The sequence below is a fragment of the Sphaerimonospora cavernae genome (assembly GCF_042435035.1).
Lineage (GTDB): Bacteria > Actinomycetota > Actinomycetes > Streptosporangiales > Streptosporangiaceae > Sphaerimonospora > Sphaerimonospora cavernae.
Genome location: NZ_JBHMQT010000055.1, coordinates 1 through 55113, shown reverse-complemented (window position 1 = coordinate 55113; position 55113 = coordinate 1). Strand labels below are relative to the sequence as shown.

Below are 55113 nucleotides of genomic sequence, written 5' to 3'. Positions count from 1 at the left end.
ATGGGATGAGCTTCAGCGTGAGGGCGGGTACCACGGTAGGGATCGTTGGCCGTTCCGGCACCGGCAAGTCGACGATCGCCCGTCTGCTGACAAGATCATGGGATGTCGATTCGGGTCGGATCGAGATCGGGGGTCAAGATGTACGTGCTGTGACCCTGTCCTCCCTTCGTCAAGCCGTCGGTGTCGTGACGCAGGATATCTTCCTGTTCAACGACACCGTCAGGGCGAATCTGCTGCTTGCGTCTCCTCGTGCGGACGAGGACGAGATCGTACGCGCATGCCGTACCGCTCAGTTGTGGGATGTGATCAAGAAGCTTCCCGACGGACTCGACACCGTGCTCGGGGATCGGGGAGTCCATCTGTCCGGTGGAGAGCGTCAAAGACTGGCGATAGCCCGCCTGATCCTCAAGGCGCCCGAGATCGTCGTCCTGGACGAGGCGACCGCCCACCTTGACACTGTCACTGAGAAAGCGATTCAGAAGGCACTCCGGCCGTTCCTGGAGGGGCGAACCTGCCTGGTGATCGCTCACCGACTGTCCACGATTCGTGACGCGGACCAGATCCTGGTCGTTGACGATGGACGTCTCGCCGAACAGGGAACTCACGACGGACTGATGCGGCGCGGTGGTCTGTACAGTCGACTTGTACGCGAGGCCGACGACGCGGATCTGGGCAGGGGCGCGATCGATGGGTGTCACCGCTGCCTTCACACCCATGGCGAACCCGTTAGCCGAGGTGCATGAAGCACGCCGCCTATATTCGTCGGACTACAACGCCACTGGTTGCCGCCGAGTCCAAAGGAACCCCGCCCCCGGCCGCTGGGATGGCCGGAGGCGGGGCGGGGGTTGGTTTTCCGGAGTAGTCGTGGTTTCCGGAGTGGTCTGTCAGTTCACCTTGTGCAGGTAGTGGGTGGAGGCCCAGCCCTCCCGGCCGTTCGCTGCCTTCACCGCGGCCCAGCCGTGCCTGCTGCCGCAGGATCCGACGAACCGCCCGTCGGCCACCCGCAGCCTGCCCACCGGCCGGTAGCGGACGCTTGGGCCCCTGCGGACGTTGAGGAAGCCCTTGTTGTGCACCTTCCTGAGCTGGTAGGCGCACGCGAGGTCGGGGATCTTGATCACGGGAGTGGAGTGCACCCTGTGCAGGTAGCGAGCGTGCGCCCAGCCGAGCCTGCCGTTGCTGGTCTTGACCGCCACCCAGCCTCTCGACGCTGAGCAGGCACCGGCGAAGCGGCCATTGGCCACGGTCAGTTTGCCCACCGGCCGATGTTTCACCCCCGGGCCTCTGCGTACGTTGAGGAAGCTGGAGTGGCGGACGTGCCGCACCTTGTAGGCGCAGGCGAGCGCCGGCCGATGCGCCTGCACGGTCGTTCCGGTCTTCATGGACTGGGGATCGGGGCGGGCCGCGTCGGCCTGGGCGGACGGGCTCGAGATCATGAGCCACCCCGCCGTGGCGCAGGCCGTGAGCACGGGGATGATCCGTTTGGCGATCGTCACGATGTCTCCCTTCGGTTCGCATCGCTCTCGCCGGGAGGGGTCGGCCATGTGATGTTCACCGAAGGTTGTTCACCGATTACCCAGCGTTTACACCCGTCCCACGCGCCTCTCCTTTTCTTTTACCTTCGACCGGCCAGAGGAGCCCAGAAGGGCCGGGGTCAGCCGAGGCCGAGCAGGTCGGCGGCCTGCTCGGCGGCCTCGTCGACCGTGACCTCGGCCACCCACGAGGTGTCGTGGGGGCAGCGTGCCACGGCGAGATCGACCCCGCTGGCGCCGCAGACCGGGCATGCGGCGGTCCAGGAGACCAGGGGCCGGTGCCGCGTGCGCGTCAGCGGTCCGGCGTTGACGAGGTTGCCGCACCAGTAGATCCCGATGGTCGGGGTGCCGACGGCGGCGGCCAGATGCCGGGGGCCGGTGTCGTTGGAGATCACCAGCGCGCAGCGCTCGTACAGCGCCGCCAGCCCGCCGACGCTCAGCATGTCCACGACCTGTACGGACGACGTCCCGGTCGCGGCCGCGACCTCCTCGACCACGTCCCGTTCCTTGCCGGTGCCCGTGATGACGACGGGCCGGCCGAGCCGGTCCGCGACGGCGGCGAAGCGTTCGGCCGGCCACCTGCGCCGCGGGTCGCTCGCGCCGGGATGCAGGGCCACCAGGCCGGGCGGCGGTTCGCCGAGCACATGTGCCAACTCGGCCCGGTCGGCGTCCGTCACGGCGAGGCGGGGCTCGATCGCGTCGGTCGTCGCCCCCACCAGGGATGCCACCTCCAGGTACCGCAGCACCTCGTGCTGGTAGTACACGTACGGAACCCAGCGGTCGAGGCGTTCGGCGTCGGGGGAGCGGAGCCCCGCGGTCACCCGCGCGCCCAGCCGCCGCACGAACGGGTTGGAGTAGCGGCCGCCGCCGTGGATCTGCACGGCGAGATCGAACCGGTGACCGCGCAACTCGTCGAAGAGGCCGTCGGGGGCGCGATGCCCATCGGCCGCCTCGGACACCCCGGAGATCGGCGGCAGCGCGATCACCTCGTCCACCGGCCCGGGCCGGCCGGTGAGGAGGTCGGCGTGCCAGGATCTGGCGAGCAGGGTGATCCGCGCGACCGGATAGGCGCGGCGCAGCGCGTCCAGCGCGGGCAGCGCCAGCAGCAGGTCGCCGAGCGCGTTGGCGCGCAGCACGGCGATGCGCCGGACGCCGTCGACCAGCGTGCTCACGACGCCTCGAACACGTAGTCGTAACACTCGGCGCGGCGGTCGGTGACCGTGGTGGGCAGTTCCAGGTGGTAGGCGCGGCTGGGCAGCAGCCCGGCTCCGCCGTACCGCTCCATGACCCGCAGCTGTGCGACGACGTCCTCACCCGCGTGCCGGGGCGGGACGCGCCGCCAGAAGTCGAACCCGCCGCAGTCCGTCAACCGGGTGCGGTCGTAGAGCACGCATCCGCCGATCCAGGCCACCTTGTACGGCTGCCAGCCCCGGTCGGCGTCCCCGATTCTTTCCGCGAGATGCAGGGGGTTGGCGGCGTTGTGCAGCGTGTGCCGCCGCCACGCCGGGGTGTCGCGCCGCACCCGCTCGGGCCGTACCTCGCCGTTCCACGCTTCGTACGGCGACAGCTCGTGGGGACGTACGTCGTCCCGGTGGGACAGGCCGTGCAGGGCGAAGCCGACGAAACCGCAGCGCAGCCGTTCCATCGCGGCCAGCAGCACCTCCACCGCGTCCGGCTCCAGCCACACGTCGTCGTCCAGGTAGAGCACCAGCCGTCGATCGGCCCGGTCGAGCAGGAACGCCCGCTGTTCCGCCATTCCCCGTGGCGGGACGTGGCGGTGGAGTTCGACGGGCCGGCCGCGATGGGAGAGGATCCGCGTCGCCGCCACCACCAGGGGGTCCTCGCCGACCGGGCTCCCCGACTGGTCGGAGATCACGACGCGGAACCCGGCGACGGTCTGGGCCGCCAGGCCGGAGAGCGTGACCGCGAGCGCACCGGAACGGTCTCGGGTGGGGATCAGCACATCCAGGTCTGACGGGGCGAACATGCGCGCCAGATACCCCTGAGGTCATCGAGCAAACGGCTGACGGGGCGACCGCGGGCCCGGCAAAGCGAACGAGCCCCGATTTCTCGGGGCTCGTCGCCGTTCAAATCACCTGGTCTGGGGATTGCCCCTACCGGGTGAGGCCGTGGCTGGGGGCGTGAGTGCCGGACGTGGACGCGACCGAGGCGGCGGCCGTACGGGCGGTGGCACGCCTGCCCTCGCCGGGCAGCTTGGTGGCGTACGCGTACGTCACGGCGGCGGCGGCGATGGCGCCCGTGTTCAGGGCCAGCGCCTTGTCGTTGATGTTGGCGATGGTGTCGCAGGCCTGGTGGTAGCAGGCGTCGTAGGGCTGGCCGGCGGTGCCGCCGAACATCTTCTGCTCCTCGACGGTCTTGATGCCCTCGGCGCCGGTGAACAGGCCGCCGGACGGGATGCCCGCCTCGATGAACGGCCCGTAGTCGGACCGGCCGTCGAAGTCGGTGCCCACGTACTTCTGGCGGATGCCCTTGAAGTAGTTCTCGAAGAGCTTCTCGATCTCGTCGGATCCGGCCGGGCCGGCGTCGCCTTCGGAGCCGTCACCGTCGTAGATCTTCAGGGCGTAGTTCGGCGTGGCGATCATGTCGAAGTTGAGGTACAGCTTCGTGTTGGCCAGCTCCTGGGCCGACAGGTTCGCCACGTAGTGCTCGGCGCCGAGCAGGCCGAACTCCTCGGCGCTCCAGAACGAGAAGCGCAGCTTGTTCCTCGTGGGGATCTTGCCGAGCGTCCGGGCGACCTCGAGGATCGCGGCGCTGCCCGAGCCGTTGTCGTTGATGCCCGGCCCGTCGGGCACGCTGTCGAGGTGGGCGCCGAGGTGAACGACCTTCTTCGGGTCGCCCCACTTGGAGTCCGCGATGACGTTGTGCGTGGTCTTCACCGCGCTCGTGGTGTCCGTCTTGATCCGGGCCACGGTCCCGGCGGCCGCGAGCTCCTGGCCGGCGGCGAACGTGGTGCCGACCACGGGGATCGTGACCGTCGGCTCGCCCAGGGTGCCGTTGAGGAGCTCGGCGCGACCCTCCTGGCCCTCGTTGAAGATGATGGCCCCGGCCGCGCCGGCGGCCTGCGCGTTCTCCGCCTTCTCCTGGAAGGAGCAGGTGCCGCGCTGCATCAGGGCGATGCTGCCCTTCGTGAAGCCGGCGAAGTCGGCCGCCTCGCAGCCGGAGGTGGAGGAGTTCGGCGCGCCGGGCGGCAGCACGAGGTCGACGTTCTGCACGGCGGCCGTCACGTCACCGGACCCGGAGTAGGTCATGATGGTGAAGTCTTCTTCCCCCGCGTAGGTCTTGGGGCTCGGCGCGGTCCGCTGCAGCACGGCAGGGGAGTTCTCCGAGAAGAAGGGGAAGTCGAACTGCTGGAGCGTGACCTGGTATCCGGCCTTCTTCAGCACGCTCGCCACGTAGTCGCGGGACGCGTCGTGTCCGGGGCTGCCGGCCGCGCGGTTGCCGCCGTTGGCGTTGGCGATCTGCTGGAACTTCTGCAGGTGCTGCTTGACGGCCGACGCGACGACCGAATTGATCAGCTGAGCGGGCTTGGGGTCCGCGCTCGCGGGTGTGGCCAGCGCGAGCGGGAGCACGAGAGCGGCGGCCGCGGTGGCGGCGCCGACCCCCCTGCCAAGGGTGAAGGGCATTGGGCTCTCCTTCGGGTCCAATGTCAGGAAATGTCCCCCGGTAGTGGTACTGATCGGGAAACTTAGCCGCTGTCAATCCATCCGTGAAGGGCCGACAGCATCCCTCTTCTCAGTCGTTATGTAGAGCGGCGGGGACGCTGCCCGCTTGATGGCATCTTTGGCGCTTTGCACTCTATGTCGGCTTTTGAGGGTAACTCTCAGCTATCTTCCAGGAAGCATCGGTAACTTGGGGCGGCATGGCATGGCACCGCAAGGTCAACGATGCGCTGGTCAGGTACACCGGGATACAGATCAAACGGGTGGGGAACGCGGGTTCCGCGGCCCCGGCGGCGGCCTCTCCCGCCGTGCCGGGGCAGGCCCGACCGGATGAGGCGGCGGCCGTACGGCCACCGGCCGACCCGGAAAACGATCGGCTGCTGACAGCGCCGATCTTCATCATCTCCCCTGTGCGGTCGGGCTCCACCCTGCTGCGCGCGATCCTGAACGCTCACTCCCAGCTTCACGCTCCACACGAACTGCACGTGCGCCGCCTGAGTGTGGGGTTCGGCACCTCCCTGGCGGAACGGGCGATGGAGGCACTCGGCCACAACCGGGCCGATCTCGAGCACATGCTGTGGGACCGGGTGCTGCACCGCGAGCTCGTACGCAGCGGCAAGCGCTTCATCGTGGACAAGACGCCCGCCAACGCCTTCGCCCACCAGCGCATCGCCACCTGCTGGCCGGACGCGAGGTACATCTTCCTGCTGCGTCATCCCGCGTCCATCGCCGCCTCGTGGCACGAGGCCAGCCCGGACAGGCGGACCTTCGACGAGGCGGTGGTCGACGCACTGCGATACATGAAGGCGGTGCAGCGGGCCAGGAAGGCGCTGACCGGCCACACCGTGCGCTACGAGGACCTGACCGAGGACCCCGAGCGGGAGACCCGGGCCGTCTGCGAGTTCCTCGGCGTGCCCTGGGAGCCGACGATGCTGGAGTACGGCGAGCAGGCGGTGCTGCGGAAAGGGCTCGGCGACTGGAAGGACAAGATCCGTACCGGCAGTGTGCAGCCTGGCCGGGAGCTGCCCGGCCAGGAGTCGATCCCCGAGGCGCTGAAACCCATCTGCCGCAGCTGGGACTACCTGTCGACGTCGGTGAGGCCGTCATGAGGATCCGCTACATGCTCCTGCACGCCTATGGCATGGGCGGCACCATCCGGACCGTGATCAACCAGGCGAACGCGATGGCCGCGTTCGGCCACGACGTCGAGATCGTGAGTGTCGTACGGCGTCGCGACGAACCGCAGTTCCGCATCGACCCGGATGTCATGCTCACCCCGCTGGTCGACCAGCGGGACGGCGTGCGGCCCGACACGCTCGGCCGCCGTGTCTGGCGGAGGGTCCGCGGCAAGATCGTGCCACAGGGGGAGTTCGCCGCGGGATACTTCACCGAACGGGTGGAGAGGGCCGTCATCGACTACGTCTCCTCGCTCGACGGCGGCATTCTGATCACCACCAGGCCGGCGCTGAACCTCATCGCGGCCCGTCGCGCCCCCGAATCGGTCGTGCGCATCGCCCAGGAGCACATGAACCTGGTCGCCTACCCGGAGACGGTCCGCCAGGAGATCGCCCGGCACTACGGTAGGTTCGATGCCATAGCCGTACTGACCGGGACCAACCAGCGGGAATACCAGAGGCTGCTGCCGGCCGCGAGGATCGTGCGGATCCCCAACGCGGTCGACGTCGTGGACGGCGAGCATTCACAGCAGGAGAACCAGGTCGTGATCGCCGCCGGTCGTCTTGTCCCGCAGAAGGGGTTCGATCTGCTTCTCCGGGCGTTCGCCCAGGTGGCCGGGCGGCACCCGAAATGGCGGTTGTGCGTCTTCGGTAGCGGCCCGAGGCGGGACCAACTGCGCGGGCTCATCAACGAGTACGGCCTGGGCGGGCGCGTCTCCATGCGCGGCCGTACGAACCGGCTGCACGACGAGTTGGCGAAGGCGTCCATCTATGCGCTCAGCTCGCGCTTCGAAGGACTGCCCATGGTGATGATCGAGGCGATGACGCATGCGTTGCCGATCGCCGCCTTCGACTGCCCGACGGGTCCGGCGGACGTGTTGACCCACGAAGTCGACGGGCTCCTCGTTCCACCGAAGGACGTCGACGCGCTCGCCGCCGCCCTCGACCGGCTCATGTCCGACCGGGACCTGCGGGTACGGCTCGGCGCCGCGGCGGCCGTCACAGCCAGGGACTACGGCCGTGGCGCGGTGATGCCTCTCTGGGAGAACCTCTTCACCGACCTGTCTGCACAGAAAACCCTCCAAGGGGTCAGGTGATGGGCAGGGCGGTGGCCAGGAGGACTATGCCGACCGAGCCGACGAGCGAGGCGATGGCCATGCTCCGCGCGAACATGGCCATGCCTCTGCCGTTGGCCCACCCGTGCAACGCGGCCGCGACCATGACGAGGACGAAGAGAAGCAGCTTGGCCGCGAGCGTCCGCCCGTAGCCGGGATAGGCGAGCGACTCCCAGGTGACCCCCTTGTGCAACGCCATGGCGATCCCGCTTGAGATCTGCACGGGCAGGAAGAACGCCCCCGTGAACATCCCGAAGCGGCGGCCGACCTCGCGGAGCACCCGGGCGCGCTGGTCCGTCTCCAGGAGTCGCCGCGCCAGCGGGAGGACGACGAGGGAGACGGTGAGCTGCCCGCCGACCCACAGCGCCGCGGTGGTGACGTGCAGGAAGCGGATGACGGACCACCAGGTCAACGGGTCACCTCGAAGATGCCGTGTGCGCCCGCCTCGCCGTGGCGCATGTCATGATCGACGAAAGGATAGTGGCCCGGCTCCGGGAAGACGGTCTCCACGAAACCGCCCTGGGCGGCGGCCAGATCGAGCACCTGGGAGCCCCCGCCGTCACCCGGACGGAGCAGGTAGGCGCCCTCCTTGTAGACGGTGTCGAACTGCGACCCCACGATGTGGAAGGCCGTTCCCGAGGCCGGTCCGGCGGCGACCACCCACACCCGGACCCGCTCGCCGGGGCGGGCGGTCAGCGGGGCGTGGTCATATCCGGCGGCGGTGCCGTTGAACATCCAGGCGTCGGGCCGGCCGTCGTGCATCTTGGCGACCTGGGCGGTGCTGCCCGGCTGCCCGAGGTACAGCTCACCCTGGACGAGCACGTACTCCCGGTCCACCTTGGCCAACTTCGGCGGATCGATGATGACCGCGCCGTACATGCCGTTGGCGATGTGCTGGAGCATCGGCATGGTCGAGCAGTGGTAGAGCCAGGCCCCGGCGTGCTCGGCCCGGAACCGGTAGGTGAGACGTTCGCCGGGCTGGATGGTGCGCATGGGCACGTCGGGCGCGAGCGACCCGGCGTGGAAGTCGATGCCGTGCCCCATCGTGTCATCGTTGATCAGCGTGACCGTGAACACGTCGCCGACCTTGCCCCGCAGCACGGGCCCGGGGACGGTGCCGCCGAAGGTCCACATCCGCTGCCGCACTCCCGGCGCGACCTCGATCTCCTTCTGGACCGCGCGGATCTCGATCTTGTGCTCGGTGCCGCCGGGCGCAGGCCGCAGCGTCGCGTCGTACGGACGCCATCCCGTGCTCATCGGAGCGGTCAGATTGAGCGGGCCCGCCGCGGCGTGATCCATCTGATCCATGTGATCTGTTGGATTCGATCCGGTGGCCGGGCCGGATCCGGCGGCGCCCTTGACCTCGATGCGCATGGTCATGCCGGCCGCGCGGTGCCCCGGGACCGTGCACCAGCCGTCGATCGGGCCGGTGAGCGGGGGAAGTTCGAGTGTCGCGGTCTGCCCGGGGCCGAGCATCGGAGTCTGCTGGCCGGTGGCGAGGCGCAGGTCGTGCTGCTGGGCGTCCCGGTTCGTCACCCGTAGCACGAGCCGGGTGCCCGGGGCCGCTTCGATCTTCCCGGGGCTGAACCGCATGCCCACCAGGGTGACCTCTACCGTCTGGACGCCCGCCCCGAGCTGGGCGGTGCGCTGTGCGCTGTTCTGCGCCGTGACTCCCGTCCCGCCGCTGAGCGCGACGGCGACGGCCACCGCGGTGGCCAGCACGCCGACCGTCACACCTCCGGCCGTGGGCGACACGCGGGGCCCGCGTGCGCGGACCACGGTGACGGTGGCCAGCAGGACGAAAGCCCCGAGTGCGGCCAGCACGGCCGCCCAGGCGAACTGCGACACCCGGCCGGGCACGGGCAACGCGATCAGCGGCACCGCGGCGTTGACCAGAGCCAGCCGGATGATCCAGCCCCGTTCCAGCAGCGCCGCGTTCCGCTTCAGCGCGGCCGGTCCGCCGCCGAGCACCACGGGCAGGAGGAAGGTCAGCGCGCCGAGGAGGGTCTGCCCGACGAAACCCACCAGGATGAACGGCACCAGCGGTTCGATTCCATGTGCGACCTGGTCGGCGGCACGGGTGGCCACCACGGACAGATCGGTGAGCACGGCGACGACGAACCAGGCAGTGCCCGCGGCGAGCATCCACGCGGCCGGCGTGTGCGGCCGCCGACGCCGTGCCGTACGGAGGAACGGCACGAGGGCGAGCGCGGCCGCCGCGGCGTACAGCAGCAGCCCGGCCACCGCGACCCAGCGCGCTCCGCCGAGAAACCCGCCCACCGTCACCGCGAGGCCGGGCACGGCCAGGCGCAGGGATCGGCGGGCGATCGCCCCGCTGCCGTCCGCCATCTGCGTGCGCAGCACCGTGGGCCAGAGGGTGAACAGCGTGCCCAGCACGGCCAGGCCGATCCAGCCGAGCAGGTTGACGTGGATGTGCGCGGCCTCCAGGCGCATGGTGCTGACACGCGGCGGCCATCCGGCGAGCATCAGCCCGCCCAGCGTCCCCCCGGTGATGAGCGCGGCTCCCGCGCAGATGTACCAGGCGACCACGTGTGCGAACCGGCCGCCGAGGGCCCGTCTCGACCACACGGCCAGGATCCCCACATGCCAGCAGATCACGCCGACCACGATCGCCGCGCCGGCGATCCCCACCTGGATGGGGCCGTGCGTGGCGCCGTACAGCACGGACACCACGCCGGTGTTCAGGGCGGCGAGCCGGACCGGGCGCACCCACTGCGCCGGCTCGCTGTGGCGCAGCAGCGCGATCGCGAAGTGCTCCGTCCAGGTCACGATCGCGTTGGTCACCGCGCCGAGCAGGAAAACGTGGATCAGCAGCCACTCGGGAGCGGGCAGCCGGCCGTGCGCGAGCGCCGCGACGCCCGCCAGCGCGAGCCAGGCCAGCACGACCCCGTTGGCCCTCGCATGCCAGGAGGCGCGCGAACGACGCTGCGTCGGCGGCGTCGGCCGGGGGCCCGGGGTCCCGATGCGCACATCGACCGATGTCATGACGACTCCATTTTGTGAGAGCGAGACGGGCGGGAGACGGCTCCCGCCTGATGAGCAGGGCCGGTTTGCCGGGCGGACCCTGTGTGACCGGCGACCCCCGTTCGACGGGTGGGAACGAGGCGGCCGGAGAGCACGGCGCAGCCGGCGAACGCGAGCAGCGACACCTCGCCGAGCACCCCGCCGACCGTGCGGACGGCGGGCAGCCCGCCGACGTCACCGGCGATCCGCACCAGCAGGGCGGCGTGCAGCAGCGCGAGCGGGCCGTACAACATCGGGTGGTACGGCAGCCGCACCCGCAGAACGGCGGGCAGGATGACCGGCGCATGGCCGAACACCATGGACATGACGAACCCGAGGAACACCGCGTGCAGCGAGGCGTCGTAGAGGCCGCCGGTCTCCGGCCGCCCGAAGACGGCCCAGAGCGCGCCGGCCAGGGTCAGCCAGGCGTAACCGGAGAGCAGGCAGACGGCGGCGAAGCGCGGCAGACCGGTCGAGCGCACGGTCCGGCGTGCGATGTCGTGGACGGTCAGCAGCCCGGCCAGCGCGACCATGCCCAGCCCGGCCACCCGCCATCCGATGACCGGCCAGGGCACCGAGGCGAGCACGCCCGCGCCGAGCACGCCCATGGCGGCGAGGATGCCGTCGCTCGCGCGGCGGCCCTTCGCCTGATGGGGAAGGAAGCCCACGTGTGCCAGCTCAAGCCGTTCTCCCGCGATGGTGAGCACGAGGAACGCCATCAGCCACGGCACCAGATCCGCTACCGGAAGCCCGCGCAGCCACAGCAGACCGCCGATGTACCAGGCGATGGCGCCGCACATCTGGACGACGACCTCGCGGCCGGGGCGACGGGCGAGCAGCACGAGATAGACGGCGAGGAACCAGCCGGCCGCAGCGGTGAGCAGCACCTGCCCGGGCCGCGTGAACCCCGCGGCGCCCGCGAGCGCGCCGATGCCGGCCAGGGCGGGCGCGGCGTAGCCCCACGGGCGGCCGAGGGCGACGGCGCGCTCGAGGGAGATGAGCGTGCCCAGGAAGCCGAGCGCCATGAGCGGGCCGTGCTGGGTGGCGAGGGTGGGGTTGGGGACGGGTACGCCGGTGCCGAGCAGGCTCAGGCCGCCCCAGAGCCCGGCGATGACCGACAGCATGGCCCCCGCCAGCAGCGGCAGCCGGCTGACGGCGGCTCCGGGACGCGGGATTCCGGCCTTGGCCGGGGGAACCGCTCCGCGCTCCCTGGTCTGCGGGGCTTCTGCGCTCATGATCCGGGGCCTCCACCGCCATCGCACGAGCACGAGGTTTCCCCGTGGTCGTGCTGCTCGTGGTCGTGCAGGGTGGCGACGCACAGGTCGGGCCGTACGAACGGCTGCAGGCGAACGGCCTCGGACGGCGCGCCCATCTCGGCGAGCGCTCCCTGCATGAGGCCGAGGTGCACGCCGCAGGCGACCTCGGGATCGGACTTGGCGAGCTCGTGGAACGGACAGCGGCGCAGCTCGATGCGGGAGCCGTCGCCGACCGGCAGCGGTTCGAAGCCGGCCTCGTCGAGCAGGGTCACGATCTCGGCCGTCGTCGCCCCCAGGGCGGCCTCCATCGGCGAGCGGTCATCCGGCTCCGTGTGAGGGGGGCCATCCGCCGCGTCACCCGTCGCCGTGACACCGGGAGGTGCCTGTTTTCCGGTGCGTCTCCCGACGCGCCTGCCGTAGGCGCGGCCCGCGGAGATCGCGGCGGCGCTCCGGTCCTCGCCCAGGCCGCCGAGGTAGGCGAGCAGCACCTCGGCGAGCAGACGATAGTTGCGCCGATCGTCGCCGTCGCGCTCCGCGTTCGACGATTCGTGGGCGTTCAACGATTCGTGGGTGTTCGGCGAGTGGCTGTTCGACGAGCGGCTGGTCGCCGAGTAGAGCAGGCGAGGGCGGCCCGGCCGTTCGCGGTCTTCCCGCCCGCCGGTGGCGTGCCCGTGCTCGACCAGGAGCGCGAGATGGCCGCGCACGGTGTTGGGATGCAGCCCGACCGCGGCGGCGATCTCGGGAATGGCCATGGGCCGGTCCGCCCGCCGCAGGGTCTCCAGAACGGCCACGCGACTCACGTCCGCCAGCACCCGATGGGCGCGCGGGTCGATGTCCTGGCCGCCGCCGTCGGCCGTGCTCTTAGTCACTCGTCGAGTTTCCACGGTCTATAGTATAAATACATCGGAGACCGTGAAAAACCCCTCCGGCCGTCGGCTTGAGGGAAGAACAGACTGCCGGCCCCCGGGCCGGGACGAGGTGAGGAGCCGTACATGACCGTTACCGGCGAACAGACGCAGGCCGCTCCGGTGGCCGGACCTCAGGAAGCCACGGTGCGGGCGATCCACGATCACCACCGGAAGCTCGGCCGGACGATGGCGGATCACGCGCTCACCATCGGGCGCGCGGTCGACCAGCTGTCTTCTCCGACCGCCCGGCAGGCGACGCTGGTCGCGTTCTGCAGGGAAGAGATCCTTCCGCATGCGATCGCCGAGGAGCGGACGCTGTACGCCACCGGCGCGAAGCTGACCGAGGCGGCGCTGCTGGTGCGCGCCATGATGGGTGAGCACACCGAGTTGCGCGACCTTGTGGACGCGCTGGAGCAGGCCCGCACTCCTGGTGAGATCGCCGGCGCCGCCGCTGCGCTGAACGCGATGTTCCAGTCGCACCTGGTGAAGGAGAACGACATCCTGCTCCCGGCGCTCGTCGACGCCGGTGTCGACCTCGGCGCGCTGCTGGGCGGCATGCACGAGATCCTCGGCGAGTCCGGCCACGCGCACGGCTCGGAGCAGCCCGGTTCGGGCGAGGCCGCGGAACAGGCACAGGGGCACGCCTGCACATGCGGCGGCCACGACGACCCGGCCGCCGAGACGAGCGCGCAGGTTGTGGACGGCGAGTTGGACGTACGGCGCCTGGTGCACGGCCGACGGCACGAGGAGATCTTCGCGACCTTCCGCGCCCTGCGGCCGAACGAAGCGTTCGTGCTGGTCAACGATCACGACCCGAAGCCGCTCTACTACCAGTTCGCCGCTCAGCACCCGGGTGAGTTCGACTGGGGCTACGTCGAGTCCGGCCCCGAGGTGTGGCGGGTGCGGATCGGGCGGCTCTGACCGGCGGCACTTCCCGGTCCGGAGCTGCCGGGAGCGTCCGCAGCGCTCCGGCTCGAAGCCTTTCCCGGCCTCGGGGCCTCCCCGAAACGCCGACGCCGGCGTGCAGGGAGGCCTCGGTCGGGGAGGCTCCCGGCGCGCCGGCGTCGACGGCCTGTCCGCTCCTGATCAGGGGAGGCCGATCAGGGGAGGACTGATCAGGGGAGGGTCGCGAGGTGGGGCTTCACCGTCTTGGAGAAGTTCCAGTTGTGGGTGGCGTCCCAGTTGATGGACCAGGTCATCGCGCCCCTGATCTCCGGGTAGGCCCGCGGCGGCACGAACGTACCGCAGTTGGCCTTGGTCGCCAGGCAGGTGAGGGCCTGGTTGACCAGGGACGGAGCGACGACGCCGCCGCCCGCGGCGCCCGGCCCGGCCGGCAGGCCCAGGGCGACCTGGTCGGGCCGCAGGCCGTTCTCCAGCTGGATGCAGGCCAGTGCGGTCATGAAGTTGACCGTCCCCTGCGAGTAGGCCTGCGCCTTGTCACAGCCGAGCATCGAGCCGGAGTTGTAATACTGCGTGAACACGACGGTGAGGATGTCCTTGATGTTCAGCGCGAGCTTGAAGTACTCCATGCCGGTCGACTGCATGTCGATGGTCTGCGGCGCCATCGTGATGATGAGGCCGGTGCCGACCTTCGCCCGCAGGGAGCGCAGGGCCTGGCCCATGTAGGTGGCGTTGAGACCGTTCTCCAGGTCGATGTCGACTCCGTCGAAGCCGTAGCTCTGCATGAGGCCGTAGACCGAGTCCGCGAACTTCGTCGCGGCGGCCGCGCTGCCCACCTGGATCCGGCCCTTCTCGCCGCCGACCGAGATGATGACCTTCTTGCCTCGTGCCTGCAGGGTCTTCACATCGGCCTTGAACTGCGCGTCGGTGTAGCCGCCGAGCCCGGCCGACAGGTCGGCGCCCACGCTGAAGCTCACCTCACCGGCCGTGGAGGTGGCCTCGCCGAAGGCCACCGCGATCAGGTCGTACTCGTTCGGCACGGCCGACAGCTTCAGCAGCTTGGCCGCATGGTTGTCGAAGTTGTGCCAGTAGCCGGTGAGGAAGTGCTTGGGCAGCGGACCGGTCGAGCAGCCGGTGGTGGTGGCGTCGGCAGGGTTGCTCGCCGGGCCCTCACCGACCGAGTTGTACGCGGTGACCGTGTAGGAGTAGCTCGTGCAGGCGGTCAGGCCGCTGATCGCCTGGGAGGTCCCGGTGGTCGTGGCCACGAGCGTGTTGCCGCTGCGGATGCGGTAACCGGTGACGGTGCCGGTCGCCGCGGGCCAGGTCAGGGTCAGGCCGGTGTCGCTGACCGAGCCCACGGTGACCGTTCCCACCTTGCCGGGCGCGCCGTTGGAGCACCCGGTGGTGGAGCCGGAGATCGGGTCGCTCGCCGGGCTCTCGCCCGCCGAGTTGTACGCCTTGATCGTGAAGGTGTGCGAGGAGCAGGCGGCCAGGCCGGAGATCGTCGCGCTGGTCCCGGTCACCGAGGCGCGCTGCGCCGTACCCTCATAGACGCGGTAGCCGGTCACCGTGCCGGAGGCGGCGCCCCACGACAGGGAGATCGAACTGTCCGTGGTCGTGCCGACGCTCGGAGCGCCCGGCTTGCCAGGGACCTGAACCTCCGGTCCGCCGCCGCCGTCACACGGGTTGCCGTTCACGGTGCAGTTCGTGATGCCGGGGAAGTTGCCGGGGTTGCCGTTGAAGCCGAAGCTCTGCTTCGCGCCGGGGGCCAGTGCCCCGGCCCAGCTCGGCGGGGTGAAGGTGTAGTGCTGGCCGCTGCGGGCCATGGTCGCGTCCCAGGCCGAGGGGATCGAGAACCCGGCGGGCAGGTCGAACTGCACGTTCCAGTTCACGGGCGACGACGTGCCGTTGCTGACGGTCACGCTCCCCCCGAATCCGGAGCCCCAGTCCTGGGTCTTGGCGAAGGTGGCGGTGACCGAGCCCGCCGCCTGCGCGGGAACCGCGATCAAGGGCAGGACCAGGGCCGCCAGGGCGGCCACGCCGCCCAGGGTGGCGCGTAATTTCATGTTCACCTCAGGGGGTCGAGATGGTTGGGGGGAGCCGTACGGCTCGCGCCACAGGAGGCGACGGACGCGAGCCGTACAGGGGAGAGTCACATCCCGGCTCTATTAAGAAAGTTTCCTAATAGTTCTCGTGATCGTATCCCTGAGGAGGCCGCCCTTCAAGGCCCAAACACGTCTTCGGGGCTGAAAGTCACCAGTGCGTCGGGCTTGCGGGTCAGATCGGGCACCTCGGCGTCCTGCGCCGCATAGCCGACGGGGAACAGGATGTACGGCCGCTCGTTGGCCGGCCGCGCACAGATCTCGCTGAGGAACGCCATCGGATTCGGCGTGTGCGTGAGGGTGGACAGCCCCATCGTGTGCAGCGCGGCGATGAAGAAACCGCAGGCGATGCCGACGCTCTCGTTGACGTAGTAGTGCTTGACCCGCCTGCCGTCCGGCCGCATGCCGTACTTCTCGGCGAAACAGACCACCAGCCACGGCGCCACCTCCAGGTAGCCCTTGTCGGAGGTGGTCTCCAGCGGCGCCAGGGCCTCGCGCCACTCGGGGGGCAGCCGCCCGCCCTCGTAGTTCTGCCGCTCCTCGACCTCGGAGGCCTCCCTGATCCGCTTCTTGATCGCGGCGTCGCCGATCAGCACGAACTTCCACGGCTGCTGGTGCGCGCCCGACGGCGCGGTGTTGGCCGCCCGCACCGCGAGCTCCAGGCACTCGCGCGGCACCGGCTCGTCACTGAAGAAGCGCACGCTTCTGCGCCGATCCAGGTGCTCGTAGAACTCCCGGCCTCGGGTGATCATGTCCTGCTCGGCGTACCGTTCCGGGCGATAAGGAACGAACGGGTAGGAGTGTTGCTGTGCCATCTGCCACCTCCATGACTGCCACATGTGCAGGCGTAGTCTGATTCGCGATGACAGACCGGGCAATCGAACGCGCATTTTGCTGCCGAATTGGCAGTCGACGATCGAGCGCGAGCGGCGGAGGTGGGCAGATTGGCAAGAACCGGGCTCGACACGCTCGACGTACGGATCCTCCGTCTGCTCCGCGAGCATCCCAGGACGGGCCTGCTGGAGGTCTCCCGCCTGCTGGGAGTGGCGAGAGGTACGGTCCAGGCCCGCCTCGACCGGATGATCGCCGACGGCGTCGTCGCCGACTTCGGGCCGAACCTGTCCCCCCGAGCCCTGGGTTATCCGGTGCAGGCGTTCACCACACTGGAGGTCGAGCAGGCCTCCCGCGCCGACATCTCGGCCGTGCTCGCGGCGATCCCCGAGGTGCTCGAGGCGTACATCGTCACCGGCCCCGGCGACGTGTGGTGCCGCATCGCCGGCCGGGACAACGAGCACATCCAGTCGGTCATCGACCGCATCCTGACCATCCCCGGCGTACGGCGCAGCAGCACGGTCATCGCCCTGTCCGCCGTCGTCCCCCACCGCGTCCAGCCCCTGGCCGAACTCGGAGACGGCTAACGAGGGCCGTTCACTGAGTATCGGTGCTTCTCAGTGATTCGCCCGTTGCCGGGCGAAGGTCCCCGCCTGATCCAGGCGGTCGTATGACGCCCGGTGCAGGGTAGACGCTTCACGGTCACCTGCCCCGCCGGGCGGGGTCTTATGGTCGGCTCCACGTCCGTTTACCGTCTCCGGGCCACTCCCGGCGACCTGCCGCCCCACCAGGGCGGCCAGATTGCGTGCGGCGTTGACGTCCCGGTCCAGGACCAGGCCGCACTCCTCACACGTGTAGGTCCGTACCCGCAGGGGCAGCTTGGCTTTCACCGCACCACAATTCGAGCACGTCTTGGAGGAGAGGAACCAGCGGCCGGCGACGATGAGGGTGCCGCTGTTCCACTCGGTCTTGTAAGCGAGTTGCCGTCGAATCTCTCCGAACCCGGCGTTGGAGATCGCGCGGGCGAGCCTGGGGTTGCGGACCACGCCCGCCACGTTCAGGTCCTCGATCACGATCGTGCCGTACTCCCGCGCCAGACCCGTGGTGAGCTTGTCGATCGCGTCGCGGCGCAGCCGGGTGGTCCGGTGGTGGACGCGGTTGCGTTGCCGGTTGGCGTGCTTCCACCCGTTGGATGGCCGCTACCCGGTGCGACGGTCGAGGCCGATCTTCCGGGAGACCGCCCGCGATTGGCGGCGCAGCTTCCGCTGGGCCGCATGGTAGGAGCGGGGGTTGGGCGCCAGCGGACGGCCGCCGGAGAACACCGCCAGCGTTCTCGCGCCGTGCCGTTTTCGATGCGGCGGGCGAGCTTGCGGGTTGACTCGTGCGCTTGAGCGTCCCCACTCTCGGCAAGGTGACGTGCTTGCGGTCGGCTTCCAGGCGGATGGCCGGTGGTGAAGCGGACCGACGGCACGGTGCGGCGCTTGGCCTTGAAGCGCGGTAAGCCCATCCGCTGACCCTTGCGCTTTCCCTTCCGGGAGTCACTCCAGTTCTTCAACGCGGCGGCCAGCCGCTCCAGATCGGTGGCGAGGCTTCCTTGGAGCATTCGGCCCACCACGGGGCGACCTGGCGCTTGACGCGGTTCCACTCCTTGCGCAGGGCGTACATCGGCCACGACATCGCCGGGGTCAGCGCCTGCTAGGGACGCCCTAGGAGCGTTCGGCCGCGCGCTGGTCCAGGTTGGCCTTCACCTTCGCCAGGCCCAGTTGAACGCCATCGTGCCGCCCCGGCGTGCGCGGCCAGCGCCTGCTCCTGGGGGGTGAGATCCAGCGCGAACCGGTAGGCATGCCGGGTCAGGGTCATCGCGATCCACCTCCACCTCTAGAGTGCCTGAACAACTACTCAAGGTGAGCAATAGCTCGGCTGTGCCCATCCAGTGCCGGGAATCCGCAGACATCTCTCGGGAGACCTCCGACCAGCGGTCCGGGCAGCCGAACGCCCGGCATCGCCGGGCGCAGCGCCGCAACCTCACAGGCCTGCATCCCGGCTCTCGACTCCCAATCGCGGACAAGACCGGCAGACATCCACGCTGGGCGTGACCTCGCTCAACGGATGGCGCCGGAACCGCCGCCTGCAGAAGAAATCCGAGAAGACCGGAGAAGAACTGATGGATTCCTCAACAGTCGTAGCCCTCCGCGAGGGTTTTGAGGCCGCGCAAGGTGTTCTCGATGGCGGAGCGCAGGTCGTCGAGTCGCCACCGGACGATGGCCTCCTCCCGCTCTGGACTGCGGGCGATCGCCAAGGCGAGCCCGGACGGCGCCGGCCCGATCCGCGCCCGTGTCGCAACTGAGTAACAGGGAGCAGTCCGCCATGTGATGTAAACCACACAGGAAATTTTCAGCGGAACGGGAACGGCGCCCTCCGTCACATATGGCAGGTCAGCGCAGTCTTATTACTTCAAAACCCCGACCCGGTGGGCCCGCAGGTGAGGCAGGAGGGCGGCATTCGCGCTTGACCAAAGATCACGACGAAACTACTGCCTGATTCGTCAAAAGCAAGGGCAAAAAGCCCAAACAGTCCAAGGGGTCGAATCATGAAGCGTAAGACCGCTGCCATTACCGTACTCACCATCGTCTCGGCTGGTATCCTCACCGCATTACCGGCGTTTGCTGAAGGGAGTTGGAGTGGCTCGCTGACCAGTGTGACGACAGGATTCGAGTCTCGGCGTTGGAGTGATATGAATTCCGATGCGGCCGCTACCACGATCAAGCTGTACAACTGTCGTGATTATCTGGGTAGCGGGAGTAACGTAAATGCGTATCTCGAGTTGTTCAAGGATCGCTTTGGTCCTGACCCCAGTGTCGGAACTAAGACGTTCACCAATTGCGGGACCAGTACAGGGTCAACCCAGAGTTGGGGGCGTGGAACCCAGGACGACTATTATTTTGTGTTCCAAGGAAGCAATCGCGGTAACGCCTCCTTCTCTGCTTCCGTCACCGTGAAGTACTGAGGAGACGATCGCGGGACCCTGCGAAATCAGGCTTCACTGGGGCGAAGCCCCGGAAACTAGATCGCTGGGCGGGTATACCGTTAAACTTCCGAAGCCGAACCAAAGCCTCCGCGGGTTCTCGAGAGTACGGGCTCCATCCGTCTGGAATCGCCAGAGAGGGTCGTTAAGCAAAGAATCAGTAATATGATTCTTTGTCGCGGTAGTACGTCTGCCAGCAAGGGACTGGGACTACGCCAGTGCCGCATCAATGTGCGGCGCTGGCTTTCCCGTTTTAGTTAAGGGAGCACCTTGTCAATATCGCTTCACGGATGTTCGTACGGTTATCGGCGCAACAGTTTGGTTCTCAACGAGCTGGACCTTTCGTTCCCCGCAGGTGTATCCCTGCTGCTTGGTCCGAACGGCGCGGGTAAATCGACATTACTCGGCATCGCGGCTTCGGCTCTTGCTCCTCACACGGGGCACGTAGACTATCGGGGCCTTAACCCAAGGAAGAGTCGGGACCGGAAGGAGTTCAGAAAGGCTGTCGCGTGGATGCCGCAGCAGATCAGCCCGATACCTGGCCTGACGGTACGCGAACAGGTTGCGTACATGGGGTGGCTGAAAGGGTTGGCGCGTAAGGATGCTTGGAGCAGGGCTGCGGACTCCTTGGAAGCGGTCGAACTCGCGGACCTGATGCATCGCAAGTCGCATGAGCTCTCTGGGGGGCAGATACGCCGGATGGGCCTTGCCCAAGCACTTGTGCATGAAGCCGAAGTAGTTCTCATGGACGAACCGACAGCAGGGCTGGACCCTGCTCAACGTGAGACGTTTCGACGTCTGATCAAACAAATCTCCGCCCACTCTCACGTCATAATATCGACACATCAAACCGAGGACATCAGCGAACTGTACGAATCAGTGATAGTCCTGGACCGGGGACAGGTGAGGTTTCAGGGAAGCACGGTCGAATTTCTTGGTGCGGCAGACGCGGTGAGCGCGTACCGGCGGCTGGTGAGCGGAGAAATTTGATGAATTGGCATGGTCGCCTCCGTTCGTCCACCGGTCTTTACGCCCTTCCGCTGGCCATCGTCCTGGCCGTGATGCAGGCGCGTCGAGAACTCGGATCCATGGATCTGAGCTGGCCGGGGGCTTCTGCGATGGCTGGTTCAGCGGTGGTCGTCATCGCTCCCATCTTTGCGGCGGTCGCCGCATGGGAGGCGGGACGTCTGAAACGAGGTCGCGTTGAAAATTGGACCTCCACCCGACCCTGGTACATTGTCGCGCTCGACGCTGTCACGCTTCCCCTGCTATTCGCCGCATGTGCTCTCATGTCGGCTCTCCTTTCGCTTCTTCCCGAGATGGCATCGGTTCCGGGCGCACCTGACTGGAGATTCATCGGCGTAGCAGCACTTGTCTGCATCGGGTTCATATCTCTAGGATTCGGCGCCGGACGGTTACTGAAACCTGTTTATGCAGTACCTGCCTGTCTCGTCGGAACCTATCTTTGGCTGGCCTATCCGATTTCTATGCAGCCACTTTGGCTCCGACATCTCACCGGAAATTATGACATGGCATGTTGCCGGTACGATCAGGTCCCAGACGCACGTGCCCTTGTAGCCGGTATGTTGGTTGCCATCGCAGTGGTGGTAATGGGAATCGGACTCTCTGTTGCTCAACGCCACCTCGCGGTCAAGCGGGTACTCGCTGGTCTCTTCTCTCTCAGTCTCGTGTCATGTGGGGTGCTACTCGTTCATGACATGAGTTGGGAGGCGGCCACCGCCCGGTCAGCCCAGGAATTGATCTGCACATCAGGCACAGGCCAAGCAAAGCTGCGTGTGTGCGTGTGGCCCGAACACGCTGATGACGCCAGGGTAATCGCGAAGGCCGCGTCTCCAGCCGTCAATCGGTTGGTGGGGGCAGGGCTTCAACGACCTAAGACTGTAACGGAAGGCCCGCCGGCGGAGAATGAGTGGTCCTTTTACTATCCCGGTGATCCGGCCAGCGTGCCTTGGGCGATTGCACTTGGTCTCGTTCCCCAGGACGTGCCGAAGTGCCAGGATCAAGGTGGTGAATGGCTGACGGGGGATATGGTTCTTGTGCTCGCGGCCTGGCTCTCCGTGAAGGCCGGATCTCCAGATGATCTGGTGGAGAAGCGGGTGGGGCCTGAAGCCATGGCCCAAGTACAGCAGGTGACGCAGAGGCCGACATCTTCTCAGTTGAAATGGTTCCGCGACAACATGAAGATTCTGGGCGCCTGTGATGTAAAACCGGTGACGGTGCAATGAACATATTCCTGAGAGCCCATCGGGCGAGTGCCTCGGCGGGTGTGCTTGCTCTGGCTGTTCTTTTGGTAGCTACGCTTTCCGGTCTGCAAGTGCCGACTTTGAACCTGCTGGGCGGTGGCAAGTCGTACGTACCGGTCGGAGTCCTCCTCCCTCTGGTAGGTGTCTCTGCCATCATGTCATTTCTGACGAATGTCCCCGCCGAGATCGAGGCTACTGCTGTTAGGCCAGTGCAGCGATATGAAGCGCTCGCGGTCTCGCTCGCGGTTGTCCTGTCGCTCGCAGTTGGCGCTCTCCTCGGGTTCACGGGCCTTCAAGAGCATGCATTTGCAGCTACCCGGAACCTGGCAGGCTACGTGGGGCTGGCTGTGCTGGGACATAGGTTCCTGGGGCGCCATGCGGCTGTCGTCATTCCGCTGATCTTCGCATTCGCCTGTATGACCGCCGGCCGTAAGGCAGGCGGTCAGCTCTGGCCGTGGGCATGGCCTCTGTTCGAATCGAGGCATATTCCAGCCGCCCTAGTAGCGGTCGCTCTATATCTGATCGGCCTTGTGTTCCTGCTATCGAAGGCCCGACCTATGCGGCGCGCTAAGGATGGTCCATAGTCGGCAAGCCCATAGTCGGTGCTTGGAACTTCGGCCTGGTGGGACGGCCCAACCGTTCAACCAGGCCATTTTTATTCTGGCCGGCTACCGGTCGAGTTCTTCCACCTGATCTTTCGTTCGTCAGACGCTCCCTTCTAGCGAGCGCGCTCAGCGAGGGATTTGATGCCGCGCAGGGTGTTCTCGATGCCTGAGCGCAGGTCGTCGAGCCGCCGCCGGACGATGGCCTCCTCCCGCTCCGGGCTGCGGGAGATCGTCAGGGTGAGCCCGGAGGGCGCCGGACCGATCCGCGCGCCATGGACCAGACGGGTGCCGCCCGCCTCGGGATCGAGGACGAACCGCCAGGTGGCCACCGGGGTCCGCGGGTCGGGTATGGCGGTGCCGAACCGGCCGTCCGGGTCGACCACGGCCCAGGCGAACGCACGCGGCGCGTCCAACTCGACGACGTGCGACACGGTCCGCCACTCGCCCAGCATGTCGTTGCGGTTGTGGCCCTCGAAGCGGGCGTTCACCGCCGGACGGTCGGCGCCGTCGAGCCATCGCACCCGCTGAAGTTCGGGGCTGAACCTGGCCGGCAGTTCGATGTCCGTCACCAACTCCCACACCCGTGCCGGGTCCGCATCGATGCGCACCTCGCACTCCACATTGGGGGCATCCACGTAGTGCACGTCCTCGTCCCTTCTAATGCGCGCCACGGCGGTCTGGCGTCGCCGCTCGGAAGTTATAAGATCATCGACTGTTAGAGTTGTACAATTAGTGCATGAGTGAGATGCCGATCAGTGAGGCCCGCGAGCACCTCGGCGAGGTCGTGGGCCGAGCGCGTTACGCCAAAGAAGAGACCGTCCTGACTCACTACGGACAGCCGGTCGCCGTGGTGATCTCCATGGAGAAGTATCAGAAGCTAACCAAGAGCCAGGACGATGTCCCGGAGTATGAACTGCCATCTGAGATCACCGCCCAGATCGAGGAAGCCCGTCGTCATCCTGAGCGTCGAACGCCTCGACCACGGCGAGCCGGACGGAGTGCCGCGTCCTGATGGTTGAGATCGCGTTCGATCCACAGCCTCATGAGGCCTACAACTCGCTGGAGAAGAGCGCTACCGGCGCACACCTTCTCGACGCCATCGACGAAGCCTTGGACCTGCTGGAAGCCGATCCCGGCGATTCCCGCGTCCGCCGTAGGTCATTCAAGGACGGCCTCTGGGGAATCCCGCTCCGGGACCGAACCGAAGATTGGCTCATCATCTGGGAATGCGATACCAGCGAGCCAGACGTCATTGTGATCCGCTATCTCGGCGCCGATCCGTTCGCTTGACAGACGATCTGCTTCGGAGGGGCGAGGCAGGGCCGGTCCTCACATTGCGTTGCCGGGAAGCCTTCAGGCTCCCGGGTTGTGTACGGCCCGGCCGTACTGACGTTCCGAGCCTGATACCCCGGGCGTGATCGATCGCCTCAGGCCTTGGTGTCGAAGGGCGAGAGGAGGCGGCCTTCGGTGAGCAGTTTCTCTACGGAACGGCGCAGGGACTCGGCGTCGTTCAGGTGAGGGAACGGCTCGGCCGCAGGCGGATCCACGCCTAGGAAGGCGCACAGCGGACCCCACCCCTGGCGAACGTCGAACACCAGGAGGCGTTCCGGTGGGAGGCTCTCTCGGACGGCGGCGACGTGCCGGTGGTAGGCGGCGATGGCCGACATCTCATCCGGCGCCTTCTCGCCGAAGCGCCACTCCTCCTCGAAGACGGACCGGCCGATCTTCTGTAGCAGCGGGCGGAGACTCTCCACGGCCGCCATGACGGTGTTCCCGGCTTCGTGTGCGTGCTCTTCGAAGGCATGACGAGGTCCGTTCGTCATCAGGGCGTGGAAGCTCGCGTACCAGCCGGCGGGGTCGCGAACGGTGAGGACGACCTTCGCGTCGGGGTAGGTTTCCGCGAGCTCCCGCCAGAAATAGCTGGCCGGCCAGTCCACGCATGATCGGTAGCCCTCGAACGTCCGATCCCAGTCCACCGGGGAGCCCGAGCCGGCGGGCAGCCAGTGCTCGGCATACTCCGGATGAGCCATGATCTCGAACATGTGGTAGCAGGGTCCGAAGCCGAGCCGCTCCAGGGCCGCTTTCAGTGAGGTTGTTCCGGTGCGCGGGAACCCCGCGCCGATGACCTTGATCATGTTCAGCCTTCCGCCGCGGACGACTGTCACCTGCCTTCTGACGGGCGCATCACCTCCCTGCACTTCCTATGAGACTTTTTCCCACTTTTCCGACGAATTCTCGGGGAGGAGATCGAGTACCGCTGACAGCGAGGCGAGCGAGCGTGGCGGGGGCGTGCGCGTCGGTGATCTAGGTCGCGCAGAACTCGTTGCCCTCCGGGTCCAGCAGGACCCACCAGTGCCCGGCCGGCCCGTGGTCCACCTCGCGGACGCGGGTCGCACCCAGGCCTTCCAGCCGGGTCACCAGCTTCTCGAGGCCGCCGGGCTCGCCGTGGATATCGACGTGCAGGCGGTTCTTGCCGGCCTTTTCCTCGGGCACGTCCTGGAAGAGCAGTCGCCGCCCGTGGCCGACGCCGCTGATCTCGTCGTACGGATCCTCGGGATGCCGGATCGCGGCGTAGCCGCGGAAGATCTTGCGGCCGCGATGCTCGGCGACCGCCTCCTCCCCGACGTGCCCGGCGGCCAGCAGTCGCTCGATGAGCGCGCTGGGATCTTCCACCTCGTAGTCCAACGCCGCGGCCCAGAAGTCCGCGAGAGCAGGCGCGTTCGCGCTGTCGATGACCAGTTTCCAACCCAATGCCATGCCACCGGTTATACCGATGCCCACCGACAATCGGCGGATCGGTCGGATCAGACACCGAGGTGGCGCAGGACCGCGAGGACGCGGCGGTGGTCGTCGCCGGACTCCGCCTATGGCTCGGGCGAGGCAGCGGGGGCGAGGCGGGCGACGCACAGGTCGGGTTCGACGAACGGGTCGAGGCGTTCGGCCTCTATCGGTGCGCCCAACTCGGCCAGCAGGCCCTGCATGAGCCCGAGGTGGATCGAGCAGACCACCTCGCGGTGCGCCTCCGCGGTCTCCCGGAACGGGCAGTGGTGCAGCAGGACCTTCCGCCCGTCCTCGGCGGGTTCGGGGGCGAACCCGATGTCGGCGAGCATGCGCACCAGTTGGCGGGTGGCGGCCTCGACGTCGAGACGGCGGAACGGCGGCGGCCGGTCGGCGAGATAGCGTCCCCAGGCGCGTCCGGCACGCAGCGCGGCCTGGGCGGGTTGGGGCGTCTCCGCGGCCAGCGAACCGGCGAGGATTTCGGCGAGCAGCCGGTAGCTGCGCCGCCCGCTGTGCGCGCTTTCGGGCCGCGCGGTGTAGAGGATGCGTGGGCGTCCGGGCTGGTCGCGGTCTTCCGCGTTCCGTTCGGCCAGGTCCGCCTCGACCAGGGCGTCGAGGTGGAACCGGGCCGTGTTGGGGTGCAGCCGCACCCGCTTGGCCACCTCTCCCGCGGACAGCGGACGACCGGCCTCCTGTAGCACGGCGAGCACCTGGGAACGGCTCTCGTTCAGGGCCGGCACCCCGCCGGGATCGGGGCGAGCCACCTCACGGACATCCATTCAGCCATTTTACACAGAGTATTGGTGAAAACCAGGGGGTCGCGAAGGGGCGGTCCCGGCACCACGCTCGCATGCGAGTCCGGTCGTTGAGTTTACCTGATTCTTACTGTAAAAATTACAGCGAAAGGGCAGAGATGACCAAGGATGCCTGGCGCCACGGCGGGCCTGGAGGTCCCGGTCTGTTCGAGAAACGGCATGAGGAGGACGGGAATGGCGATAGCGGAGCGTACGGCGGAGACGACGTGGGAGGGCGCGCTCGCCCGCGGGCGCGGGACGATCGACGGGGGGAGTGGGGCCATCGAGGGGATGCCCGTGACGTGGGCGTCCCGGACCGAGCGTCCGGACGGGTTGACGAGCCCTGAGGAGTTGGCCGCCTCGGCCCACTCCTCCTGCTTCGCCATGGCGCTCGCCCTGCGGCTGGGCGAGCACAAGGCGGTGCCGGAGCGGCTCACCGTGGCCGCCACCGTGACCCTCGACGAGGTGGGCGGCGTGCCCACCATCGTCTCCTCGGCGCTCCGGGTCCGCGGGCGGGTGCCGGATCTGGACGCCGACGGTTTCCGCAAGGCGGTGGACGAGGCGGCGGGGCTGTGCCCGGTGTCCCGGCTGTTCGCCGGAGCGAAGATCACTGTCGACGCCGAGCTCGAATCGGAGTGATCCGCCGCTGATGAGCTGATCGGCTGATAAGCGTTGGAGGGCCGGCGGCGCCGGGCACGCGTACGTGACCGGTGCTCGCCGGCCCTTTCGCGATGAGGCCCGGCCGGGCGGAGGCCCGACTCAGCCGCCCGCGTTCGCGACGCGGCCGATCCGCACCCGCCAGGTCTCGGGGCCCTGCTCGAGGTAGTCCCAGCTGAACTCCCCGGTGTGCTCGGCGGCGAACTGGTAGTAGAGCGGCTTGGGATCGTGGTCGTTGACGAGCACGAAGCCCTCTCCGGCCCCCAGAGCGGTGTACGTCTCGAAGATGAGCTCGTGACGCCGGGCGGGGGCCTCGGTGCGCACGTCGAGTTCGCGGTCCTCGGTTGCCATGTGTGGTCTCCTCCGCATCGTCGATCAGCGCCTTGTCTGATCTTGTGGATTTTCCCAATCGCGATTGTTTATACGAGCACGCTAGTGCAAAATGGCAGACGGGACAACAAGCCCGATGGAGGAGGCCTGCCGTGACCTACGTGATCGGCGAACCATGCATCGACGTGATGGACCGCGCCTGCGTCGAGGAGTGTCCCGTGGACTGCATCTACGAAGGGGCGCGCTCCCTTTACATCCACCCGGACGAGTGCGTCGACTGCGGCGCCTGCGAACCGGTGTGCCCGGTGGAGGCCATCTACTACGAGGACGACCTGCCCACGGCCCTGCAGCCGTACGCGCAGGACAACGCGCGGTTCTTCAGCGAGACGCTGCCCGGCCGCGACGCGCCGCTGGACTCGCCGGGCGGCGCGACCAAGCTCGGTCCGATCGGTGTGGACACCGAGTTGGTCGCCTCCCATCCCCAGCCGGACGAGTGAGCCGCGGCGAGAGCGGCCCTGGCGGAGGAGCGCGGTGCCGGCGAAGCCGTAAATAAGTTGTCGGTGCCGACATAATGGAATCATGGGCAAGACTTATGAGCGGATAGCCGGTCGGCTGCGCGACTTCATCGAGGCGCAGCCGATGTTCTTCACGGCGACCGCTCCGCTCGCGGACACCGGCAGGGTCAACCTGTCACCCAAAGGGCTCCTCGGATGCTTCGCGGTGATCGACGACCTCACGGTGGCCTATCTCGACTTCGCCGGAAGCAACGCCGAGACCATCGCCCATCTTCGTGAGAACGGCCGGATCACGCTCATGTGGTGTGCCTTCCAGGGGCCGCCGAACATCGTGCGCGTTCACGGGCGGGGCGAGCCGGTCTTCCGTGACGACCCTCGGTGGGCGGAGCTGCTGGCTCACTTTCCCGGCATCGACTCCAGCCGGCACGGCCTGCGGGCGATCATCGTTGTCCGTGCCGAACTGATCCGCGACACGTGCGGCTACGCCGTCCCTTTCATGACGTACGACGGGGACCGGGATCTGCACGGCAAGCGCTTCGAGCGTGAGGACGACGAGTCGCTGGGGGCGTACTTCGAGAAGAAGGAGCACGTCGCCGCCAGCCTTGACGGCCTGCCCGGCCTTCCGTTGCCGCTGCCCCCGACGCCGAGCGCGCCGAAGTCAGGTGGATGACCCGATCTTGTCGGTGGACACCAGTAGGATGCCACGGTCCAAGCAGGCAGTGATCTACCCGGAAAGGGCTGCACGTGGCGCAGAAGGTGATACTGGTTGACGATCTCGACCTCTCCGAGGGCGATGATGTGGCGAGGCGGGAGTTCCCGCTGCTGAACCGGACCTTCGCCATCGACCTGTCCGACGCCAACCACCAGCGGCTGAACGACGCTCTCGCGTTCCTCGACAGGGTCATGGAGAACTCCCGCGAGGTGAAGCAGGCCTCGCGGTCGAAGAAGGCGGCCGACACCTCGCCCCGGCTGCGGGGCTACACGCTCACCGACGTCCGTGAATGGGCCCGTGAGCAGGGAGTGGAGGTCCCGGCTCGGGGCAAGGTCTCCGACGAGGTCGTCGAGCGGTTCATCGCTGCCCACCCCGAAGCGGCCGCCACGGATGCGGGCGCCACGGACACGGAGACCGAGTCCGCCGTGGAAGCGACGCCGGACGCCTGACGGCTCGTACGGCCCGCCGGCCCGCCGGCCCGCCGAGCGGCTACCCACGCCGAGGCATACCTCGGAGAACGCCGGTGTGGCCGCGGAGACCGGGCCGATCGGCCGTACAGAGATGTCCCTCGCGTTGTCCCTCGATGTCCCTCAGGCGAGGGAGACGGTGACGGGTAGGTCCTTGATGCCGTTGACGAAGTTCGAGCGGACCCGGCGCACGTCCCCCGCGCGTTTGATGTCGGCCAGACGCGGCAGCAGCTCCTCGAACATGATCCGGATCTCCAGCCGGGCCAGCGCGTTGCCGAGGCAGAAGTGCGGGCTGCCCTTGCCGAAGGTGATGTGGTCGTTGCTCTTGCGGGTCACGTCGAACGTGTAGGGGTCGGGGATGGCCCGCTCGTCCCGGTTGCCCGAGGCGAACCACATCACGACCTTGTCACCCTCTGAGATCTTCTGTCCGTGGATCTCCACGTCGCGGGTCGCCGTACGGCGGAAGTGGTAGACGGGGGAGGCCCAGCGCAGGAACTCCTCCACCGCCGCCGGGATGAGCTCGGGCTGGTCGCGCAGCTTCGCCAACTGCTCGGGGTGGTCGATCAGCGCGTGCATGGAGTGCGTGATCGCGTGCCGGGTGGTCTCGTTGCCGGCCACCACGAGGAGCAGGAAGTAGTTGTCGAAGTCGCGGTCGCTCAGCGCCACGCCGTCCACGGGGGTCTGGTTGACGAGCCGGCTCACCAGGTCGGTGCCTTCGCCGCCGCGGCGCCGCCGGGCGAGCTCCCGGCCGTACTCGAAGACTTCGAGCGAGGCGGGACTGCGGAAGGGCAGGTCGCGGTACCTCTCACTCTCCTCGCTGTGCAGCAGCACGTCGGCGTAGTCGGGGTCGGTGTTGCCGATGATCCGGTTGCCCCAGTCGATCAGCTGCTGGGTGTCGCCCTCGGGGACGTCGAGCATCCGGGCCAGCACGTTGATCGGGAAGTCGGCGGAGACCTCCTTCACGAAGTCGAACGTGCCCTTGGCCAGCGCGGCGTCCAGTGTCTTGGCGGTCAGTCCGCGCAGGAAGACCTCATATCCGGCGACGGCCCTGGGGGTGAAGTCGCGCTGGAGCAGGCGGCGCAGCGAGGTGTGCCGGGGCCCGTCGGTCTCCAGGAGGGAGCGGCGGATCTCGGCCTGCCGGTCGTCCACCTCCTCCAGGTTCACGAACTTCGTCGAGGTGAAGGTCTCGACGTCGCGGTCGGCCTTGACGATGTCGGCGTGCCGCGTGAGCGACCAGAAGCCGCTGCCGTGTTCGCCCTCGTCCTGCCAGTGGACGGGCGCCTCGTCCCGCAGCGCGTCGAACATGCGCCAGGGGGTCTCGCCGTCGAGGAAGTTGTCCAGGTTCGCCAGGTCGACGTCTTCCAGGCGCATCGGCACTCCTTAGAACAAACAGATGTGGCTGGAGATGGCTCAGAGGTGGTAGGCGTACTCGCGGAACTCCCAGTCGGTGACGAACTGGGAGAACCGCTCGACCTCGTTGCGCTTGTAGGCGAGGTAGGCCGTGGTGAACTCCTTGCCGAGCACCTCACCGAGCGCGTCGTCGGCGGCGAGCGCGTCGAGCGCCTCGGGCAGCGAGGAGGGCAGCATCGGCGACCTGCTGGTGTCGTAGCCGTATCCCTCGAGCGGGGCCGGCGGTTCGACGCGGTCACGGATGCCGAGGTAGGCCGCCGCGAGCAGGCCGGCGATGCCGATGTAGGGGTTGGCCGACGCGTCGCCGAGCCGTACCTCGAACCGGCTGGCCGCGCCGCGCTCCGGCGGCACGCGGACCATGGCGCTGCGGTTGTCCAGCCCCCAGTCGATCAGCCAGGGGGCCAGGGTGTCGGGGCCGAAGCGCTTGTAGGAGTTGATGGTCGGGTTGAGCAGGGCCGCCAGGGCGGGCGCGTGGGCGAGGACGCCGCCGATCGCGTACATCGCCGTCTGCGACAGCCCGTACGGCCCGGCGGGGTCGGCGAAGACGTTGCGGCCGGCGGCGTCCGCGCAGGACAGGTGGGCGTGGAAGCCCGAGCCGCCTTCGTCGTTGAACGGCTTGGCCATGAACGTGGCGAGCAGCCCGTCCCGCCGGGCCAGTTCCTTGATCGCCGACTTGAAGCGGAACGCCCGGTCGGCCGCGTCGACCGCCTCGCCGTGGTGCAGGTTGATCTCGAACTGTCCGCCGGAGAACTCGTGGTTGCCCATCGTCACGCCGAGGTCCATCGGGCGCAGCGCCCGCAGGGTGCGCAGGATGTGCGAGCCGCGGTCGCCCTTGGTGCCCGCCACGTAGACGTTGCCGGGGGCGTCGTCGTAGCGCCGCCAGCCTCCCGAGCCGTCCGGCTCGAGCAGGAAGTACTCCAGCTCCGGGCCGACCACTCCGGTCAGGCCCAACTCGGCCAGCCGGGTGGCGGCCGCCCTGACCACCTCGCGCGGCGCCTCGGGAAAGGGGCCGCCCTCGGCGGGGTCGACCGTGTCGCCGAGGCAGGCCGCGACGCCCGGCTCCCAGGGCAGCGGGACGAGGGTGGACAGGTCGGGGCGGATCGAGATGTCGGGCAGCCCCTGGTCGAGGCCACCGGGCACCGGCACCACGTCGGCCTGCGGCGAGGTGTAGTAGACGGCCCGGCAGAACGCGACGCCGTGTTCCATGACGTCGGGGAGCCGCTCGACCAGGACATCCTTGCCGCGCTCGGTCCCGATGAGGTCGGGATATCCGATCCGGACGATGTCGATGCCCTGGTCGGTGAGGCGTCGCACGATCTCGGCCGCCGGCTCGGTGCTCGCTGAGCCTTCCAACACTGGGCCTCCTCAGAAGTTCGAATGGGTACGTGAGCTGGTCGTTTGGGGGCAAACAATACGCTGGGAACGGCAGGGCCACAAGACCCTATGCCAGAACTCACCTATGTGCTACGGGATGACAAAGCCCAGCTCAGGACATATCGTATGGGTCCAAATGATTATCGTGACAAGGAGGCGCAGTGGCGACGGTGCGCGGTTTCTTCACGCCCAAGACGGCGACGGGGCGTTCCTCGCTGATCCCCAGCCCCCCGTGGCACTACTCCGGTGATCTGCTCACCGTGGAGTACCGGACCGACCCCGCGAAGGTGGCCGCGCTGCTGCCCGAGCCGCTCGGCCTCGCCGAGGAGGACCCCGGCGCGGTGGCGGTGATCTGGGCCGACTGGCAGTCGTGCTCGGAAAGCCGGGAGGAGCTGCTCGACCCGGTGCGCGCACAGTACAAGGAGTGCTTCGCCGTGGTCCGCTGTTCCTACGGCGGGCGGACGTACTCCCGCTGCGTCTACATCTGGGTGGACAAGGACTTCGCCGTCGCCCGCGGCATCCACCAGGGCTACCCCAAGAAGCTCGGCTCGATCCACATGACCCGGCCCCATCCGTACGGCCTGGCAGCGCCTCGCATCGACGCCGGCGGCGCCTTCGGAGCGACGCTGGCGGCGGCGGACCGGCGGCTCGCCCAGGCCGTCGTACGGCTCCGCGAGCCGAGTGAGACCAATGGCTTCGTCAACGGGCACCCGATGGCGCACAACCGCTGGCTGCCGTCCATCGAACCGGGCAAGGGCCTGGCGCTGGACGAGCTGATCGTGGCGGGCGCCGAGAGTTTCGAGGCGGGCCAGGCGTGGGCGGGCGAGGCCGAGATCGAGCTGTTCGACGCCCCCACCGAGGAGCTCGCCGACCTGACGGTCGAGGAGGTCATCGGCGGGTACTACCGCCAGGTCGGGGTGGTCTGGAACGGCGGCACCCTGCTAGAGACCGGCACCTCCGGCGCCCTCTAGTCCCGACCTCCGCGAGGAGGGGCCTCCGCAAGCAGGCCCCTCCCATCACCCCGAGGCCGTGATCTCGGCCATCTCTGCAAGTGTTCGCGAGATCACGGCAAGGGGGTGGGGGCGGATGCGCCTTGGCCGATCCGGTGGTAGGTGTCCGACCTGTTCTCCTTGATCCACCAGCCGTAGCCGAGACCGATGATCCCGGCGATCAGCACGAGGCTGGGGATCAGCCAGTTGAGCATGGAGTCGGGCGGGGTGCCGAGCAGCGCGTGGAAGTTGATGATCGCGAGCACGAGGATGACCGCCAGAGCCAGGGCGGCCAGCGAGGGTGCGACGATCCGGCCCCAGCCGTTCTCGCCGCGCGGATCGCGGAGGAAGAAACCGATGACCGAGACCGAGGTGATCACCAGGAGCAGGATGACGCCGAGCGCGCCGAGGTTGGTGAACCAGTTGAACAGTGTCTCGGTGGGGTCGTCGCCGACGATGGCGAAGACGAACAGCACCACCGCGGCGATCAGAGTCTGGGTCACCGAGCCCACCCACGGCGAGCCGTGCCGGGGATGGGTCCGGCCGAGACCGCGCGGCAGCACGCCCTCGCGTCCGAGCGAGAAGAAGTACCGGGCGACCGCGTTGTGGAAGGACAGCAGGGCCGCGAACACCGCGGTGACCAGGAAAACGGCCCCGATCCTGCCGAACGTCGGGCCCATGGCGTCGCTGCCCAGCACGAACAGCAGGTCGGGCCCGTGCTCGCCCGCTTGATCGATGACCCGGTCCACGCCGGCGCCGATCCCCATCGCCCAGGCGGTGAAGGCGTAGAAGACGCCGATGACGCCGACGGCGATGTAGGTGGCGCGGCCCACGGTGCGGCGGGGGTCGCGGCACTCCTCGCTGTAGATCGCGCCGGACTCGAAGCCCATGAACGACGCCATGACCCAGCAGAACCCGGCGCCGACGGCACCGGTGGTGAGCGCGCTCCAGGAGAAGGCGTCCATGGACAGCCCGGCCGGGGCCGAGGCGACCTGGGAGGCGTCGAAGATGATCACGATGATGGTCTCGCAGATCAGCAGGACGGCGAGCACCCGGGCGTTCAGGTCGATCCGGCGGTAGCCGAGGAAGGCGATGAGGAGGAGCGCCGCGAGCGAGGCCACCCACCAGGGAATGTCGACCCCCAGCTCGGCTGTGATCACTCCTGCCGCGGCGAAGCCGAACAGGCCGTACAGGCCGGTCTGCATCGCGTTGTACGCCACGAGGGCGACGAATGAGGCGCCCACCCCCGGAATCCGGCCGAGGCCCTGTGCGACGTAGGCGTAGAACGCGCCCGCGTTGGAGATGTGCCTGCTCATCGCCGCGTATCCGCCGGAGAAGAGGGCCAGCACCGCGGCGAGGACCAGATAGATCACCGGGATGCCGACGACCCCGGTGGTGGCATAGCTCAACGGCAGTCCGCCGGCGGCGACGGTCAGCGGTGACGAAGCGGCGACCACGAAGAAGACGATGTGGGCGACGCCGATGCGGCGGCGGGACAGTTCGTGGTTCTCGGTCGTGCTTGTGGGGGCGGACCGCCCGGCGGCGATGGCCTCATCTGCCATGGCAACCTCCCATCGGAGAGGGAATGGGGTTCAATCAAGTGATCGGCTGAGGGCCGGATCACGACGGGTGGAAATCTTTTGCCCCCGAACGACCTGCATGTTCGCGGATCGTACGTGTACAAATGAACTCGACGCAAGAGTTGCGGGGTGTTTCGAACACCCATTGAGCCCCCGAAGGGAGCCGGGACGTGCCCGCCCACTATCCGTTGTCAGCCACCGAGGAGGCGGTCAGTCGTCGGCTGGGATCGATCCCGGTCAATCGTGAGGCGCTCGTCGCGGTCTCCAACCTCCACCGGGCGGCCAGTGCCGTACGGCAGCACCTGGAGAACTCGGCGCTGCGCGCGGCCGATCTCACCTGGAGCGCCTTCGTGGTGCTGTGGGTGGTGTGGATCTGGGAGGAGATCGAGACCCGGCACACGGCCGCCGAGGCCGGCATCTCCAAGGGCACGCTCACCGGGATCATCAAAACGCTGGAGTCACGGGGCCTGATCGAGCGCCGTCAGCATCCCGACGACCGCCGCCTGGCCCTGCTGCGCCTCACCCCCGAGGGGCTGGCGTTGATGGAGGACCTCTTCCCCGCGTTCAACGCGGAGGAGGCGTTCGTCGTCGACTCCCTGGGGGGCGAGGAGGCGCTCCACCTCGCTGACACGCTCCGCCGCATCATCACCCACCTGGAGGAGAAGGGCGAGGCGCGGCGCGAGAGCCTGCGCCGTGACACGCCCGTCCCGCCCCGCCGCGGCGGGCGCCGCCGCGCCACCTGAGGGCTCAGCCGCGCGCCGCGGCGACGAGCGCGTCGAAGATCCGCTGGTTGACGGGGTCGGTCGCGGCGGTGTCCTCCGGGTGCCACTGGACGCCGAGGAACCAGCCGTACGGCCCGGCCTGCCCGGCCTGCTCATGCGACATGCGCAGTTCGGCGGCCTCGACCGTGCCGTCCTCGGCGTACGCCGTGGCCACGAGACCGTCGCCCAGCGTCGACGCGCACTGGTGGTGGTAGCAGGACGCGGCCACCTTCTCCGTCCCGGCCACCTCGGCGAGCAGTGAGCCGGGCCACACCCGCACCGGGTGGACGACGTGCCGGTGGTCGGCCTCCATGTGCTGGTTCAACCGGCCGCCGAGCACCACGTTGACCACCTGCAGCCCGCGGCAGATCGCCAGCGTGGGCAGGCCGGTGTCCAGTGCGTGCCGGGCCGCCGCGAAGTCGAAGGCGTCCTGCTCGGCGTCCACGTCGTAGACCGTGTCGTGCGGCAGGCTCTCGCCGTACGCCGAGGGCGCGATGTCGCCGCCGCCGGGCAGCAGCAGCCCGTCGGCGACGGCGAGCCGGGCGGCGGCCTCGCCCGCGTCGACGGGGTGCATGAGGAACGGTTCCCCGCCCGCCCGGTAGACGGCGTCGGCGAGCGCCCGCGCGGTCACCACGGCCGCGTAGCGCAGGGCGGAGGTCGTGGCGGCGAACCGGGACGGGATCGCGATGATCGGCCTGGGCCGCGTCTCCCCGGACCGCGTCCCCCCGAACCCTGTCTCCGCGGGCCGTGTCTCCCTCGGCATGGCGCACACTCCTCACGCTTTGTTCGCTCCCAAACGATAGCCCTTCGTATTGACTCCTGAGCAGCCACGACCGTAAATTGTTTGGGACCAAACGATTTGGAGGAAGCGGATGGCCACTGTCGCGGATGTCACCGTCCACGAGGGGCACTGGATCGGCGGCGAACGGGTGTCCTCCCCGGCCGCCTTCGAAGACGTGTCGCCGATCGACGGACAGGTGATCGCACGCGTGGCCCGGGGCGGCGCGGAGGAGGCCGCCGCCGCGGTGAGCGCGGCCGAGCGGGCGTTCCCGGCCTGGGCCCGCACCACCCGCGAGGAGCGGGCGAGGCTGCTGCACGCGATCGCCGACGGCGTGGACAAGCGCCTGGAGCAGCTCGCGATCGTGGAGACGACCGACAACGGCGCGCTGCTGCGCTCCCACCTGCGCGGCGTCATGCCCCGGGTGGCGCACAATTTCCGGTTCTTCGCCGACTGGCTGCTTGAGCTCGGGCACGACGACTTCGACACCCGGGGCCACCGCAACCACGTCTCGTGGGACCCCGCCGGGGTCTGCGCGCTGATCACCCCGTGGAACGCCCCGCTCATGCTGGCCACCTGGAAGATCGCCCCGGCCCTCGCCGCCGGCAACACGGTCGTGCTGAAGCCCGCCGAGTGGACCCCGCTGACCGCGTCCCTGCTCGCGGACATCACCGTGGAGGCCGGGCTGCCCGACGGCGTGTTCAACGTCGTGCAGGGCTACGGCGAGGAGGTCGGCGCGCCTCTGGTGGCCGACCCCCGGGTGCGCCGGATCAGCTTCACCGGCTCGGTGCCCACCGCCCGGCACATCGCCGCGGCCGCCGCGCCCAACCTCACCCCGCTCTCCCTGGAGCTCGGCGGCAAGTCCCCGCTGATCGTGTTCGCCGACGCAGACCTGGACCTCGCCGTCGACCTCGCGGTCGAGCAGTACGACAACGCGGGGCAGGTCTGCCTGGCCGGCACCCGGCTGCTCGTGCAGGAGGAGATCGCGGCCGAGTTCACCGAGCGCTTCGTGGCCAAGGCAGCCACCCTGCGCCAGGGCGACCCCCGCGACCTGTCCACCGACATCGGGCCCAACATCCACCGCGAGCACTTCGAGCGGATCGACGGTTTCGTGCGCCGGGCCGTCGAGGCGGGAGCCACCCCCGTGATCGGCGGCGGGCCCAACACCGACCTCGGCGGGCTCTACTACCGGCCCACGCTCTTCACCGGCGCGGCCGCCGACAGCGAGATCGTCAACGAGGAGGTCTTCGGTCCCGTCCTCACGCTGCAGACGTTCCGCACCGAGGAGGAGGCCGTCGAGCTGGCCAACTCCACCAGGTTCGGGTTGGCCGCCACCCTCGCGACCGGCTCGCCGGAGCGGGCCGAGCGGGTCACCGCCCGCCTGGTCGCCGGCACCGTCTGGGTCAACTGCTTCTTCGTCCGTGACCTCCAGGCGCCGTTCGGCGGGGCTCGCCAGTCGGGCATGGGCCGTGAGGGCGGCGACTGGAGCTTCGACTTCTACTGCGACGTCAAGAACACCGTCTTCGCGCCGGGAGGCTGGAATGGGTGAGGTCGTCGGCGCGGGCATCCTCGCGCACGCTCCCACGATCATGCTGCCCCTCGACGTGCGCAAGGAGCTCAACGAGGGCAAGGAGATCAGCATCGTCCCCGGGCTGCGCCGCCTGCGGGAGGAGGTCTTCGACGCCCTCGACTACGACACGGTCATCGTGTTCGACTCGCACTGGGCGACCACCTTCGAGTTCGTGGTCACCGCCCAGGATCGCCGCTCCGGGCTGTTCACCTCCGAGGAACTGCCGCGCGGCATGTGCCGCATCCCCTATGACTTCCCGGGCGACCCGGAGCTCGCCCGGCTGATCGCGTCGCACCAGGACGGGCACGCCACCTGGATCACCGCGATCGACGACCACCACCTGCCGATCTTCTACGCCACCGTGAACCTGTGGAAGTACCTCGGGGCGCCCGGCAAGCGGTGGATCTCGATCAGCATGTGCCAGACCGCGGAGGCGGAGGACAACCTGCGGCTCGGCCGGGCGGTCGGCGACGCGATCGCGGCCAGTGACCGCAAGGTGTTGTTGATCGCGTCGGGCGCGTTCTCGCACACGTTCTGGCCGCTGCGCCACCTGCGCGCGCACGAGTCGAGCGACCCCGCGCACGTACGGACCCCCGAGGCGCGGGCGGCCGACGAGGAGCGCATCGAGTGGATGCGGCGCGGCGACCATGCCCGGGTGCTCGACACGATGGACGAGTTCTACCGCTTCAAGCCCGAGGCGGGGTTCGGCCACTACCTGATGCTGGCCGCCGCTCTCGGCGAGCGCGACCTCACCGCGCCCGGCAGGCTCTACAGCGACTACGAGAACGCCACCGGGACCGGCCAGGTGCACATATGGTTCGACCGGCCGGAGGGCGGCTTCACCCGGCCGCGGGCCACGGACGCCTCGGGTGACCCGTACCCCTATCCGTTCCGGCTCGAAGGGACCGCCTGATGCCTCAGAAAGAAACGGTGGAATACCGCAGGATCCTGCTGGACGGCGCGGCCGTACAGGTGCGCAGGGAGGGCGATGAGCTGGTCGGCGCCGACGGCCGGGTCGTCGGCGTGGACGATGCCGTCCATCTCCCGCCGTGCGTGCCGACGAAGATCATCGCGGTGCATCTCAACCACCGCAGCCGGGTCGAGGAGTTCATGACCTCGCTGCCGCCCGCCCCCACGTACTTCCACAAGCCGACCTCCGCGCTGAACGCGCACAAGGGCGCGATCGTACGGCCCGAGCGGTGTGAGTACCTCAACTACGAGGGCGAGGTCGCGATCGTCATCGGCCGCACCACGCGCAACATCTCCCCGGACGAGGCCGGCGACCACATCGCCGGTTACACGATCGGCAACGACTACGGCCTGCACGACTTCCGCGACACCGACGCGGGCTCGATGCTGCGCGTGAAGGGCTCCGACACGCTCTGCCCACTCGGCCCCGGGCTGGTCACCGGCTGGGACTTCCACGGCAAGCGGCTGCGCACGTACGTGAACGGCGAGGTCGTGCAGGACGGCTCCACCGACGAGATGGAGTGGGACATGCACTACCTCGTCGCGGACATCGCCCGCACGATCACCCTCTACCCCGGGGACGTGCTGCTGTCCGGCACCCCGGCCAACTCCCGGCCCGTACGGCCCGGCGACGTCGTCGAGGTCGAGGTCGAGGGCCTGGGCAGGCTGACCAATCACATCGTCCACGGCCCCGTTCCGATCCGGGACGACTGCGGCGCCCAGCCCACCGAGTCGGAGGAGGTCATCTCGACCGCCTTCGGCGGGGACTGGGAGTTCCGCGGCATCCGTCCGCCCAAGCGTTGACCACGGCAAGGAGTCTCATCATGAAGGTCATCGTCGACATGGACGTCTGCAAGGACCACGGGCAGTGCGTGTTCGCCGCCCCCGAGGTCTTCCAGATCAACGAGGACGGCCACCTGGTCTACGTCGCCGAGCCCGACGAGTCGCTGCGCGACGCCGTGGAGGAGGCAGCCGACGTCTGCCCGCTGCAGGCCATCACGATCGAGGACTGACCGCGGTGCGGACCACACGGCGCGTCGTGATCGCGGGGGCGTCGATGGGCGGCCTGCGCGCGGCCGAGCGGCTGCGGGCGGCGGGATTCACCGGCGAGATCGTCGCGATCGGCGACGAGCCCCATCTGCCGTACAACCGTCCTCCGCTGTCGAAGGAGGCCCTCGCCACCGAGGTGACCCACGACGCGCTCGCGTTCCGGCTCCGCCCGGCGGTCGCGGACGTCACGTGGCGGCTGGGCGTTCGGGTCGTGGGGGCCGACCTGGACGCCCGGGCCGTACGGCTCGGCGACGGCGCCGAGCTGACCTGTGACGGGCTCGTGATCGCCACCGGCATGCGGCCCAGGCGGTTACCCGGGCCCGCGGCCGGCCGGCACGTCGTGCGGACTCTCGAGGACGCCCGCGATCTCCGTGCCGAGCTGCGGCCCGGGGTGAACGTGCTGGTCGTCGGCGCCGGGTTCATCGGCTGCGAGGTGGCGGCCACCGCCCGCACGCTGGGCGCGTCGGTCACCGTCGTCGCGCCGGAGGACGCCCCGATGCGCCGCCCGCTCGGCTACGAACTGGGCACGGCGCTGCGCCGCCGCCACGAGGAGCGCGGCGTGACGTTCCTGCTCGGCCGTACGATCGCCGCGTTCCTTGGAGAAATGGGCGAAATGGGCGAAAATCGGGTGACCGGCGCCGCGCTGTCCGACGGCACCCGCGTCGACGCCGACGTCGTGGTGGAGGCCGTGGGATCGGTGGCCAACACCGAGTGGCTGGACGGCAACGGCCTCGACCTGTCCGACGGCGTGCTGTGCGACGGCGCGCTGCGCGTCGAGGGGCGGCACGGCGTCGTCGCGGTCGGCGACATCGCCCGCTTCCCCAACCCGCGTTATGACGGCGTGCCCCGCCGGGTCGAGCACTGGAGCATCCCGACCGACACGGCCAAGCACGCGGCGCTCACGCTGCTCGCCGACCTCGGTCTGGGGGAGGGGATCGCGACGCCCTTCGCCCCGCTGCCGACGTTCTGGAGCGACCAGTACGAGCTGCGCCTGCAGTCGTTCGGGGCGCCCGCGCTGGGCGAGTCGGACATCCGGGTGCTGGAGGGTGACCTCGGCGGCGAGGTCGTGGTCGGCTACCACCGCGACGGCGAACTGGTCGGCGTGGTCCTGATCGGCATGCCGTCCGCCGTCGCCCGCTACCGCGCCGCCCTGCTGAACCGCACCCCCCTGGCCGCCTGAGCCGTACCCGACCTGTGAGGAGACCGTGGTGGACACGCTGTGCAACGTGATCGCCGGAGAGCGCCGGGACGCCGGCGAGTGGATGGAACTGGTCGACCCCTCGACCGAGAAGGTGTACGGCAGGGCGCCCCGCTCAGACGAGCGGGCCGTGGCCCGGGCGGTCGAGGCGGCCGGCGAGGCCGCGCGGACCTGGCGGCGAACCACCCCGGCCGAGCGTCAGCGGCTGCTCCTCGAGCTGGCCGATCTGATGGCGGCGAACCGGGAGGCGCTGGCCGAGGCCGAGGTGCGGGCCACCGGCAAGCCGCGCGGCACGGCGATGCGGGTCGACACGGGCGGGGCCATCGACGCGATCCGCTACTTCGCGGGCGCGGCGCGGGTGCTGGAGGGGCTCGGTGCCGCCGAGTACGCCGAGGGGCACACCTCGTTCGTACGGCGCGAGCCGATCGGCGTCGTCGCCCAGGTGACGCCGTGGAACTACCCGCTGATGATGGCCGCGTGGAAGATCGGACCGGCGCTGGCGGCGGGCAACGCGCTGGTGCTCAAGCCGTCCGACACCACGCCCGGCTCGACCGTGCTGCTGGGCGAGCTGTGCGCCCGGGTCCTCCCGCCCGGCGTGGTCAACGTCGTGTGCGGTGACCGCGACACCGGCCGCGCGCTGGTGGGACATCCGGGTGTGGAGATGGTGGCCCTCACCGGCTCGACCCGCGCCGGGGCCGAGGTGATGGCGGCCGCCGCTCCCGACCTCAAGGACGTCCACCTGGAGCTGGGCGGCAAGGCCCCCGCGGTGGTCTTCGGCGACGTGGACCCCGCCGCCACCGGGCGCGCCATCGCCGAGGCGGCGTTCTTCAACACCGGGCAGGACTGCACCGCCGTCACCCGGGTGCTCGTCGAGGAGCGGGCGTACGACGACGTCGTCACGGCGCTGGCCGAGGCGGCGCGGGCGCTGCGCGTCGGCGGGCCCGACGAGGAGGGCGTCTTCCTCGGTCCGTCGAACAACGCGGCCCAGGCCGAGCGGGTCGGCGGCTTCCTCGAACGGTTGCCCGGGCACGCCCGCGTGGTCACCGGCGGCTCCCGGCTCGACCGTCCCGGTTACTTCTTCGCACCGGCCGTGGTCGCGGACGTGCGGCAGGACGACGAGATCGTGCAGCAGGAGGTCTTCGGCCCGGTCGTGACCGTACAGCCGTTCGCGAGCGAGGAGGAGGCCGTCGAGCTGGCCAACGGGGTCGACTACGCGCTCGCCTCCAGCGTGTGGACCAGGGACACCGGCCGTGCGATGCGGCTGTCCGCCGCACTCGACTTCGGCGCGGTCTGGGTCAACTGCCACCAGGTGATCATCCCGGAGATGCCGCACGGCGGCTTCAAGCACTCGGGCACCGGCAAGGACCTGTCCCGCTACGGCCTGGACGCCTACACCCGGATCAAGCACGTGATGATCAGCCACACCTGACGTCGCCACGGTCGTTCTCACCGCTGACAGCCGGAGCACGAGGGACCGTGCTCCGGCTGCCGGCAGGGCGTGACTCCGTGGTCAGTGGCGGCGTGGTCAGCGGTGCCTGGTCAGTGGCGGCGTCAGCGGCGGCCGAGGGCGCGCAGCTGCTCGGGGCTCAGCGCGGAGACGTTCTTGTCGATGGGATATTCCGTGTACTGGTGAATGGCCCAGCTCTTCCAGTCGGCGGGCGGTGTGACCTTGCCCGGGGCCTTGCTGTAGTGCGCCACCCACAGCGGATATTCGGCCAGGCCGCGCCCGTAGGTGTTGGCGAAGTTCCAGCCGCTGTACAACATCGGGGTGACGCCGGTCTTGGCCTTCACATGGGCCAGCCAGGTCTTGGCCCAGGCGTTGACGTGGCTGACCGACATGCCGTCCGTGGCCTCCAGGTCCAGCACGAGCAGGTCACCGGGCTTGCTGGGCTGCTGGTTCACCATGGAGAGGAAGTGCTCGGCTTCGGCGACGGGGTCGTTGCTGGGGTGGCCGAAATGGTAGGCGCCCCGCACGATGCCCTTCTTGTCCAATTCGTCCCAGTATCGGGCGAAGGTGGAGTCGCGGAAGGTCAGGCCCTCGGTGGCCTTGATGATGCCGAACTTCGCCGGACTGGCGGCCCAGTTGTGGTTCGGCTCGTGGTTGGAGATGTCTTCGCCGTAGATCAGCGTGATGTTCTCGTCGCCGGGGGCGAGCTGCGTGGCCTGCGCCGGCCCGGCCAGGAAGACACTGAGTGCGGCGGTCGGCACGACCATCGCCAGACTGACGGCAGGCGAACGGAAGCGCTTGCCGGAGAGGCTCACCCGGTACTTGGGCGAGGCCGGCGAAGAGGGGGTGACTGCGGTGAACCGGTGTTCCAGCATGAAGGGATTGACTCCTTGCTTCCATGCCGCCTACCGGGACAGCTGACGGGTTCGGGCGGAAGCGCCCTACGGCGCGCTTGGGGGGACGCGCTCCGATTCACCCGAGGGGTGGTCCCCGGCTCCGCGAGGCGCGGAGTCGGCGGCCGTGCACCTTCTGACGGGACGGCTCCCGCCAGGGGACGCGCGGATCCTGGCAACGAACGGACAACGCAACCGGGGATGGTGTCACCGTTGCGTATGCCGTTGGCGACAAAAGGTACACGGACCACCATTAAGGTGCAAATAGGACAAAACTCCGGATCGGAGTCTTACGGAGGGACGCGGTCGGCTGGTCACCCCTCCGCGGAGAGGGGCGCGTCCGTGTGCGGGACTGCCCGTCAGGACGGGGTGATGCCCTCGCGGGCCGCCCACAGGGCCGCCTGGGTGCGGGAGGACAGTCCCAGTTTCGCCAGGATGTTGCTGACATGGGTGCGGGCCGTGCGTTCACTGACCGACAGCGCGGTCGCGATCTGGCGGTTGGACCGGCCGTCGGCGATGAGGGCCAGCACTTCTCGTTCTCGTGGTGTCAGGCTTGCCGTGGCTGTCACGGGAGCCCGCATCGCAGCGGCCAGTTGCCGGGCGGCGGCCGGATCGAGGTGCACCTCGCCGCGGACCGCGGCACGCAGGGCCCGCCCCACCTCGTCCGCCTCGGCGTCCTTGAGTAGATAGCCGGTGGCCCCGGCTTCCAGGGCGGCCCGGACCTTCTTCTCCTCCACGAAGCTGGTCACCGCGATGACCTCGACGGCGGGAAACCGGGCCTTGAGCTCTCGGGTCGCCGCTATGCCGTCCATGACGGGCATCATCAGGTCCATCAGGACGACGTCGGGAAGTTCGTCCGAATGGTCGAGAACCGCCAGGCGGTCGAGCGCTTCCTTCCCCGTTCCCGCCTCGCCGACCACCTCGATGTCGTCGAGCATCTCCAGGAAGGCCCGCATGCCCGTACGGACGACGCGGTGGTCGTCGACCAGAAAGACCTTGATCGTGCTGTCCGCGGTGCTCACCGGCTGGTCGCCTCCGTGTGTTTCGTGATCGGCGCGGTGACCGTGACGCTGGTTCCGGCGCCGGGTGTGCTCGTGATGTGGAGGCCGGCACCTATGCGTGTCGCGCGCTCCCGCATCGTTCCGAGTCCCATGTGTCCCGGAAAAGCGGCATCGGGGGCGAAGCCGCGACCGTCGTCCCTGACCGAGACCGTCAGGCTCGACCCGGTCCGGGTGATCGTCACGGTGGTCCGCTGGGCATCGGCGTGCTTGACGGTGTTGTGCAGCGCCTCGAGGACGATCCGATAGAGGTGTTCCTCGACCGCTTCGTCCAGCGCGGGACGCTCGCCCGTCTCGTCGACGACATCGATGAGCAGGCCTTCGCGGCCTGCGATGGCGGCGGCCTGCTTGCGTACCGCGGAGACCAGGCCCTCCTCGGCCAAGGCTCCGGGGCGCAGTTCGAAGATGAGGGCGCGCATCTCCGCCAGCGCTCCCTGCGTCAGCTCCCGCAGTTGGCTCACCGCGCGTCCCAGCGACGCGTTCCCGCCGAGACCCTGCTTGTCCATCGCCAGCTCGGCGGCACGGGCGTGCAGCGTCATCGAGAACAGTGCCTGGGAGACCGAGTCATGGAGATCGCGGGCCAGCCGCTGCCGCTCCACCAGGGCGGCGTTCTGCCGGACTTCGGCGAGCAAGGTGGCGTTCTCGATCGCCACGGCGATCTGATCCGCGAACGCCACGAGAAATTCGAGCTCCTCATCCGCCGGCTCGTCATCGGGGAGGTAGTAGACGTGCAGCGCACCGAACATCTGGCCCATGGTGCCGAGGGGAACGGCCACGAGGATGTCCCACTCGACATGGGGCAGGAACCGGTGGATCGGCTCGGCCCGGGGCCGCGCCAGGGTCCGCGCCGGGGCATCGCGGATCACCTCCACGCGCTGCTCATGAAGGGCGGTTATGGCAGGGGAGTCGACGCCGAGGTCCCAGGCCGCTCGCAAACCCTCCTCATAGCCGTCGGGCAGCCCGTCGGTGGCGAGGAACCGTAGCCGGCCGCTGTCACGTTCCATAATGTGGACCGCGGCGGCCACACCGCCACTCGCCTCCACCACCGTCGCCATGGCGGTCCGCAGTGTCGTCTCCAGCGGCTGGTCCACGACCATGTCGCTCGCGACCCGGGACAGCGCGGCCACCCGCCGCCGCAGGAGACCCATGGTCGCCTCGATCGCCGCGCGGTGCTGCTCCTGCTGGGCGCGTAGCCGTTCCTCGATGCGCGCGCGTTGGATCGCGGCTCCCAGGGTGTCCGCGGCCGCCCGGAGCGCCGCCACGTCATTGGGCAACCACTCCCGTTCGGCCACGCATTCGTCGAACCCGATGAAGCCCCACCAATGGTCTTCGACATGGATGGGCACGAGTGCGATCGACTTGATGTCCTCGGCCTCCAACTCGGGACGCTCCGGCGCGGGGAAGTCGCGGACGTGGCCGGCCATCACCTCCCGGTGCTCCAGCAGCCCGACCCACCGTCCCCAGCCGACGTCGACGTAGTTGAACCCCCTGAGCATGGGGTGGTCGATCTGCGGGGTGATCCCCGCGGCGACCCACTCGGACCGGTGGCCAGTGCACTGGCCGCCGCGAGCGTCGAGGTAGTTCTCGAAGATGTACACCCGGCTCACTCCGGCCGCCGTCCCGAGCCGCTCCAGGACTTCGCCGATGTTCGTCTCCCACGGTTCGGCACTGGCGAGGAACCGGTCGGCGGCGAAGAGCACGGCGGCCAGGATGGCGTCCGGGCCGGGCGCCCGGTCGGCGCGGACGTTCTCTCGCGCAGCTGCCATGTCGGCCCTCCCGCCTTGCCTGGCCAGTTAAGGCACCCCCGGCGGGAGTGTTGCAGCCGTGATCGTACTCCATGTCAACGTTCAGGGCTATTGCCCTTCCATAGTTTGAGATGTCCGAAAATGCGGCGGCCGTCCCGCCGGGCTGAGACTTTTGACGTAGTGGACCCGTGGCGATCGGCTGAGCCGGGTGGCGTCGGTACGCCGATCCGGCGAAGGGACCACCCCCGAGATCATCGAGGTAAGCGGCCGGCCCGGCCGTGACCACGAGACTCGGAGGCGCCCGCCATGAAGGTGAACCCGGCTGTTCGACATGACCGCCACCATGCCGTGGCCGGTGCCCTGCCATGGACCGCGCCGAACTGGGTGGAGCGGCGGCCGCTTGCGGCGACGCTCGCGATCATAGTCGGCGTCTTCGGACTGGTCGGCGCATCCGCCGGCGTTCTCACCTGGCTTACCCCGGGGATGGGCGAGACGGCGCGTCGCGAGATCGCCACCCTCGTGCTCGCGGCGGCCACCCTCGTCCTGTTGTCTCGCTGGTCGGCGTGGCGAGCCGTCGGCATCACCCGTCTGCCACGGCCACGCCACCTGACCCTCATGGCGCTGCCCGTGGCGCTCGCCGCATGGCCGCTGGGCTTCGGCATCGAAGGGGGTGCGTTGGCGTTGGCCGCGGCACTGGTCGCTGAACTCCCGAACTCCTTCGCGGAGGAGGCCCTGATGCGAGGCGTGGTCGTCAGGGCGTTCGCGCATCGCAAGCGGTGGCTTGCCGCTCTCGTCTCAGGCATCGGCTTCGGCGCGGTGCACCTGGTTGTTCTGGTCTGGGGAGCCTCGCTGTCAGACGTCGTGCCGCTGATCGTCGTCTCCGGCCTGTTCGGAATCGGCTACGCCTGCATCCGCATGGTCACGCACAGCTTGTGGGCGCCGATCGCCCTGCACATGCTGTTCAACGTCAGCCAGAACGTCGGCCGCGGACTGGAGACCCTTGGCGAGGGACCCTCCACCCTGATTCTGCTTGTGGGCGCCGTAGCTTTCCCGATCTACGGGCTGGTTCTTCTGCGTCGCGCGCCGCGGAACTGACACCTGGTGATTGGAGAGATCATGGTCGCGGTGCAGCAGTCGAGCACCGGTTCGATCGGTCTGCCGGTGATCGGTGGCACGGTCATCGTCACGATCGGGGCGGGCCTGCTCGTCGCGACGTGGTTCGGCCGGGGCGCGGCACTCGTCGCCGCCGGCACGATCGTGTCGCTCGTTCTGGTCGCGGGATCGACGATGAACGGCATTCCTAGGAAGGTCGGCAGCTTCGTCTGGCACCCCGTCGGCGCGGTCCAGATCCGGGACTACGCGGTGAGCGTGGGTGCGGGCCGGCTCGACCTGACCGACCTCGCTCTCGGGCCCGGCGCCCGGGTCAGGTTCAACGCGTCGGTGTCGGTCGGGCAGCTCACGGTGATCGTGCCGGCGACCGCGCGGGTGGAGGTGCACGGGTACGCCCGGCTGGGCGAGGTGAAGATCGACCACAGGGTCGAGGACGGTACGGGCGTCCGATTCGACCGGGTGCTCGAGCCCGAGGTGACCGGCATGTGCGACGCGCCCACCATCGAGCTCCACGCGCGGGCCGGGATCGGCGACGTGGAGGTGCGCGCTGTCCCCTGCTCACGCCGCAGTGTGGTCCGATCATGAGTAGGCCTGCCGCTTGGGCAGGCGCTCCGGTCAGGTCCGGCTGTACAAGGTCGCCAAATCGATCAGCTGAACGTCGTGTGCCGCGTCTGCCGCTGTGCGCGCCTTGTCGTTGAAACCGGTGCCGCTGAAGCAGACCAGGCGGGTGTGGCTGGTGTCGTAGCGGCCCGCCTGGGTGATGAGGTCGCGGATGTGACGAAGCCGTTCCTATCTTCTGCAGCTATGGTTCGGCCTGCGCCGAACATTTCTCTGGCTATGGTCGATGGGTCTCGTCGGCCGTCCGGGCGATCCGCTCTGGATATGACGGAATCGAGCGGAAGTGACGTATACCGAGGACGGCACCGGCGTGCCAATGGGGAGAAGACCGATGACCCTGGACCCCACCGACCAGCGGCGCCGCGCGGAGGTGTTCGCCTCGCTGCACGAAGGCCCGGCATTCGTGATCCCGAACCCGTGGGACGCCGGCACTACGCGGCTGTTCACCCGGCTGGGATTCCCCGCCCTGGCCACCACCAGCGGCGGCCTCGCCCTCGTCTTCGGCCGGACGGACGGCACCGGCCAGGTCACCCGCGAGGACACCCTGGCCAACATCGCCGCGATCGCCTCGGCCACACACCTGCCAGTCGCGGCTGACCTGGAGAGCGGCTTCGGACCCGCCCCCAGGGACGTGGCCGACACGATCCGCCTCGCAGCCGAGGCCGGCGCCGTGGGCGGCTCTATCGAAGACGCCACCGGAGATCCGTCCCGGCCCATCGCCGAGCTGGACGAGGCGGTGCGCCGGATGGAGGCGGCGGTGGAGGCTGCCCGGGCGCTGCCGTTCCGCTTCACGCTCACCGCCCGCGCGGAGAACTTCCTGTACGGACGACCCGACCTGGACGACACGATCGCCCGACTGAAGGCGTACGACGCGGTCGGCGCGGACGTGCTGTACGCCCCGGGCCTGCCGGACCTCGACGCGGTCAGGGCCGTCTGCGCGGCGGTCGGCCGGCCGGTCAACGTGCTCGCCGGCAGCTCGCCCGGGGTGACCGTGGCCGAGCTCGTCGCCGCCGGTGCCCGGCGCATCAGCCTTGGGTCCGCACTGGCGCGGGTCGCGCTCAGCGCCACTCTCGCCGCGGGGCGGGAGCTCGCGGAGCACGGCACGTTCGGTTTCTCCCGCGGGGTGCTCAGCTACGCCGAGGCGAACGCGCTGTGGACGGACGAACCACGGCGGACGGAGGGCAGCGTATGACCGACGAGTTGGAGCTTTGGGCTGTCGGAAAATCGGTGGACAGTCCGTACGGTCAGTGGCGATCGTTGGCGGCATGCGTCAGGAGGAGATCTGGGACGTCGACGCCGCTCGGCGTTATGACACGCCGGGCACCGGCATGTTCGCGCCTGATGTCCTGGGGCCGGCCGTGGACCGCCTCGCCGAGTTCGCGGGCGACGGGCGAGCTCTCGAGTTCGCCATCGGGACCGGCCGTGTGGCCGTCCCGCTCGCCGAACGAGGGGTGAGTGTCACCGGCATCGAGCTGTCACCGCCGATGATCGACCGACTGCGAACGAAGGCGGACGAAGCGACAATCCCAGTGATCGTCGGGAACATGGCGACCGCCGCCGCCCCGGGGAAGTACGCGCTCGTCTTCCTCGTCTACAACACGATCGCCAACCTGCTCACCCAGGCCGAGCAGATCGCCTGCTTCCGCAACGCGGCTCGCCATCTCACCCCGGGCGGCCGGTTCGTGATCGAGCTCTGGGTGCCCGAGCTGCGTAAGCTTCCGCCGGGCCAGCAGGCCACGGTCTGGTCTTCGGAGCCCGGCTACATCGGTCTGGACACCTACGACGTGCTGCGCCAACAGGTTGTGTCGCACCATTTCACGTTCGACGGGAGCGGCCAGGCCCGGCTGTTCCGCACTCCGCACCGCTACATCTGGCCGTCCGAACTCGACCTCATGGCCCAGTTGGCCGGGTTCGAGCTGGAGAGCAGGCACGCGGACTGGACCGGCGCCGAGTTCACCGCCGAGTCGCGTTCCCACGTATCCGTCTACCGGAATGCGGGCCAGTGCTCCGGCGTTCACGCCGGGGGTGAAGGCCCGCGCGGGAGTGCCCTCTGGGGCGTGAGCGTGCCTGAACGGTAAACAGCTTGTGGCAGCCCAACCACGTACGGTAGGTTTTCCGTGCTCGGTGATAATAACCAAACCACCGAGCGTGCTCGGAACGCCGCAGGAACTGCGGTGTCAGCGCGTGGAGCCTTCGCCGTTAGGGGGGCTGTGAAGCGCGAACCCCCGCACCTCGGTGACGGGAAGAATCTCCAGCATTTATGCTGGAGAGGAGTTCAACGCATCCCCACAGATCAGAGCCGCTAGCGGTCGCGGCGGCGCGCCACCATCTGGCCGACGAGCACGACGACGACGGTCATGACGAACATCAGCGTCCCGATGACGTTGACCTGGGGCGGCACGCCGCGACGGGCGGAACCCCACACGAACATGGGGCCGCGTCCGCCCTGCTCCCGCCCGGCAGGTCAGGGGCATGGTGTCGTAAGCGGCGTCACCTTGACGGTCTCCCCGTCGAGACGAATGAGAACTATCGTGGCCAGCATGGAAAATCCCCCTTCACGCAGGGACTCCCAGATGTCGCACCTGCGCGCCTCGGACAGCAACAGGGAGCAGGCCGCCGCCCTGCTGGGCGAAGCCCTGAGCACCGGACAGCTGAGCCACGAGGAGTACTCCGAGCGCCTGGACAACCTCTACCAGGCCAAGACCGTGGGGGAGCTCGAGGTCCTCACCCATGACCTGCAGGTCGACCGGCCCCGTCCGGCAGCGAGCCCGGTTTCCTACGCGCCGGGTGCGAGTTCCGCGCCCGAGAACATCGTCGCCATCTTCGGCGGGGCCGATCGCAGGGGCCGCTGGCGGGTACGACGGCAGACCAGGGCGCTGGCCCTATTCGGCGGCATGCGATTCGACCTGACCGACGCCGAATTCGAGGCGAAAGAAATCGAGATCACGGTCAATGCGATCTTCGGTGGGGCCGAGATCATTCTGCCCGAGGGGGCGGAGGTGCGCTGCCATGGTGTCGGCGTCTTCGGCGGCTTCGACGTGCACGGCAGCCCGGACGTCGACCCGTCGGCGCCGGTGGTCGTCGTGAAGGGCCTGGCGCTGTTCGGCGGAGTGAGCGGCAAGGCCAGGCGCCGGCGCGATCGCTGATCGACGGACGATCGGCGCTCTTCGGCTCTCTTGTGCGCGTTTTTATCCAAATCCTGTTGTAAAAACCAGTAGAGTGGGTGAAAGTCGAGCCTGGACAGCCGAGGAGCATCGGGGACACCGGCAGTAGAAGGAGATCGCGTGGAGAGCGGGACACTGTCGTCGGCGCTGGAGCGGGAACATCGCGAGATCGACGAGGGAATCGAAACCTTCGTCGAAGGTCTGGCGGAGGGCGGAGAGGACACCACGCCGCTGAAGCGCGCGATGGAGGGGCTGCGCCGCCACATCTACCTCGAAGAGGAGTTCCTGTTCCCGCCGTTGCGGGAGGCGGGCATGATGGCGCCGGTCTTCGTCATGTTGCGCGAGCACGGTGAGATCTGGCAGACGATGGACCGGCTGGACGCCGAGATGGGCAAGGGCGTCGCGGCGGACCCGTTGCGGGGGTTGTGCGCCGAACTGCTCGGGCGGCTGGAGCAGCACAACTCCAAAGAGGAGCCGATCATCTACCCGCAGGCTGACGCGGTGCTGACGCCCGAGGCGACTGATCACCTCCAGAGTTTCATCGCGTCAGGCCGGATTCCCGAGGGCTGGGTGTGCCAACGAGCGCAGGCTTGACCGATCCCGGAGGCCGGCCGCGCGACCGTCGTCGCCGACCCCCATCGCCACGAACGCCTCGCTGGGATGACGGCTTACGGTAGGCGCACCTCGGGCGTACGGCCCACGAAGCGTGCGTACTCTTCGAACGTCTGCTCGATTTTCGCCCGTTCGGCCTTGCCCAGCGGCACGAGCGGTTGGACTGTGATCTGCACCTTGGTCTTGGTAAGTGACCGCTTCCAGGTGCCGACGACCCGGCCGTCGCATACCACTGTCGCCTGGAATATGCCGTTGTTGCCGGGAATGATGGCCGGTTTGTGCTCGTCGGCGAGCATGAGCGTACGGTCCTTGTAGCCCAGCAGATACTCGTCGAACCCCGGCAGCACGAGGACCTCGCGGCCGTCCATCGCGGATGGTGCGGTGTCGAGCAGCGCCGGTTCCAGGTACATCTCGACGCCGTCGACGGTCACACCGGCCAGCTGGTCGCCGGCCGCCGCGATGCCGCGCTTGGCGTCGGCCGCGGTCAGCCCGGTCCAGCCGGCGAAATCCTGCCTCGTGGTCGGCCCGTGGCCGCGGAAGTACCGCAGTGCGATGGTGGCCAGCGCCTCGTCGCGGTCGGGCCGGTGCGGGTCGGGGACCCACTCGTCGAGCAGCACGAAGCTGTGCTCGTTGCCGATGTTCGGGGCGATGCACAGCACGCCGCGCTGGCTGGCGTACCACAGCAGGTGGTAGCCCAACTGGCCGGCGGCTTCGATGCCCTTGTCGGCGAGCACGGCGACGCATTGTGACCGGGTCAGCCGGCCACCGCCGGCCAGTGCCGTGCCCAGCACCTCCACCGCTCGTTCGGCGACCTCCTCACTCAGCCCGAGATACGCGCGACGCTTCGCCGCACCCGCCAGTGCCCGCGAACCCATCAGGTCGAGCATCCAGTGGGCGTCCCGCGGCGGAACGAAGTGAATGGTGCCGCGCATCGGCCAGGTGCGCAGCGCCTCACGCCGCTCCAGCGCGGCGGTCACGTCGCCGACGGTGTATCCCGGCAGGCGTACGCCGAACGACCACAGGCCGCTGGCCAGGTCCTGCGCCTGCATCGCGCCGAGCCAGGTCACCACCCCGGCCACGTCGGCCGGCCGGTCCATGCCGTGATGCCGGTCGCGCAACAGCAGGCCGACCATCCGCAGGGTGAGCGCCTGCGCCCGAGTAATCCGCACCTTTACCATCTCCTCGCAGGCAGCGTACCGATGGCCTACGACAACATCGGGGCGTGCGATCTCTCGGGGCCAGCGGGGCGCGGAGAGCCCCACATGTGGAGAAGTTGTCCCACCGACGCGTGCGACTTTGGCGATTTGCACATATATTTCCTATTTGAGGCTAGTTGGGGGATTGCATTCGTCGCCGATGTCATGGTGCGACGGAGGAACGTGATGATGGGGTTGCCCGCGGGGAAGAAATGAACGGCCTTCCGCTGGAGGTGTTCGACCCGGCGCCGGTCGGGGTGCTGGTCACCACCGGAAAGGACCACCGCCTGGTGTACCTGAACGACGCCATGCGGGCGATGTTCGGCGACCGGCCCATCGGGATGCCGGTCCGCGAGGCGTTCAGCAACCTCCTGCAGCAGGACTCCCTCCTGTCGTTCGATCGGGTCCTGGAGACCGGTGAGGCCGTACGGCGAGAGCATGCCTCCGCGAGGGTGGCCGCTCCCTCGGGCGGATCGCAGGAGCGCTTCTTTCACTACAGCCTCTCGAAGATTCCTCTCCCCGATGGGGCGAGTGGAGTGCTGCAGATGATCGTGGAGGTCACGGAACAGTTCGTCGCCACCAGGCGGATGCGCACCCTGGCACGGGAGCAGCGCCGTCTCCTGCGCCGCTACCAGAGCCTGCTATGGGTCAACGCGCACACGGTGTGGGCGAGCGATCCCAACGGCAGGTTCAGAGAGGTGAGCCCGGACTGGAGGAGGTTGACCGGGCAGACCCGGGAGGAGTACCGCGGCTATGGATGGCTGCAGGCGGTCCACCCCGAGGATCGTGCGCCGACCCTGAACACCTGGGTTTGGGCCGCCGAAGAGGTGCCCGCGCTGTTGGAGCTGGTCTTCCGCGTTCGCGTCCTCGACGGCACCTACCGGCATTTCCGGATGCGGGCCGTGCCGGTGTGCAAGGAAGGCGCCGTCGTCGAGTGGGTGGGCGCCGCGACCGACATCGAGCAGGAGTGGCAGGAGGAGCGGCGCCGCAAGCTTCTCGACCGTGCCGCCGCCGCTGTGGCGGACATCACCGATCTGGAGGAGATGTGCCAGGCGCTGGCCGATGTGATCGTCCTGGAGCTCGCCGACGCCTGCCACATCCACCTGCTCCCCGAGCTCGCCGGCGGCCTCTCGGATGGGCTCGTCACCGAGCGCATCGCCATCGCCGCGCGCCCTGGACTGCCGAGACTGCCGCGCCGCCAGAAGGCGCACCATCCCGCCGACGGTGAGTTCGTGCGCGCGGTACGGCAACGCCGGCCCGTCTACCTGTCCTTCTCTCCGGGGCATCCCCCACCTGGCTCTGACGCCAGAGCCGGGGAGTGGATGATCGAGGCCAAGGCGCACAGCCTGGCGATCATTCCGGTCGTCGCCCAAGGCGAGGTGGCGGCCGTGGTGGTCGCCGCCACCTGCGGAGACCGGCCGCCGATCGATCCGGCCGACGCCGATCTGACGGGGCAGATCCTCGACCACACGCACGACGCCCTCGGCAAGGCTCTGCGGTTCCGGCGCACACAGCGGGTGGCGCTGGCCCTGCAGCACAGCCTCCTCGCCGAGCCGCCGCACGTCCCGGGACTGGAGCTCGCGGCCCGCTACCAGGCGAGCCCGGCCGCCGCGGAGATCGGCGGGGACTGGTACGACGCGTTCGTGCTGCCCGGCGGTGCCGTGGAGGTGGCCATCGGAGACGTGGCCGGGCACGATCTGGCCGCCGCCGTCTGGATGAGCCAGGTACGCAACATGGTCCGGGCGCTGGCCGTCGACCGCAACGAACTCCCGGGGGAGATCCTGCACCGCCTGGACACCGCCCTCGAGACCTTGAACAGTGAGATGACCACCGTGACCTGCGTGCTGGGGTGCCTCGAAGAGGGTGCGGACGGCGGGTGGCGGCTGACCTACGCGGTGGCCGGGCATCCGCCGCCGTTGCTGGTTACAAACGACGGTGACAGCCACTTTCTGCATGCGGCGGACAATCTCCTCCTCGGCCTGTTGTTACAGGACCAGCCGTGGACCAGCGCCGTCGAGCCACTGCCACCGGGCAGCACGTTGCTGCTCTACACCGACGGCCTCATCGAGCACAGGGATGAGAATCTGGATCGGGGACTGGACCGGTTGCGGCGGTACGCCGAGACGCTCGCCCGTGAGCCCCTGGGCCGGTTCTGTGACGGACTGCTCACCGGCATGCCCATGACCGGGGAGGACGACGTAGCCCTGATCGCACTGCGGGTGCCTCCATCAGCGCCAACTGAGGGCTGTCCTATTGCGTGAGCGACGCGTCGCCGAATACGGCACCGCGTGTCCATCTGGTGTAATATGTATCAAAAGGCGCTATTCTTGTGACGGCGAGTTGAAGATTCATTACGTCCCGAATGTCGACGCTTATCCGCACCGGTTTCGCGTATTCGACTCGCTTCCTGAGCAGAAGAAGTCCGTCGCCGTATATCTCGAACTCTGCTATCGAGCCGACTGCGTCCCTGTCGTTCACTCCTAGGGTTGCCTCAAACGTCCGATAATCGCCGTCTATCAGATATTCGGTCCATCGGGTCTGGCCTACACCGCCGAGTGTGAGGCCGATGCTGCGGTCGTAGGTCTTCCCGTTGATGTCGTAGGCGCCGCGACGGGAGTATCCGGCGAACTCACCCCATCCATAGGTGAGATCCGCCAGGTAGACCGAGGGCGTCTTCGGCTCGCTCCACTCCGGGGCCGGCGTCGGGTCCGGTGTCGGTGTCGGCTCCGGAGACGGTTCGGGCGGGATGGTGGCGGTGGCCGTTGTGGCAGGCGTGACCGTCACAGTGGCCCACTGAGTCTTTTCGGCGGCCTGAGATATCTCCATGTCCGGTGTGAGGCCTTTGGTGACTCCGTGAGAGCTGGTAAACAACCAGCCGGTGCGCAGAGCGTGATGGCCGCTGGCCCGGCGTCGATCTGACCGCT

General features: G+C 68.7%; 59 protein-coding genes and 1 riboswitch (1 of these 60 only partly in view). Of the genes, 30 read left to right on the top strand and 29 right to left on the bottom strand.

The features are described 5' to 3' along the window. On the top strand, positions 1-743 hold the final stretch of the coding sequence (locus ACFHYQ_RS24285) for an ABC transporter ATP-binding protein (protein ID WP_204015427.1). The gene continues 1054 nt to the left of window position 1, outside the view; 743 of the gene's 1797 nt are visible here — the last part of the coding sequence; its start codon lies beyond the left edge, outside the window; the stop codon is at positions 741-743. 141 nt (positions 744-884) lie between these two features. On the opposite strand, the gene ACFHYQ_RS24280 is transcribed toward ACFHYQ_RS24285, so the two are convergent. The 4 genes from ACFHYQ_RS24280 to ACFHYQ_RS24265 all read right to left on the bottom strand — a co-directional run bounded on the left by ACFHYQ_RS24280 (position 885) and on the right by ACFHYQ_RS24265 (position 5173). Continuing rightward, entirely contained in the window at positions 885-1493 is a 609-nt protein-coding gene (locus ACFHYQ_RS24280) for an SH3 domain-containing protein (protein WP_394303441.1), read from the bottom strand. 158 nt (positions 1494-1651) lie between these two features. Next, positions 1652-2701: a glycosyltransferase family 9 protein gene (locus ACFHYQ_RS24275; protein WP_394303440.1), complete on the bottom strand. Its 1050-nt coding sequence runs from the start codon at positions 2699-2701 to the stop codon at positions 1652-1654. Next, positions 2698-3516 (bottom strand): glycosyltransferase family 2 protein, encoded by an 819-nt coding sequence (locus ACFHYQ_RS24270; protein WP_394303439.1) that lies wholly within the window; start codon positions 3514-3516, stop codon positions 2698-2700. Before ACFHYQ_RS24270 ends, ACFHYQ_RS24275 begins: the two co-directional genes overlap by 4 nt. A gap of 127 nt (positions 3517-3643) precedes the next feature. Next, entirely contained in the window at positions 3644-5173 is a 1530-nt protein-coding gene (locus tag ACFHYQ_RS24265; RefSeq protein WP_394303438.1) for a M28 family metallopeptidase, read from the bottom strand. Between the two features lie 236 nt (positions 5174-5409). Between ACFHYQ_RS24265 and ACFHYQ_RS24260 the strand changes: the two genes are divergently transcribed. Both ACFHYQ_RS24260 and ACFHYQ_RS24255 read left to right on the top strand, forming a co-directional pair. Beyond that, on the top strand, positions 5410-6318 hold the full coding sequence (locus ACFHYQ_RS24260; RefSeq protein ID WP_394303437.1) for a sulfotransferase family protein: 909 nt from the start codon (positions 5410-5412) through the stop codon (positions 6316-6318). Beyond that, the gene (locus tag ACFHYQ_RS24255; protein ID WP_394303436.1) at positions 6315-7481 is read left to right on the top strand and encodes a glycosyltransferase family 4 protein; all 1167 of its coding nucleotides are present in this window, start codon (positions 6315-6317) and stop codon (positions 7479-7481) included. Before ACFHYQ_RS24260 ends, ACFHYQ_RS24255 begins: the two co-directional genes overlap by 4 nt. On the opposite strand, the gene ACFHYQ_RS24250 is transcribed toward ACFHYQ_RS24255, so the two are convergent. The 4 genes from ACFHYQ_RS24250 to ACFHYQ_RS24235 are packed head-to-tail and all read right to left on the bottom strand — an operon-like array spanning position 7474 to position 12648. Further along, a complete protein-coding gene (locus tag ACFHYQ_RS24250) occupies positions 7474-7911 on the bottom strand; it encodes a hypothetical protein (protein ID WP_394303435.1) in 438 nt (145 codons plus the stop codon). The two genes, ACFHYQ_RS24255 and ACFHYQ_RS24250, sit on opposite strands and share 8 nt — an antisense overlap. Then, positions 7908-10505: a multicopper oxidase domain-containing protein gene (locus ACFHYQ_RS24245; RefSeq protein ID WP_394303434.1), complete on the bottom strand. Its 2598-nt coding sequence runs from the start codon at positions 10503-10505 to the stop codon at positions 7908-7910. The genes ACFHYQ_RS24250 and ACFHYQ_RS24245 overlap by 4 nt, the downstream gene beginning before the upstream one ends. Then, the gene (locus tag ACFHYQ_RS24240; protein WP_394303433.1) at positions 10502-11758 is read right to left on the bottom strand and encodes a DUF8744 domain-containing protein; all 1257 of its coding nucleotides are present in this window, start codon (positions 11756-11758) and stop codon (positions 10502-10504) included. Before ACFHYQ_RS24240 ends, ACFHYQ_RS24245 begins: the two co-directional genes overlap by 4 nt. After that, on the bottom strand, positions 11755-12648 hold the full coding sequence (locus ACFHYQ_RS24235) for a helix-turn-helix transcriptional regulator (protein ID WP_394303432.1): 894 nt from the start codon (positions 12646-12648) through the stop codon (positions 11755-11757). The genes ACFHYQ_RS24240 and ACFHYQ_RS24235 overlap by 4 nt, the downstream gene beginning before the upstream one ends. A 123-nt stretch (positions 12649-12771) precedes the next feature. Here ACFHYQ_RS24235 and ACFHYQ_RS24230 point away from each other — a divergent pair, with 123 nt between their 5' ends. Next, the gene (locus ACFHYQ_RS24230) at positions 12772-13608 is read left to right on the top strand and encodes a DUF2249 domain-containing protein (protein ID WP_394303431.1); all 837 of its coding nucleotides are present in this window, start codon (positions 12772-12774) and stop codon (positions 13606-13608) included. A gap of 194 nt (positions 13609-13802) precedes the next feature. On the opposite strand, the gene ACFHYQ_RS24225 is transcribed toward ACFHYQ_RS24230, so the two are convergent. Both ACFHYQ_RS24225 and ACFHYQ_RS24220 read right to left on the bottom strand, forming a co-directional pair. Next, positions 13803-15653, bottom strand: a complete 1851-nt coding sequence (locus ACFHYQ_RS24225; RefSeq protein WP_394303430.1) for a cellulose binding domain-containing protein — start codon at positions 15651-15653, stop codon at positions 13803-13805. Positions 15654-15808: 155 nt separating this feature from the next. Beyond that, entirely contained in the window at positions 15809-16504 is a 696-nt protein-coding gene (locus ACFHYQ_RS24220; RefSeq protein ID WP_394303429.1) for a nitroreductase family protein, read from the bottom strand. 129 nt (positions 16505-16633) lie between these two features. On the opposite strand from ACFHYQ_RS24220, the gene ACFHYQ_RS24215 reads away from it, so the two are divergent. Next, entirely contained in the window at positions 16634-17107 is a 474-nt protein-coding gene (locus ACFHYQ_RS24215) for an Lrp/AsnC family transcriptional regulator (protein WP_394303428.1), read from the top strand. Between the two features lie 30 nt (positions 17108-17137). Here ACFHYQ_RS24215 and ACFHYQ_RS24210 read toward each other — a convergent pair whose 3' ends face one another. From ACFHYQ_RS24210 to ACFHYQ_RS24195, 4 genes are all read right to left on the bottom strand, one after another. Then, a complete protein-coding gene (locus tag ACFHYQ_RS24210) occupies positions 17138-17653 on the bottom strand; it encodes an RNA-guided endonuclease TnpB family protein (RefSeq protein ID WP_446746308.1) in 516 nt (171 codons plus the stop codon). Positions 17654-18071: 418 nt separating this feature from the next. Continuing rightward, the gene (locus ACFHYQ_RS24205) at positions 18072-18197 is read right to left on the bottom strand and encodes a hypothetical protein (protein ID WP_394303427.1); all 126 of its coding nucleotides are present in this window, start codon (positions 18195-18197) and stop codon (positions 18072-18074) included. Positions 18198-18226: 29 nt separating this feature from the next. Then, complete coding sequence (locus ACFHYQ_RS24200; RefSeq protein WP_394303426.1) at positions 18227-18364, bottom strand: hypothetical protein; 138 nt, start codon at positions 18362-18364, stop codon at positions 18227-18229. 329 nt (positions 18365-18693) lie between these two features. Continuing rightward, positions 18694-18819 (bottom strand): hypothetical protein, encoded by a 126-nt coding sequence (locus tag ACFHYQ_RS24195; RefSeq protein WP_394303425.1) that lies wholly within the window; start codon positions 18817-18819, stop codon positions 18694-18696. 291 nt (positions 18820-19110) lie between these two features. Between ACFHYQ_RS24195 and ACFHYQ_RS24190 the strand changes: the two genes are divergently transcribed. From ACFHYQ_RS24190 to ACFHYQ_RS24175, 4 genes are all read left to right on the top strand, one after another. Further along, a complete protein-coding gene (locus ACFHYQ_RS24190) occupies positions 19111-19527 on the top strand; it encodes a hypothetical protein (protein WP_394303424.1) in 417 nt (138 codons plus the stop codon). Positions 19528-19815: 288 nt separating this feature from the next. Next, positions 19816-20535: an ATP-binding cassette domain-containing protein gene (locus tag ACFHYQ_RS24185; protein WP_394303423.1), complete on the top strand. Its 720-nt coding sequence runs from the start codon at positions 19816-19818 to the stop codon at positions 20533-20535. Next, a complete protein-coding gene (locus tag ACFHYQ_RS24180) occupies positions 20535-21791 on the top strand; it encodes a DUF7224 domain-containing protein (protein WP_394303422.1) in 1257 nt (418 codons plus the stop codon). Before ACFHYQ_RS24185 ends, ACFHYQ_RS24180 begins: the two co-directional genes overlap by 1 nt. Continuing rightward, positions 21788-22393 (top strand): hypothetical protein, encoded by a 606-nt coding sequence (locus tag ACFHYQ_RS24175; RefSeq protein ID WP_394303421.1) that lies wholly within the window; start codon positions 21788-21790, stop codon positions 22391-22393. Before ACFHYQ_RS24180 ends, ACFHYQ_RS24175 begins: the two co-directional genes overlap by 4 nt. 134 nt (positions 22394-22527) lie before the next feature. Here ACFHYQ_RS24175 and ACFHYQ_RS24170 read toward each other — a convergent pair whose 3' ends face one another. Continuing rightward, positions 22528-23058 carry an SRPBCC family protein gene (locus tag ACFHYQ_RS24170; protein WP_394303420.1) on the bottom strand — a complete coding sequence of 177 codons (531 nt, stop codon included), beginning with the start codon at positions 23056-23058 and terminating at the stop codon, positions 22528-22530. 92 nt (positions 23059-23150) lie between these two features. On the opposite strand from ACFHYQ_RS24170, the gene ACFHYQ_RS24165 reads away from it, so the two are divergent. Together ACFHYQ_RS24165 and ACFHYQ_RS24160 are read left to right on the top strand one after the other, a co-directional pair. Next, positions 23151-23426, top strand: a complete 276-nt coding sequence (locus ACFHYQ_RS24165) for a type II toxin-antitoxin system Phd/YefM family antitoxin (RefSeq protein WP_394303419.1) — start codon at positions 23151-23153, stop codon at positions 23424-23426. Then, on the top strand, positions 23426-23704 hold the full coding sequence (locus ACFHYQ_RS24160) for a hypothetical protein (RefSeq protein ID WP_394303418.1): 279 nt from the start codon (positions 23426-23428) through the stop codon (positions 23702-23704). The genes ACFHYQ_RS24165 and ACFHYQ_RS24160 overlap by 1 nt, the downstream gene beginning before the upstream one ends. Before the next feature lie 137 nt (positions 23705-23841). Here the strand turns inward: ACFHYQ_RS24160 and ACFHYQ_RS24155 are convergent, their stop codons facing one another. From ACFHYQ_RS24155 to ACFHYQ_RS24145, 3 genes are all read right to left on the bottom strand, one after another. After that, entirely contained in the window at positions 23842-24579 is a 738-nt protein-coding gene (locus ACFHYQ_RS24155) for a sulfotransferase family protein (RefSeq protein WP_394303417.1), read from the bottom strand. Positions 24580-24718: 139 nt separating this feature from the next. Then, on the bottom strand, positions 24719-25171 hold the full coding sequence (locus tag ACFHYQ_RS24150) for a VOC family protein (RefSeq protein WP_394303416.1): 453 nt from the start codon (positions 25169-25171) through the stop codon (positions 24719-24721). A gap of 107 nt (positions 25172-25278) precedes the next feature. Further along, entirely contained in the window at positions 25279-25971 is a 693-nt protein-coding gene (locus ACFHYQ_RS24145; RefSeq protein ID WP_394303415.1) for a helix-turn-helix transcriptional regulator, read from the bottom strand. Between the two features lie 210 nt (positions 25972-26181). Between ACFHYQ_RS24145 and ACFHYQ_RS24140 the strand changes: the two genes are divergently transcribed. Continuing rightward, positions 26182-26625: an OsmC family peroxiredoxin gene (locus ACFHYQ_RS24140; protein WP_394303414.1), complete on the top strand. Its 444-nt coding sequence runs from the start codon at positions 26182-26184 to the stop codon at positions 26623-26625. Between the two features lie 120 nt (positions 26626-26745). Here ACFHYQ_RS24140 and ACFHYQ_RS24135 read toward each other — a convergent pair whose 3' ends face one another. After that, positions 26746-26994 carry a DUF2249 domain-containing protein gene (locus ACFHYQ_RS24135; protein ID WP_394303413.1) on the bottom strand — a complete coding sequence of 83 codons (249 nt, stop codon included), beginning with the start codon at positions 26992-26994 and terminating at the stop codon, positions 26746-26748. Positions 26995-27125: 131 nt separating this feature from the next. Between ACFHYQ_RS24135 and fdxA the strand changes: the two genes are divergently transcribed. The 3 genes from fdxA (at position 27126) to ACFHYQ_RS24120 (ending at position 28649) form a co-directional block, all read left to right on the top strand. After that, positions 27126-27470, top strand: a complete 345-nt coding sequence (gene fdxA, locus ACFHYQ_RS24130; protein WP_204015491.1) for a ferredoxin — start codon at positions 27126-27128, stop codon at positions 27468-27470. An 82-nt stretch (positions 27471-27552) separates the two neighbouring features. After that, the gene (locus ACFHYQ_RS24125; protein WP_394303412.1) at positions 27553-28158 is read left to right on the top strand and encodes a pyridoxamine 5'-phosphate oxidase family protein; all 606 of its coding nucleotides are present in this window, start codon (positions 27553-27555) and stop codon (positions 28156-28158) included. A gap of 86 nt (positions 28159-28244) precedes the next feature. Continuing rightward, complete coding sequence (locus tag ACFHYQ_RS24120; protein ID WP_394303411.1) at positions 28245-28649, top strand: histone-like nucleoid-structuring protein Lsr2; 405 nt, start codon at positions 28245-28247, stop codon at positions 28647-28649. A gap of 141 nt (positions 28650-28790) precedes the next feature. Here ACFHYQ_RS24120 and ACFHYQ_RS24115 read toward each other — a convergent pair whose 3' ends face one another. Together ACFHYQ_RS24115 and ACFHYQ_RS24110 are read right to left on the bottom strand one after the other, a co-directional pair. Then, on the bottom strand, positions 28791-30038 hold the full coding sequence (locus tag ACFHYQ_RS24115) for a cytochrome P450 (protein ID WP_394303410.1): 1248 nt from the start codon (positions 30036-30038) through the stop codon (positions 28791-28793). A 39-nt stretch (positions 30039-30077) separates the two neighbouring features. After that, on the bottom strand, positions 30078-31433 hold the full coding sequence (locus tag ACFHYQ_RS24110) for a glutamine synthetase family protein (RefSeq protein WP_394303409.1): 1356 nt from the start codon (positions 31431-31433) through the stop codon (positions 30078-30080). A 179-nt stretch (positions 31434-31612) separates the two neighbouring features. Here ACFHYQ_RS24110 and ACFHYQ_RS24105 point away from each other — a divergent pair, with 179 nt between their 5' ends. Next, positions 31613-32422 (top strand): acetoacetate decarboxylase family protein, encoded by an 810-nt coding sequence (locus ACFHYQ_RS24105; protein WP_394303408.1) that lies wholly within the window; start codon positions 31613-31615, stop codon positions 32420-32422. Positions 32423-32514: 92 nt separating this feature from the next. Here the strand turns inward: ACFHYQ_RS24105 and ACFHYQ_RS24100 are convergent, their stop codons facing one another. Further along, complete coding sequence (locus ACFHYQ_RS24100) at positions 32515-34002, bottom strand: APC family permease (protein WP_394303407.1); 1488 nt, start codon at positions 34000-34002, stop codon at positions 32515-32517. Positions 34003-34190: 188 nt separating this feature from the next. On the opposite strand from ACFHYQ_RS24100, the gene ACFHYQ_RS24095 reads away from it, so the two are divergent. Next, a complete protein-coding gene (locus tag ACFHYQ_RS24095) occupies positions 34191-34763 on the top strand; it encodes a MarR family winged helix-turn-helix transcriptional regulator (RefSeq protein WP_394303406.1) in 573 nt (190 codons plus the stop codon). 4 nt (positions 34764-34767) lie between these two features. Here the strand turns inward: ACFHYQ_RS24095 and ACFHYQ_RS24090 are convergent, their stop codons facing one another. Next, on the bottom strand, positions 34768-35544 hold the full coding sequence (locus tag ACFHYQ_RS24090) for a gamma-glutamyl-gamma-aminobutyrate hydrolase family protein (RefSeq protein WP_394303405.1): 777 nt from the start codon (positions 35542-35544) through the stop codon (positions 34768-34770). 109 nt (positions 35545-35653) lie between these two features. Between ACFHYQ_RS24090 and ACFHYQ_RS24085 the strand changes: the two genes are divergently transcribed. Genes ACFHYQ_RS24085 through ACFHYQ_RS24060 form a run of 6 tightly spaced genes read left to right on the top strand, consistent with a single transcriptional unit; the run spans position 35654 to position 41775 of the window. Continuing rightward, positions 35654-37108 carry an aldehyde dehydrogenase gene (locus ACFHYQ_RS24085; RefSeq protein ID WP_394303404.1) on the top strand — a complete coding sequence of 485 codons (1455 nt, stop codon included), beginning with the start codon at positions 35654-35656 and terminating at the stop codon, positions 37106-37108. After that, positions 37101-38042, top strand: a complete 942-nt coding sequence (locus ACFHYQ_RS24080; RefSeq protein ID WP_394303403.1) for a DODA-type extradiol aromatic ring-opening family dioxygenase — start codon at positions 37101-37103, stop codon at positions 38040-38042. Before ACFHYQ_RS24085 ends, ACFHYQ_RS24080 begins: the two co-directional genes overlap by 8 nt. Further along, positions 38042-38902: a fumarylacetoacetate hydrolase family protein gene (locus ACFHYQ_RS24075; protein WP_204015515.1), complete on the top strand. Its 861-nt coding sequence runs from the start codon at positions 38042-38044 to the stop codon at positions 38900-38902. The genes ACFHYQ_RS24080 and ACFHYQ_RS24075 overlap by 1 nt, the downstream gene beginning before the upstream one ends. A 20-nt stretch (positions 38903-38922) precedes the next feature. Next, on the top strand, positions 38923-39111 hold the full coding sequence (locus tag ACFHYQ_RS24070; RefSeq protein ID WP_204015519.1) for a ferredoxin: 189 nt from the start codon (positions 38923-38925) through the stop codon (positions 39109-39111). 5 nt (positions 39112-39116) lie between these two features. Continuing rightward, positions 39117-40328 (top strand): NAD(P)/FAD-dependent oxidoreductase, encoded by a 1212-nt coding sequence (locus ACFHYQ_RS24065; protein ID WP_394303402.1) that lies wholly within the window; start codon positions 39117-39119, stop codon positions 40326-40328. 25 nt (positions 40329-40353) lie between these two features. Continuing rightward, positions 40354-41775 carry an aminobutyraldehyde dehydrogenase gene (locus ACFHYQ_RS24060; RefSeq protein WP_394303401.1) on the top strand — a complete coding sequence of 474 codons (1422 nt, stop codon included), beginning with the start codon at positions 40354-40356 and terminating at the stop codon, positions 41773-41775. A 122-nt stretch (positions 41776-41897) separates the two neighbouring features. Here ACFHYQ_RS24060 and ACFHYQ_RS24055 read toward each other — a convergent pair whose 3' ends face one another. The 3 genes from ACFHYQ_RS24055 to ACFHYQ_RS24045 form a co-directional block, all read right to left on the bottom strand. Next, the gene (locus ACFHYQ_RS24055; RefSeq protein ID WP_394303400.1) at positions 41898-42668 is read right to left on the bottom strand and encodes a glycoside hydrolase family 25 protein; all 771 of its coding nucleotides are present in this window, start codon (positions 42666-42668) and stop codon (positions 41898-41900) included. Between the two features lie 12 nt (positions 42669-42680). Next, positions 42681-42820, bottom strand: a riboswitch (cyclic di-AMP (ydaO/yuaA leader). Between the two features lie 225 nt (positions 42821-43045). Continuing rightward, entirely contained in the window at positions 43046-43708 is a 663-nt protein-coding gene (locus ACFHYQ_RS24050; protein WP_394303399.1) for a response regulator, read from the bottom strand. Next, positions 43705-45510, bottom strand: coding sequence for a sensor histidine kinase (locus ACFHYQ_RS24045; RefSeq protein ID WP_394303398.1), 1806 nt, complete (start codon positions 45508-45510; stop codon positions 43705-43707). The genes ACFHYQ_RS24050 and ACFHYQ_RS24045 overlap by 4 nt, the downstream gene beginning before the upstream one ends. Before the next feature lie 285 nt (positions 45511-45795). On the opposite strand from ACFHYQ_RS24045, the gene ACFHYQ_RS24040 reads away from it, so the two are divergent. From ACFHYQ_RS24040 to ACFHYQ_RS24025, 4 genes are all read left to right on the top strand, one after another. After that, complete coding sequence (locus ACFHYQ_RS24040; protein ID WP_394303397.1) at positions 45796-46584, top strand: CPBP family intramembrane glutamic endopeptidase; 789 nt, start codon at positions 45796-45798, stop codon at positions 46582-46584. A gap of 21 nt (positions 46585-46605) precedes the next feature. Further along, the gene (locus tag ACFHYQ_RS24035; protein WP_394303396.1) at positions 46606-47184 is read left to right on the top strand and encodes a hypothetical protein; all 579 of its coding nucleotides are present in this window, start codon (positions 46606-46608) and stop codon (positions 47182-47184) included. A 364-nt stretch (positions 47185-47548) separates the two neighbouring features. Beyond that, positions 47549-48409 carry an isocitrate lyase/PEP mutase family protein gene (locus tag ACFHYQ_RS24030; protein ID WP_394303395.1) on the top strand — a complete coding sequence of 287 codons (861 nt, stop codon included), beginning with the start codon at positions 47549-47551 and terminating at the stop codon, positions 48407-48409. A gap of 73 nt (positions 48410-48482) precedes the next feature. Beyond that, positions 48483-49295 carry a class I SAM-dependent methyltransferase gene (locus ACFHYQ_RS24025; protein WP_394303394.1) on the top strand — a complete coding sequence of 271 codons (813 nt, stop codon included), beginning with the start codon at positions 48483-48485 and terminating at the stop codon, positions 49293-49295. A 224-nt stretch (positions 49296-49519) separates the two neighbouring features. On the opposite strand, the gene ACFHYQ_RS24020 is transcribed toward ACFHYQ_RS24025, so the two are convergent. Beyond that, a complete protein-coding gene (locus ACFHYQ_RS24020; protein ID WP_394303393.1) occupies positions 49520-49648 on the bottom strand; it encodes a hypothetical protein in 129 nt (42 codons plus the stop codon). Positions 49649-49757: 109 nt separating this feature from the next. Between ACFHYQ_RS24020 and ACFHYQ_RS24015 the strand changes: the two genes are divergently transcribed. After that, positions 49758-50363, top strand: coding sequence for a DUF1707 SHOCT-like domain-containing protein (locus ACFHYQ_RS24015; RefSeq protein WP_394303392.1), 606 nt, complete (start codon positions 49758-49760; stop codon positions 50361-50363). Between the two features lie 138 nt (positions 50364-50501). Beyond that, entirely contained in the window at positions 50502-50975 is a 474-nt protein-coding gene (locus tag ACFHYQ_RS24010; RefSeq protein ID WP_394303391.1) for a hemerythrin domain-containing protein, read from the top strand. Between the two features lie 74 nt (positions 50976-51049). On the opposite strand, the gene ACFHYQ_RS24005 is transcribed toward ACFHYQ_RS24010, so the two are convergent. Continuing rightward, entirely contained in the window at positions 51050-52162 is a 1113-nt protein-coding gene (locus ACFHYQ_RS24005; RefSeq protein ID WP_394303390.1) for a winged helix DNA-binding domain-containing protein, read from the bottom strand. Between the two features lie 239 nt (positions 52163-52401). Between ACFHYQ_RS24005 and ACFHYQ_RS24000 the strand changes: the two genes are divergently transcribed. Then, positions 52402-54450 (top strand): SpoIIE family protein phosphatase, encoded by a 2049-nt coding sequence (locus tag ACFHYQ_RS24000; RefSeq protein ID WP_394303389.1) that lies wholly within the window; start codon positions 52402-52404, stop codon positions 54448-54450. On the opposite strand, the gene ACFHYQ_RS23995 is transcribed toward ACFHYQ_RS24000, so the two are convergent. Beyond that, on the bottom strand, positions 54440-55113 hold a 674-nt coding region (locus ACFHYQ_RS23995), incomplete at its 5' end, for an NPCBM/NEW2 domain-containing protein (RefSeq protein ID WP_394303388.1). The genes ACFHYQ_RS24000 and ACFHYQ_RS23995 overlap by 11 nt on opposite strands.

Coding starts and splice junctions, on each gene's coding strand:
- ACFHYQ_RS24150 (WP_394303416.1), bottom strand. CDS start 25,171: ATGGCATTGGGTTGGAAACTGGTCATCGACAGCGCGAACGCGCCTGCT.
- ACFHYQ_RS24180 (WP_394303422.1), top strand. CDS start 20,535: ATGAATTGGCATGGTCGCCTCCGTTCGTCCACCGGTCTTTACGCCCTT.
- ACFHYQ_RS24100 (WP_394303407.1), bottom strand. CDS start 34,002: ATGGCAGATGAGGCCATCGCCGCCGGGCGGTCCGCCCCCACAAGCACG.
- ACFHYQ_RS24205 (WP_394303427.1), bottom strand. CDS start 18,197: ATGTCGTGGCCGATGTACGCCCTGCGCAAGGAGTGGAACCGCGTCAAG.
- ACFHYQ_RS24240 (WP_394303433.1), bottom strand. CDS start 11,758: ATGAGCGCAGAAGCCCCGCAGACCAGGGAGCGCGGAGCGGTTCCCCCG.
- ACFHYQ_RS24040 (WP_394303397.1), top strand. CDS start 45,796: ATGAAGGTGAACCCGGCTGTTCGACATGACCGCCACCATGCCGTGGCC.
- ACFHYQ_RS24135 (WP_394303413.1), bottom strand. CDS start 26,994: ATGGCAACCGAGGACCGCGAACTCGACGTGCGCACCGAGGCCCCCGCC.
- ACFHYQ_RS24190 (WP_394303424.1), top strand. CDS start 19,111: ATGAAGCGTAAGACCGCTGCCATTACCGTACTCACCATCGTCTCGGCT.
- ACFHYQ_RS24140 (WP_394303414.1), top strand. CDS start 26,182: ATGGCGATAGCGGAGCGTACGGCGGAGACGACGTGGGAGGGCGCGCTC.
- ACFHYQ_RS24085 (WP_394303404.1), top strand. CDS start 35,654: ATGGCCACTGTCGCGGATGTCACCGTCCACGAGGGGCACTGGATCGGC.
- ACFHYQ_RS24000 (WP_394303389.1), top strand. CDS start 52,402: ATGAACGGCCTTCCGCTGGAGGTGTTCGACCCGGCGCCGGTCGGGGTG.
- ACFHYQ_RS24045 (WP_394303398.1), bottom strand. CDS start 45,510: ATGGCAGCTGCGCGAGAGAACGTCCGCGCCGACCGGGCGCCCGGCCCG.
- ACFHYQ_RS24025 (WP_394303394.1), top strand. CDS start 48,483: ATGCGTCAGGAGGAGATCTGGGACGTCGACGCCGCTCGGCGTTATGAC.
- ACFHYQ_RS24255 (WP_394303436.1), top strand. CDS start 6,315: ATGAGGATCCGCTACATGCTCCTGCACGCCTATGGCATGGGCGGCACC.
- ACFHYQ_RS24020 (WP_394303393.1), bottom strand. CDS start 49,648: ATGTTCGTGTGGGGTTCCGCCCGTCGCGGCGTGCCGCCCCAGGTCAAC.
- ACFHYQ_RS24055 (WP_394303400.1), bottom strand. CDS start 42,668: ATGCTGGAACACCGGTTCACCGCAGTCACCCCCTCTTCGCCGGCCTCG.
- ACFHYQ_RS24070 (WP_204015519.1), top strand. CDS start 38,923: ATGAAGGTCATCGTCGACATGGACGTCTGCAAGGACCACGGGCAGTGC.
- ACFHYQ_RS24015 (WP_394303392.1), top strand. CDS start 49,758: ATGGAAAATCCCCCTTCACGCAGGGACTCCCAGATGTCGCACCTGCGC.
- ACFHYQ_RS24160 (WP_394303418.1), top strand. CDS start 23,426: ATGGTTGAGATCGCGTTCGATCCACAGCCTCATGAGGCCTACAACTCG.
- ACFHYQ_RS24260 (WP_394303437.1), top strand. CDS start 5,410: ATGGCATGGCACCGCAAGGTCAACGATGCGCTGGTCAGGTACACCGGG.
- ACFHYQ_RS24145 (WP_394303415.1), bottom strand. CDS start 25,971: ATGGATGTCCGTGAGGTGGCTCGCCCCGATCCCGGCGGGGTGCCGGCC.
- ACFHYQ_RS24115 (WP_394303410.1), bottom strand. CDS start 30,038: ATGCGCCTGGAAGACGTCGACCTGGCGAACCTGGACAACTTCCTCGAC.
- ACFHYQ_RS24030 (WP_394303395.1), top strand. CDS start 47,549: ATGACCCTGGACCCCACCGACCAGCGGCGCCGCGCGGAGGTGTTCGCC.
- ACFHYQ_RS24270 (WP_394303439.1), bottom strand. CDS start 3,516: ATGTTCGCCCCGTCAGACCTGGATGTGCTGATCCCCACCCGAGACCGT.
- ACFHYQ_RS24175 (WP_394303421.1), top strand. CDS start 21,788: ATGAACATATTCCTGAGAGCCCATCGGGCGAGTGCCTCGGCGGGTGTG.
- ACFHYQ_RS24230 (WP_394303431.1), top strand. CDS start 12,772: ATGACCGTTACCGGCGAACAGACGCAGGCCGCTCCGGTGGCCGGACCT.
- ACFHYQ_RS24220 (WP_394303429.1), bottom strand. CDS start 16,504: ATGGCACAGCAACACTCCTACCCGTTCGTTCCTTATCGCCCGGAACGG.
- ACFHYQ_RS24225 (WP_394303430.1), bottom strand. CDS start 15,653: ATGAAATTACGCGCCACCCTGGGCGGCGTGGCCGCCCTGGCGGCCCTG.
- ACFHYQ_RS24075 (WP_204015515.1), top strand. CDS start 38,042: ATGCCTCAGAAAGAAACGGTGGAATACCGCAGGATCCTGCTGGACGGC.
- ACFHYQ_RS24165 (WP_394303419.1), top strand. CDS start 23,151: ATGAGTGAGATGCCGATCAGTGAGGCCCGCGAGCACCTCGGCGAGGTC.
- ACFHYQ_RS24245 (WP_394303434.1), bottom strand. CDS start 10,505: ATGACATCGGTCGATGTGCGCATCGGGACCCCGGGCCCCCGGCCGACG.
- ACFHYQ_RS24200 (WP_394303426.1), bottom strand. CDS start 18,364: ATGCCTACCGGTTCGCGCTGGATCTCACCCCCCAGGAGCAGGCGCTGG.
- ACFHYQ_RS24265 (WP_394303438.1), bottom strand. CDS start 5,173: ATGCCCTTCACCCTTGGCAGGGGGGTCGGCGCCGCCACCGCGGCCGCC.
- ACFHYQ_RS24125 (WP_394303412.1), top strand. CDS start 27,553: ATGGGCAAGACTTATGAGCGGATAGCCGGTCGGCTGCGCGACTTCATC.
- ACFHYQ_RS24090 (WP_394303405.1), bottom strand. CDS start 35,544: ATGCCGAGGGAGACACGGCCCGCGGAGACAGGGTTCGGGGGGACGCGG.
- ACFHYQ_RS24035 (WP_394303396.1), top strand. CDS start 46,606: ATGGTCGCGGTGCAGCAGTCGAGCACCGGTTCGATCGGTCTGCCGGTG.
- ACFHYQ_RS24080 (WP_394303403.1), top strand. CDS start 37,101: ATGGGTGAGGTCGTCGGCGCGGGCATCCTCGCGCACGCTCCCACGATC.